This window comes from Streptomyces sp. NPDC053493, from assembly GCF_044544825.1.
In the GTDB taxonomy this organism is placed as follows: domain Bacteria; phylum Actinomycetota; class Actinomycetes; order Streptomycetales; family Streptomycetaceae; genus Streptomyces.
In genome coordinates this window covers 229494-286013 of the sequence record NZ_JBITXS010000009.1, presented here as the reverse complement: position 1 = coordinate 286013, position 56520 = coordinate 229494, and the positions used below count along the sequence as shown (strand labels likewise).

49 protein-coding genes (2 of these 49 running past the window's edge) are annotated in these 56520 nt (G+C 73.2%); 13 read left to right on the top strand and 36 right to left on the bottom strand.

Features of this window, described 5'->3' with window-relative positions; all coding sequences use genetic code 11:
* Positions 1–147: the 5' end (the start) of a hypothetical protein gene (locus ACIGO8_RS25325; protein WP_399734916.1), read on the bottom strand. The gene continues 1329 nt to the left of window position 1, outside the view; 147 of the gene's 1476 nt are visible here — the first part of the coding sequence; the start codon lies at positions 145–147; its stop codon lies beyond the left edge, outside the window.
* Between the two features lie 320 nt (positions 148–467).
* Between ACIGO8_RS25325 and ACIGO8_RS25320 the strand changes: the two genes are divergently transcribed.
* Positions 468–1316, top strand: coding sequence for a class I SAM-dependent methyltransferase (locus tag ACIGO8_RS25320; RefSeq protein WP_399734914.1), 849 nt, complete (start codon positions 468–470; stop codon positions 1314–1316).
* A gap of 51 nt (positions 1317–1367) precedes the next feature.
* On the opposite strand, the gene ACIGO8_RS25315 is transcribed toward ACIGO8_RS25320, so the two are convergent.
* The 5 genes from ACIGO8_RS25315 to ACIGO8_RS25295 all read right to left on the bottom strand — a co-directional run bounded on the left by ACIGO8_RS25315 (position 1368) and on the right by ACIGO8_RS25295 (position 7203).
* A complete protein-coding gene (locus ACIGO8_RS25315; RefSeq protein WP_399734911.1) occupies positions 1368–2582 on the bottom strand; it encodes a glycosyltransferase family 4 protein in 1215 nt (404 codons plus the stop codon).
* A gap of 26 nt (positions 2583–2608) precedes the next feature.
* Entirely contained in the window at positions 2609–3589 is a 981-nt protein-coding gene (locus ACIGO8_RS25310; RefSeq protein WP_399734908.1) for an NAD-dependent epimerase/dehydratase family protein, read from the bottom strand.
* Positions 3590–3765: 176 nt separating this feature from the next.
* The gene (locus ACIGO8_RS25305) at positions 3766–4878 is read right to left on the bottom strand and encodes a glycosyltransferase (protein WP_399734905.1); all 1113 of its coding nucleotides are present in this window, start codon (positions 4876–4878) and stop codon (positions 3766–3768) included.
* Positions 4875–5450: a putative colanic acid biosynthesis acetyltransferase gene (locus ACIGO8_RS25300; protein ID WP_399735075.1), complete on the bottom strand. Its 576-nt coding sequence runs from the start codon at positions 5448–5450 to the stop codon at positions 4875–4877. The genes ACIGO8_RS25305 and ACIGO8_RS25300 overlap by 4 nt, the downstream gene beginning before the upstream one ends.
* 280 nt (positions 5451–5730) lie before the next feature.
* Positions 5731–7203: a sugar transferase gene (locus ACIGO8_RS25295; protein ID WP_399734902.1), complete on the bottom strand. Its 1473-nt coding sequence runs from the start codon at positions 7201–7203 to the stop codon at positions 5731–5733.
* A 435-nt stretch (positions 7204–7638) separates the two neighbouring features.
* Here ACIGO8_RS25295 and ACIGO8_RS25290 point away from each other — a divergent pair, with 435 nt between their 5' ends.
* Positions 7639–8097: a hypothetical protein gene (locus ACIGO8_RS25290; RefSeq protein WP_399734899.1), complete on the top strand. Its 459-nt coding sequence runs from the start codon at positions 7639–7641 to the stop codon at positions 8095–8097.
* A gap of 203 nt (positions 8098–8300) precedes the next feature.
* On the opposite strand, the gene ACIGO8_RS25285 is transcribed toward ACIGO8_RS25290, so the two are convergent.
* Positions 8301–9056 carry a hypothetical protein gene (locus tag ACIGO8_RS25285; protein ID WP_399734896.1) on the bottom strand — a complete coding sequence of 252 codons (756 nt, stop codon included), beginning with the start codon at positions 9054–9056 and terminating at the stop codon, positions 8301–8303.
* A 171-nt stretch (positions 9057–9227) separates the two neighbouring features.
* On the opposite strand from ACIGO8_RS25285, the gene ACIGO8_RS25280 reads away from it, so the two are divergent.
* The gene (locus ACIGO8_RS25280) at positions 9228–10019 is read left to right on the top strand and encodes an excalibur calcium-binding domain-containing protein (RefSeq protein ID WP_399734893.1); all 792 of its coding nucleotides are present in this window, start codon (positions 9228–9230) and stop codon (positions 10017–10019) included.
* A gap of 3 nt (positions 10020–10022) precedes the next feature.
* On the opposite strand, the gene ACIGO8_RS25275 is transcribed toward ACIGO8_RS25280, so the two are convergent.
* The 3 genes from ACIGO8_RS25275 to ACIGO8_RS25265 form a co-directional block, all read right to left on the bottom strand.
* Entirely contained in the window at positions 10023–11576 is a 1554-nt protein-coding gene (locus tag ACIGO8_RS25275; protein ID WP_399734890.1) for an MFS transporter, read from the bottom strand.
* A gap of 125 nt (positions 11577–11701) precedes the next feature.
* Positions 11702–12100, bottom strand: coding sequence for a RidA family protein (locus ACIGO8_RS25270; protein ID WP_399734886.1), 399 nt, complete (start codon positions 12098–12100; stop codon positions 11702–11704).
* Entirely contained in the window at positions 12097–13503 is a 1407-nt protein-coding gene (locus ACIGO8_RS25265) for an acyl-CoA dehydrogenase family protein (protein ID WP_399734883.1), read from the bottom strand. The genes ACIGO8_RS25270 and ACIGO8_RS25265 overlap by 4 nt, the downstream gene beginning before the upstream one ends.
* A 161-nt stretch (positions 13504–13664) precedes the next feature.
* Between ACIGO8_RS25265 and ACIGO8_RS25260 the strand changes: the two genes are divergently transcribed.
* Together ACIGO8_RS25260 and ACIGO8_RS25255 are read left to right on the top strand one after the other, a co-directional pair.
* Positions 13665–15323, top strand: a complete 1659-nt coding sequence (locus ACIGO8_RS25260) for an AMP-binding protein (RefSeq protein WP_399734880.1) — start codon at positions 13665–13667, stop codon at positions 15321–15323.
* A gap of 4 nt (positions 15324–15327) precedes the next feature.
* Positions 15328–16134 carry a PaaX family transcriptional regulator C-terminal domain-containing protein gene (locus ACIGO8_RS25255; protein WP_399734878.1) on the top strand — a complete coding sequence of 269 codons (807 nt, stop codon included), beginning with the start codon at positions 15328–15330 and terminating at the stop codon, positions 16132–16134.
* A gap of 50 nt (positions 16135–16184) precedes the next feature.
* Here ACIGO8_RS25255 and ACIGO8_RS25250 read toward each other — a convergent pair whose 3' ends face one another.
* The 4 genes from ACIGO8_RS25250 to ACIGO8_RS25235 all read right to left on the bottom strand — a co-directional run bounded on the left by ACIGO8_RS25250 (position 16185) and on the right by ACIGO8_RS25235 (position 20368).
* Entirely contained in the window at positions 16185–16574 is a 390-nt protein-coding gene (locus ACIGO8_RS25250) for a VOC family protein (RefSeq protein ID WP_399734875.1), read from the bottom strand.
* On the bottom strand, positions 16571–16870 hold the full coding sequence (locus ACIGO8_RS25245; protein ID WP_399734873.1) for an ArsR/SmtB family transcription factor: 300 nt from the start codon (positions 16868–16870) through the stop codon (positions 16571–16573). The genes ACIGO8_RS25250 and ACIGO8_RS25245 overlap by 4 nt, the downstream gene beginning before the upstream one ends.
* A 64-nt stretch (positions 16871–16934) precedes the next feature.
* Positions 16935–19556, bottom strand: a complete 2622-nt coding sequence (locus ACIGO8_RS25240) for a bifunctional salicylyl-CoA 5-hydroxylase/oxidoreductase (protein WP_399734870.1) — start codon at positions 19554–19556, stop codon at positions 16935–16937.
* Positions 19541–20368, bottom strand: coding sequence for an enoyl-CoA hydratase family protein (locus ACIGO8_RS25235; RefSeq protein ID WP_399735072.1), 828 nt, complete (start codon positions 20366–20368; stop codon positions 19541–19543). Before ACIGO8_RS25235 ends, ACIGO8_RS25240 begins: the two co-directional genes overlap by 16 nt.
* A 247-nt stretch (positions 20369–20615) precedes the next feature.
* Between ACIGO8_RS25235 and ACIGO8_RS25230 the strand changes: the two genes are divergently transcribed.
* Positions 20616–21074, top strand: a complete 459-nt coding sequence (locus ACIGO8_RS25230; protein WP_399734867.1) for an ATP-binding protein — start codon at positions 20616–20618, stop codon at positions 21072–21074.
* 30 nt (positions 21075–21104) lie between these two features.
* On the opposite strand, the gene argF is transcribed toward ACIGO8_RS25230, so the two are convergent.
* The 6 genes from argF to ACIGO8_RS25200 all read right to left on the bottom strand — a co-directional run bounded on the left by argF (position 21105) and on the right by ACIGO8_RS25200 (position 29641).
* Positions 21105–22118: an ornithine carbamoyltransferase gene (gene argF, locus ACIGO8_RS25225; protein WP_399734864.1), complete on the bottom strand. Its 1014-nt coding sequence runs from the start codon at positions 22116–22118 to the stop codon at positions 21105–21107.
* Positions 22119–22270: 152 nt separating this feature from the next.
* Positions 22271–23503 carry an arginine deiminase gene (locus tag ACIGO8_RS25220; protein WP_399734862.1) on the bottom strand — a complete coding sequence of 411 codons (1233 nt, stop codon included), beginning with the start codon at positions 23501–23503 and terminating at the stop codon, positions 22271–22273.
* 79 nt (positions 23504–23582) lie between these two features.
* Positions 23583–26162 carry a polynucleotide kinase-phosphatase gene (locus tag ACIGO8_RS25215; protein ID WP_399734859.1) on the bottom strand — a complete coding sequence of 860 codons (2580 nt, stop codon included), beginning with the start codon at positions 26160–26162 and terminating at the stop codon, positions 23583–23585.
* Positions 26159–27748: a 3' terminal RNA ribose 2'-O-methyltransferase Hen1 gene (locus ACIGO8_RS25210; protein ID WP_399734856.1), complete on the bottom strand. Its 1590-nt coding sequence runs from the start codon at positions 27746–27748 to the stop codon at positions 26159–26161. Before ACIGO8_RS25210 ends, ACIGO8_RS25215 begins: the two co-directional genes overlap by 4 nt.
* A gap of 62 nt (positions 27749–27810) precedes the next feature.
* Complete coding sequence (gene mmuM, locus ACIGO8_RS25205; RefSeq protein ID WP_399734853.1) at positions 27811–28713, bottom strand: homocysteine S-methyltransferase; 903 nt, start codon at positions 28711–28713, stop codon at positions 27811–27813.
* A 4-nt stretch (positions 28714–28717) separates the two neighbouring features.
* On the bottom strand, positions 28718–29641 hold the full coding sequence (locus tag ACIGO8_RS25200) for an LLM class F420-dependent oxidoreductase (RefSeq protein WP_399734849.1): 924 nt from the start codon (positions 29639–29641) through the stop codon (positions 28718–28720).
* Positions 29642–29890: 249 nt separating this feature from the next.
* Here ACIGO8_RS25200 and ACIGO8_RS25195 point away from each other — a divergent pair, with 249 nt between their 5' ends.
* Positions 29891–30145: a hypothetical protein gene (locus tag ACIGO8_RS25195; protein WP_399734846.1), complete on the top strand. Its 255-nt coding sequence runs from the start codon at positions 29891–29893 to the stop codon at positions 30143–30145.
* A 31-nt stretch (positions 30146–30176) separates the two neighbouring features.
* Here the strand turns inward: ACIGO8_RS25195 and ACIGO8_RS25190 are convergent, their stop codons facing one another.
* The 10 genes from ACIGO8_RS25190 to ACIGO8_RS25145 form a co-directional block, all read right to left on the bottom strand.
* Complete coding sequence (locus tag ACIGO8_RS25190; protein ID WP_399734843.1) at positions 30177–30665, bottom strand: DUF6099 family protein; 489 nt, start codon at positions 30663–30665, stop codon at positions 30177–30179.
* Positions 30666–30791: 126 nt separating this feature from the next.
* Positions 30792–31214, bottom strand: coding sequence for a nucleotide pyrophosphohydrolase (locus tag ACIGO8_RS25185; RefSeq protein ID WP_399734840.1), 423 nt, complete (start codon positions 31212–31214; stop codon positions 30792–30794).
* Complete coding sequence (locus ACIGO8_RS25180) at positions 31201–32565, bottom strand: ATP-binding protein (protein WP_399734837.1); 1365 nt, start codon at positions 32563–32565, stop codon at positions 31201–31203. Before ACIGO8_RS25180 ends, ACIGO8_RS25185 begins: the two co-directional genes overlap by 14 nt.
* Positions 32566–32620: 55 nt before the next feature.
* Positions 32621–33043, bottom strand: a complete 423-nt coding sequence (locus ACIGO8_RS25175; protein WP_399734834.1) for a cell division protein SepF — start codon at positions 33041–33043, stop codon at positions 32621–32623.
* Between the two features lie 301 nt (positions 33044–33344).
* The gene (locus ACIGO8_RS25170) at positions 33345–35420 is read right to left on the bottom strand and encodes a calcium-binding protein (protein ID WP_399734831.1); all 2076 of its coding nucleotides are present in this window, start codon (positions 35418–35420) and stop codon (positions 33345–33347) included.
* Between the two features lie 303 nt (positions 35421–35723).
* Positions 35724–37232, bottom strand: coding sequence for a peptide MFS transporter (locus tag ACIGO8_RS25165; RefSeq protein ID WP_399734828.1), 1509 nt, complete (start codon positions 37230–37232; stop codon positions 35724–35726).
* A gap of 325 nt (positions 37233–37557) precedes the next feature.
* Positions 37558–39720: a multicopper oxidase family protein gene (locus ACIGO8_RS25160; RefSeq protein ID WP_399734826.1), complete on the bottom strand. Its 2163-nt coding sequence runs from the start codon at positions 39718–39720 to the stop codon at positions 37558–37560.
* 137 nt (positions 39721–39857) lie between these two features.
* Positions 39858–40481: a hypothetical protein gene (locus ACIGO8_RS25155; protein ID WP_399734823.1), complete on the bottom strand. Its 624-nt coding sequence runs from the start codon at positions 40479–40481 to the stop codon at positions 39858–39860.
* Positions 40482–40484: 3 nt separating this feature from the next.
* The gene (locus tag ACIGO8_RS25150; RefSeq protein WP_399734820.1) at positions 40485–42134 is read right to left on the bottom strand and encodes an FAD-dependent monooxygenase; all 1650 of its coding nucleotides are present in this window, start codon (positions 42132–42134) and stop codon (positions 40485–40487) included.
* Positions 42135–42371: 237 nt separating this feature from the next.
* A complete protein-coding gene (locus ACIGO8_RS25145) occupies positions 42372–44108 on the bottom strand; it encodes an MFS transporter (protein WP_399734816.1) in 1737 nt (578 codons plus the stop codon).
* A 178-nt stretch (positions 44109–44286) separates the two neighbouring features.
* On the opposite strand from ACIGO8_RS25145, the gene ACIGO8_RS25140 reads away from it, so the two are divergent.
* Complete coding sequence (locus ACIGO8_RS25140) at positions 44287–44748, top strand: MarR family winged helix-turn-helix transcriptional regulator (RefSeq protein ID WP_399734814.1); 462 nt, start codon at positions 44287–44289, stop codon at positions 44746–44748.
* A gap of 79 nt (positions 44749–44827) precedes the next feature.
* On the opposite strand, the gene ACIGO8_RS25135 is transcribed toward ACIGO8_RS25140, so the two are convergent.
* Genes ACIGO8_RS25135 through ACIGO8_RS25125 form a run of 3 tightly spaced genes read right to left on the bottom strand, consistent with a single transcriptional unit; the run spans position 44828 to position 47835 of the window.
* Complete coding sequence (locus ACIGO8_RS25135; protein WP_399734811.1) at positions 44828–45892, bottom strand: methyltransferase; 1065 nt, start codon at positions 45890–45892, stop codon at positions 44828–44830.
* Between the two features lie 30 nt (positions 45893–45922).
* Positions 45923–47038, bottom strand: a complete 1116-nt coding sequence (locus ACIGO8_RS25130) for a methyltransferase (RefSeq protein ID WP_399734808.1) — start codon at positions 47036–47038, stop codon at positions 45923–45925.
* A complete protein-coding gene (locus ACIGO8_RS25125) occupies positions 47038–47835 on the bottom strand; it encodes an SDR family NAD(P)-dependent oxidoreductase (RefSeq protein WP_399734804.1) in 798 nt (265 codons plus the stop codon). The genes ACIGO8_RS25130 and ACIGO8_RS25125 overlap by 1 nt, the downstream gene beginning before the upstream one ends.
* Before the next feature lie 239 nt (positions 47836–48074).
* Here ACIGO8_RS25125 and ACIGO8_RS25120 point away from each other — a divergent pair, with 239 nt between their 5' ends.
* The 5 genes from ACIGO8_RS25120 (at position 48075) to asnB (ending at position 53137) form a co-directional block, all read left to right on the top strand.
* Complete coding sequence (locus ACIGO8_RS25120) at positions 48075–49106, top strand: methyltransferase (RefSeq protein WP_399734801.1); 1032 nt, start codon at positions 48075–48077, stop codon at positions 49104–49106.
* A gap of 160 nt (positions 49107–49266) precedes the next feature.
* A complete protein-coding gene (locus ACIGO8_RS25115) occupies positions 49267–50469 on the top strand; it encodes a cytochrome P450 (RefSeq protein ID WP_399734798.1) in 1203 nt (400 codons plus the stop codon).
* 11 nt (positions 50470–50480) lie between these two features.
* A complete protein-coding gene (locus ACIGO8_RS25110) occupies positions 50481–50747 on the top strand; it encodes a ferredoxin (protein WP_399734795.1) in 267 nt (88 codons plus the stop codon).
* Positions 50744–51256, top strand: a complete 513-nt coding sequence (locus tag ACIGO8_RS25105) for a hypothetical protein (RefSeq protein ID WP_399734792.1) — start codon at positions 50744–50746, stop codon at positions 51254–51256. Before ACIGO8_RS25110 ends, ACIGO8_RS25105 begins: the two co-directional genes overlap by 4 nt.
* A gap of 39 nt (positions 51257–51295) precedes the next feature.
* Positions 51296–53137 (top strand): asparagine synthase (glutamine-hydrolyzing), encoded by a 1842-nt coding sequence (gene asnB / locus ACIGO8_RS25100; RefSeq protein WP_399734789.1) that lies wholly within the window; start codon positions 51296–51298, stop codon positions 53135–53137.
* Between the two features lie 115 nt (positions 53138–53252).
* Here asnB and ACIGO8_RS25095 read toward each other — a convergent pair whose 3' ends face one another.
* The 3 genes from ACIGO8_RS25095 to ACIGO8_RS25085 all read right to left on the bottom strand — a co-directional run.
* Complete coding sequence (locus tag ACIGO8_RS25095) at positions 53253–54458, bottom strand: cytochrome P450 (RefSeq protein WP_399734786.1); 1206 nt, start codon at positions 54456–54458, stop codon at positions 53253–53255.
* A gap of 295 nt (positions 54459–54753) precedes the next feature.
* Complete coding sequence (locus ACIGO8_RS25090) at positions 54754–55605, bottom strand: LLM class flavin-dependent oxidoreductase (RefSeq protein WP_399734783.1); 852 nt, start codon at positions 55603–55605, stop codon at positions 54754–54756.
* Positions 55602–56520: the 3' portion of a nucleotide disphospho-sugar-binding domain-containing protein gene (locus ACIGO8_RS25085; RefSeq protein WP_399734780.1), read on the bottom strand. Its footprint extends 299 nt past the window's final position; 919 of the gene's 1218 nt are visible here — the last part of the coding sequence; its start codon lies off the right edge, out of view; the stop codon is at positions 55602–55604. Before ACIGO8_RS25085 ends, ACIGO8_RS25090 begins: the two co-directional genes overlap by 4 nt.

Sequence of the window (56520 nt, the reverse complement as noted above, 5' to 3'; positions counted from 1 at the left end):
GGTGTGCGCCACGACGACGCACTGCACGGCGAGTGCCGCTCCCGGCCGCACACCGGGAGCCTGCAGGACCAGGCCCGGCAGCAGGGCGACGAGCACGACGGCCCAGCAGCACACGGCGACGACACTTCGTTCTCCCCTGCCTCGCACCTGCACCCCCTTTTTGTGTCGGCGAGTAAACGGCATAAATCTACGCAAAGGCATTTATAGCCCAGCGTCCGCGATGACCCGGAGAGCCACGGAAGGTATTTTTTTCGAGCGATTCCGTATGCGGATCATATGGACACACAAACCGCTGAGAATCAAAAAGAGAAACACTTTCCCCGATCACCTCTCCGGGGTGTCCGGGCATACGGCAGAAGGCGCGCGGTTACCATGACGAAAATCTCCTGCCCGCCCCCCACAGCAGCGAATGAGGCGCCAGAAAAATGCAGGGATACATCAAGGTCGACGCCGCGATGAGACGTGCGGTGAGACAGGTCACCGACGCTTTTCCGTTTCCCGGCTATTTCGATCCGGAGCTGTCCGGACACATCACCGTGGCCCAGACCGTCCAGCGTTTCCTGAAGCCGGGATCGCGCATCCTGGACTTCGGGGCCGGCTGCGCGGACAAGACCGCGGTGCTCGCGGCCCTGGGCTACCGGTGCACGGCCGCCGACGACCTCCAGGACGAGTGGCACAAGCGCGGCGGCGCCCGCCGGCGCATCCTCGACTTCGCCGAGACGATGGGCGTCGAGTACGTCACGCTCGACGGCGGCGCCCTCCCCGAAACCGGCACCGACACCGGCACCGAAACCGGCACCGACACCGCAGCCGGCGCCGGCGCCTTCGACATGGTGATGCTCCACGACGTGCTGGAGCACCTGCACGACTCGCCGCGCGCGCTGCTGATCGGCCTGCTCGAACGGGTCAGGGACGAGGGCTATCTCTTCGTCACCGTGCCCAACCACGTCAACCTGCGCAAACGGCTGGCGGTGCTGCGCGGCCGGACCAGCCACCCGCCGTACGAGCTGTACTACTGGTATCCCGGCCCGTGGCGCGGCCATGTGCGCGAGTACACCGAGGGCGACTGCGTGGCGCTGGCCAAGGCGCTGGGGCTGACGGTGCACGAGGTGCGCGGTACCCATCACATCCTCGAAAAGGTGCCACCCCGTCTCCGGCGCGCCTATCTGGCCTTCAGCCGGTTCGCCCCGTCGACCCGGGACACCTGGTCGATGGTCGCCCAGAAGCCGCCGGGCTGGCGGGCCAGGCCGAAGCTCGACGACACGGAGTTCCGCGAGCTCACCGGCCTGAAGTCCTGGGGCGAACTGGCCCACTGAAGCCGGTCCCCGCGCCGCGGCCCGTCGGTTCTCCGACGGGCCGCGGCGGGCTCAGGAACGGGGAAGCCGGCCGTCGGCCCCGCGTACCGCGCGCAGGATCTCCTCGAAGCGCGTGGCGCAGCCCTCCAGGGCGAACTCCCGCTCGGCCAGGGCCCGGCTCTCCTTGCCCAGCGACTCCGCGCGCGCCGGGTCGTTCAGGACCTCGCCGACCCACGCGGCCGCGTCGGCCAGCGAGGACTCGTCGGGTGCGAACACCGCCGAGCCGGCCTCACGGAGCAGCTTCGCCGCCAGGTTGTCCACCGGCATCAGGCCGAGGACGGGGCGTCCGGCACACAGGTACGAGAGCGTCTTGGACGGGACGGAGAACTCTCCGGCGTCCACCGCGAGCAGCACGACCAGCACGTCGCCGGAGCCCAGCACCTCGGGCAGCCGGTCGTAGGGCTGGAAGGGCAGCAGGGTCAGCTCGACTCCACGGGCGGCCGCGGCCTCCTTGATGACCGGGACGGCCGGGCCGTCGTTGACGACGACGAGGCGGACCCGTTCGCCCCGTTCGCGCAGCGTCTCGGCGAGCCGCACGAGCAGGACCGGGTTGTGCTTGAGGCCGATCGTGCCCGAGTACAGCACGGTCCTGACGCCGGTGAGGCCGTGCTCCGCCGCCCAGGTGTTGGCGCGCTCGACGGGGCGGATCTCGTCCAGCGGCGCCCAGTTGGGGATGACGGTGACCTTGCCGGCGGTGCCCCACTCGCGGTGGACGCGGACGAAGGAGTCGGCGATCACGACGATCGCCGAGGCGCGCCGCGCCGCCCACTTCTCGCCCTGCTCGAAGACGCGGGCGGCGACGCCCATCAGCCTGGACACACCGGCGGCGGCGAAGCTGCGGAGCGCCACGGCGGCGATGTCCTGGTGCCACAGCACCCAGGGGATGCGCAGCGCCCTCAGCGCCGCCGCGGCCACGACCAGGCTCGGGACCGGCAGATTGCCCAGCATCGCCACGTCGGGCTTCTCGCGCCGTACCTGGCGGGCCAGTTCCAGGCCCAGCCGGGTCTCCTGGAAGAGGCGCCGGACGTAGGCGCCCTTGTCGAGCACGACCTGGTCGCCGATGGTGACGAAGCGCAGTCCGGGGACCGTGTCCTCGGCCAGGTTGCCCTTCCCGGAGACGTAGGCCGGGCACGTCGAGTGGGCGACGTCATGGCCGCGCCGGGCCAGCTCACGGCTGAGCTGTGCCTGGAACGGGTGCCCGCTGTAGTCGTGGACGAGGATCCTCATCGGCTGCCCTCCCGGCCGGTACGAGGTCAGGAGCGGGCGCGCTTGACCTGGTCGTAGACCCAGGCGTAGGTCTTCTCCAGACCTTCGGAGAGCGGGATCGACGGCTCCCAGCCGTACCGTTCGCGGATCAGGGTGTTGTCGGAGTTACGGCCGCGCACGCCCTGCGGCGCGTCCAGCCGGTACGTGCGCTCGCAGCGGACGCCCGCGATCTCCTCGACGAGGTCGACCAGTTGGTTGACGGTGACCAGTTCGCTGGAGCCGAGGTTGACGGGGACGCCGCTGTCGCCGTCCATGATCATCCGGGTGCCGTGGAGGCAGTCGTCGATGTACATGAAGGAGCGGGTCTGCCGGCCGTCGCCCCAGATCTCGATCGTGTGCCGGCCGGAGAGGACCGCCTCGGCGATCTTGCGGCACACGGCGGCCGGGGCCTTCTCGCGCCCGCCGGTCCAGGTGCCCTCCGGGCCGTAGACGTTGTGGTAGCGCGCGACGCGTGCGGTGAACCCGAAGTCCTCCTCGTAGTGGCGGCACATGCGCTCGGAGAAGAGCTTCTCCCATCCGTAGCCGTCCTCGGGCTGCGCCGGGTAGGCGTCCTGCTCCCGCAGCGCGGTGACGTTCTCGGCGGTCTGCTTGTCGGCGGCGTACACGCAGGCGGAGGAGGAGTAGAAGTAGCGCTCCACGCCGGCCTCGTGCGCGGCCTTGAGCATGTGGGTGCTGATCAGCACCGACATCATGCAGGCGGCCTTGTTGTTCTCGATGAAGCCCATGCCGCCCATGTCGGCGGCCAGCATGTAGACCTGCCGGGCGTCGCGGACGGCCGCCCGGGCGTGCTCGACGAGCGACAGGTCGGCGACCACGTTCTCGGCGTCCGGGTGCAGCTGGTGCCACTCGTGCCGTGGCTTCACGTCGACGCACCGGACGGTCAGGCCCCGGGACAGGAGGTCGGCCGTCAGGTGCCCGCCGATGAATCCTCCGCCACCGGCCACAACGGCGTCCACCTGCTTGATCATGGCGACTCTCCTCCAGGAACCCGAGACCTGATGTGCGGCCCACCGGTCTCGTCCCGGCCGGACCGTTCGGGAGGCACTGAGGCCCACCTGGAAGAGTTATGCACTATTTGTCCGTATCAGCGCCATGCGCCACGCACCTCGGCTCCCCTGACGGGCGAGTGCGGCCGGTGCTCGCCTCACAACGCGCGGTACATCTCCTCGAGCCGGTCCGTCACCGCGTGGATGGAGAAGGCCTCCTCGACGGCGCGGTGACCCGCCGTCACGAGCGCCGCGCGCCGGCCCTCGTCGAGCAGCAGCTCGCACACCGCGTCGGCCATCGCCCGCGGGCTGCCGTCGGTGACCACCGCCGCCTCGCGGCGCGCCAGCTCCTCCGCCATGCCGCAGGTGTCGGTGCAGACCACGGGCGTGCCCGCGGTCATGGCTTCGAGCACGGTCATGGGGAACGGCTCGTCGACGCTGGGCAGCACGTACACGGCCGCCTTCGCATAGGCCCGTACGGCCTCGGCGTACTCCAGCGCACCGCCGTAGGAGACGACCCCGCGCAGCCCGCGGGCGTCGATGAGCCGGCGCACCGTCGGCAGCAGCCCCTCGTCCGCCCCGTACAGCATGAAACGCGCGTCGGGCACCCTCCGGTGGACCAGGGCGGCCATCTCCACGAAGGCGTCCGGGCGTTTGCGCGGGTGCAGCCGGGCGAGGAAGAGCACTTCCCGCGGGCGCTGCCGCTGCTCTGCCGCACCGCCGCGCGCGGGCCGGACCCCGTTGGGCAGGTTCACCAGGGCCGGGCCGCGGCGGCCGACGACCTCGGCGAGCGACCGCCGCTCCCGCTCGGTGAGGACCAGGCAGCCGCGCGCCCGGCGCAGCAGGGGCAGGTACAGGCTGTCGAAGACCCGGGCGACGAGCGCCCGTCGCGGCTCCACCATGCCGTGGGTCTGCGCCAGGAACCTCTTGCGTCGCAGCGCGGCCACGGCGAGCGCGGTGAGGGAGACGAGGTCGCGCCCGGCGTGGATGTGCACCACGTCGGCCCTGCCCATGGCGTGCCACAGGTCCTTGACCAGCAGCGGGTGCATGAGGCCGGTGAAGCGCCCCGGGAGCAGGGACCGGGCCGGGCGGGTGCGCAGCGGCACCGCGCCGATGGTCTTCGGCGCCCGGGACCGACCCCGCCACAGGGACACCAAGGTGACTTCGTGGCCGCGCGCGGCGCACTCCTCGAGCTGTCCGGTGGCGACGCTGGTGGGGCCGCCGTAGGCGCCGTCGTCGCTGACGAGGGTGACGACGTGGACGATCCTCATGCCGTGACTCCGGTGGTGGCTCCGGTCGTGGCGCCGACCGCTGCGGCGGTGACCTCGGCGGTGGTGGCTCCGGCGGTGGTGGCTCCGGCGGTGGCGACTCCGGCGGCTCCGGTGGTGGCTCCGGCGGTGACGACCGCGCCGGGTGCGACGTTCCGGTGGGCGACCGCCGAGGCGCCCACCACCGCGCCGCTGCCGACGGTGACGCCACGCAGCACGACCGCTTTCGCGGCGACCCAGGACCCGGGCTCCAGCCGGATGGGCCCGTTGTCGAACTCGAAGGTACGGCTGGCGCGTTGGTGGCTGCCGGTGCACAGGAAGGCGCCCTGCGAGACGCACACGTCGCTGCCGATCGTGATCTTCTCCAGGTTCAGCAGCCAGGCGTCCTCACCGATCCACACGTCGTCGCCGACCTCCAGCCGCCAGGGCCAGTGCACGCGTACGTGGTGACGGATGCGTACGCGCTGCCCGATCCGCGCGCCGAACGCCCGCAGCACGGCCGGCCGGAGGCGGTCGGGGAACCACCATTTGACGAACACGAGGTTGAGGACGGCGAACCAGGCCGCCTGGACCAGGTAGGGCCGGCCCTTGTCGTATCCCGCCCCGGTGAAGCCCCGGAGCCGGCGTTCCGGTGCGGCGCCGGGGCCGGACCGGACGGTGCGACCGGCTCCGGCCGTGTGGTCGCTGGTGTCCGACGGTGCTGCGGTGACTGCCATGGCGTGGTCCTCACCTGAGGGTCGGCGAAATGCCCGGACGGGACGGGATCTTTCCCCGAACATCCGGCACGGTCCGCCACATATCGGTGTGTTGTCGCCGTACGGGTCACAGGACGACCCGCTTGCCGCAGCCGGGCGGTCAGTAGGCGCCGCGTCCGACCAGGACGGCGCGGACCGTGCGGGCCATGACCGCCATGTCCCAGGTCCAGGACCAGTTGTCCACGTACCGCAGGTCGAGCGACACGGTCTCGTGCCAGGACAGGTCCGACCGGCCGCTCACCTGCCACAGGCCCGTGAGGCCGGGCTTGACGCTCAGGCGGCGCATCTCCACCTGGTCGTAGCGGGCCACCTCCTCCGGGAGCGGCGGGCGCGGGCCTACCAGCGACATGTGCCCCAGCAGGACGTTGACCAGCTGCGGAAGTTCGTCCAGGGAGTAGCGGCGCAGGAAGCGGCCGACCGGTGTGACGCGGGGATCCCGGCGCATCTTGAACATGTGGCCGTCGTGCTCGTTGGCCGCCGCCAGGTCGCTCTTCATCCGGTCGGCGCCGTGCACCATGGTCCGGAACTTCCACATGCGGAAGGTCGTGCCGTTCCGCCCGACCCGCGTCTGGCGATAGATCACGGGCCCGGGCGAGTTGACGCGCACGGCCAGCGCCAGGCCCGCGAACAGCGGGGCGATCGCGACGAGCAGCAGGAGCGCGCCCACCCGGTCGGTGGCGGTCTTCAGCAGCGTCGGCACACCGCGGCGGGTCGGCGGCGCGATCTGCAGCATCGTCAGTCCGGCCGCCGAGGTGACCCGCACCCTGCGCCGGGCCACCTCGCTGACGCCCGGCAGGACCATCAGCGGACAGTCCCGCTCGTGCAGGGCCCAGGACAGCCGGCGAAGCCGCTCCCCGAACAGCTGCTCGCTCGTCGCGGCGAAGACCAGGTCGGCGCCGAGTGACTCGACCGCGTCCGACACTGACGTGGCGTCCTCGTCGAGGGCGGGCGGTCCGCCGGCCCGGAGCCGCGCGCACACCCGTACACCGGACAGCACCTCGCCCTCGCCCACCACACAGACCCCGACCACCACGTACCCGTGGTCGGTCCGTTCGGCCAGTTGCCCGACCACGGCGTCCACCGTGGTGACCTCGCCGACGACGAGGACCCGCCGCAGCGCCCGGGCCCGCCGGCGCGCGGCCAGCAGGAGCCGGTGCACCGCCTTCCGGCAGACCACGGTGACCAGCAGCGACGGGCAGAGCGCGGCGAGCGTGGCGGCGGGCGCGCCGCCGAGGCCGTACGCGGCGCGCAGAGCGGCCAGGACGCCGAGCAGCACCAGCCAGTCGCGCACGACGGGGCCGACCGGGGCACCTTCGTCCCACGCCCAGGGGGCGTACCGCCGCGCGGCGACACCCACGAGCAGCCAGACGGCGGTGATCACCGCCGCCTGCGGCACGGGCCGGGCCGCTCCGGTCACGGAGAGTGTCAACGCCGTCGTCACCATCACTCCGGCGGCGTCGGCGAGGAACGCGGCCCGTACGTACCGGGCCGCACTGGGTCTTCTGCGCGAGATCGCCGCGCGGGGCGTGGAAGGGGGCGCCTGCCGTGAGGCGGCGCCGATGGACTGCCGCATGGATCTCCCTGGGACCCGATGAAAGCGGTGGGGGGCGCGGCTGCGGCGGGGAGCACAAGCAGTCACACGCCTCGTACGACCCTTATATCAATCACAGAAGATGCCCGTCCTATTTTCCGAGCGCGCCCGACGCGTGCGCGTCCCGAGGGCGCCCCACACATTCGGCCGCTGTTCAGAGCCGGATGGCGTAGGAACGACGAGTCGTAGCGCGCGGTGACGGTCCGATTATGTAAATGTCAGGACGCCCCGGATCGGACGGCCGCCTCCTCTCGAATGTCGGAGAAATCGGCGCGCGAGTCCGCAGGGCCCAAGCTCTGATTCACCCCCAGAAAACAAGGAGGAGTACTCGTTATGCGAGTAGCTACCCGTGCAACGTCCCAGTCCCGCCGAGCGAGATGGGGAGCGCGCCTCGCCGGCGCCGGCTTCGCGGCCGCCATGGCCGTCGGCTTCGTCGCCGGACCCGCGTCCGCGGCGGCCGGTGCGCCGAGCGAGGCGGGCGTGCAGCCCGTGGAGATCCCGTTCCCCGGTGGGGGACCGGTGTGCGCCGCGGGCGAGACGCCCCTGCGGGTCGAGGAGACCACCTTCGTGCCCGGGACCGTGGTGTACGACATCCCGGGCGACGGGACGGTCAGCATCACCGTCGTGGGCACCGGCAGCAACCAGACCTTCAGCTTCTCGGTCAACGGTGAGATGGCCGCGCGTACGGTCTACGCCAAGGGCGGCACCAACCAGAACCGCTACGACTACGACGCGGCGCACGGCTTCCCCAACGGCATCTCGTCGGACGCGCTGCTGCACGCCCCGGTCAACGCGCAGAACGGCCAGTACTTCGCGCTCAGCCACATCGACTTCTGCTTCATCCCCAGCCCGTACAACGGCGGCGGCACCGCCTGACGCCGCACAGGTGCGGGAGCTCCCCGCGGGCCGCAAGGGCGGCCTCGCTCCTCCCGCACCTGCGGATCGACATGCCTGACCGCGACGACGGTCTCCGATGAAGCGGCAGGGCCGGCTCTCCGGCCGAGTCGTGAGCAGGTCCGTGTGGGCCCGGGTCCTCCCGGGCCCATACGCATGTCCGCCCCGGGGCGGTGCCGGTCGCGTCAGAGGTAGCGGATGCCCGGCCTCGTCCCGGCGTCGGTGGGCGGCTCCGCCGGACGCGGCGGCAGGGGCAGGTCCTGGAACGGGAGCCACACCCGGTGCTCGGCGTCCGAGTCGCAGCACTCCTGGTAGCGGACGGCGACCCTGAAGTCCTGCGCCGTCACCGACTCCGGGAACACGGCGTCGACGCGGCAGCCCATGACCAGCGAGCCGTGCGAGGGAAACCCGGAGCCGTCACGGTCGTCGCGCAGTTCCTCGCAGCCCGCGTAGAACGGCCCGGCGGACAGCTCGCACAGGCCGATGCCCTCAAGCGGCAGGCAGCCGGGCTGTCTGGCGGGCCTGACGAAGAAGTCGAAGCCGTAATTCTGGCCCACCCACAGGCTGTTCGGGGCCGGCACCTCGGGGCGCCGGTCGTCGGTCGCGGTCAGCTGCACCGTCAGCGTGACGTGCACCTCGCCCGGCTTGTCGTACGGCCCTCCGTCGCCTCCGACGTCCTTGGCAAAGCCGCGCCAGGCGTAGCCGTAGCGCCAGTCGTCGACGGTGACGGCCGTGAGGGCGGGCTCGACCGCCGGCTTCGGCGACGACGGGGCGGGGCTCGACGTCGGAACCGGGACGGGAGCCGGCGTGGTCGCCTCCCGGGTGGCCGGCACCGTGGGCGAGGACTTCGCCTCGGCCCGCCGCTCCCCGGCCGGGGCGGCGCACGCGGCACCACCGGCGACGGCGAGCAGGACGACGGCCGCGAGGAAACGGTGACGCACGAGGACGGCTCCCTGATCGTGAAGACGCAGTGGCCGCAGCGTAGCGCCGACACACCTGCGCCGTCGGCCAGTTGGCCGTACACGAATTCACCACAAGCCTGTAACCCAGGTGAAGAAGATGTGTACGCTCCTGCCCACTCAGCTCACGCGTCACGTCCCAGGGAGAGCACCGTGTACCCGCCGCCGCATCCGTATCCGTATCCGCCCGTACCCGTTCGCGTACGGCGGTGGTGGCAGCATCCGGCCCTGATCATCGTGCTGTTGGTGCTCGTTCCTCCGGTGGGCATCGTCCTGACGTGGACGAGCCTGTGGAGTCAGCGGCAGAAGACCGTCGCGACCGTCCTCGCCGGACTGTGGTTCCTCGCCGCGCTGCTCGGCGACTCCGGAGGGGAACCGAAGGGCGACGACGCCAAGCCGGCGCCGCGGCCCACCGCCACGCGGACGGCCACCGAGTCCCCGACGCCCACGCCCACGCCCACGCCGACGGAGACCGAGACGGCCGCGATGCCCGCGCTCCTCGGCGGCACGTACGCGGACGCGCAGGGCGTGCTGGCCGAGAACCAGGGCCGGGTGTACGCCGCGTACAAGGACGTGCAGCTGGCCGCCGAGCACGACGACTGGCTGGTGTGCTTCCAGCGTCCCGACGCCGGACAGCCGGTCACCTCGATGACGCCGGTGGTGTACGTGACGGAGCCGGGCGTGCCGTGCCCGAAGTCGCCCAGCGAGCTGCTGCACAAGCCCACCCCGAAGCCCCGGCCGAAGCCGACACCGACGCGGGCCCCCACCCGCGCTCCGGAGCCGGCTGTCACCGACGACACGTCCGGCGGGAGCGGAGGCGGGGACGTGTACTACGAGAACTGCACCGCCGTCCGGGCCGCCGGAGCCGCGCCCATCCACCGGGGTGACCCGGGTTACGCGCGCCACCTCGACCGGGACGGCGACGGCGTCGGCTGCGAGGGATGAGGATCAGCCGGCCCCCGGCATCATGCCCCCGCCTTTGAGGCGTTCGATGTCGGAGGGGCGGACCTTGATGACGACGAGGGAGATCACGAAGGCCAGGATCGCGAAGGCGGCGGCCACGATGAAGCCGGCGGTGACGCCGCTGGTGAGGACCTGGTCGCCCCAGGGCGGCGGGAGTTGGCCCGTCTTCGCGAACTGGGCCTTCTCCAGCGGGCCGGCCTGGGAGAGGAAGGCGGGCACCTGCTCGTCGGCCTCGTTGCGGCTGGCCGTGCCGAAGACCGTGACCAGGATCGACAGGCCGAGCGAGCCGCCGACCTGCTGGGTCGCGTTGAGGAGGCCGGAGGCGGCGCCCGCCTCCTGGGGAGCGACGTTGGACAGGGCCATCAGGGTCAGCGACACGAACATCATGCCCATGCCCGCGCTCAGGACCAGCATCGGTCCGAGGATGCTGCCGAGATAGGTGGAGTGGACGTCGGTCAGCGTCAGCCAGGACAGACCGGCCGCCAGGCAGACCGAGCCCATCACCATGAAGGGTTTCGGCCCGAGTTTGGGCAGGAACTGGGAGGTGACGCCGGCCAGTACCGCGATCACCGCGCTGACCGGCAGGAAGGCGAGGCCGGCCTGCAGCGGGCTGAAGTCCAGGACGGTCTGCACGAAGAGCGTCAGGAAGAAGAACATCCCGAAGATCGCCGCCGCCAGACAGAGCATGATCCCGTACGTGCCCGCCCGGTTGCGGTCGGCGAACATGTGCAGCGGGGTGATCGGCTGCCGCGAGCGCCGCTCGACGAAGATGAAGGCGACCAGCAGCACGACCGCCGCGGCGAACGAGCCCAGCGTGTACGGATCGCGCCAGCCCTCCTGCGCGGCGCGGATGAAGCCGTAGACCAGCGCGACCATGCCGAGCGTCGAGGTGAGCGCGCCCAGGACGTCGAAGTGGCCCGGGTGCCGCTCGGACTCCTTGACGTGACGCGGCGTGAGGAAGGCGATCAGTACGGCGATCGGCACGTTGACGAAGAACACCCAGCGCCAGTCGAGCCATTCGACGAGGATGCCGCCGGCCAGCAGGCCGATCGCGCCGCCGCCGGCCGAGACGCCCGCGAACACACCGAAGGCCCGGTTGCGTTCGGGCCCTTCGTCGAAGGTGGTGGTGATCAGCGAGAGCGAGGTCGGCGAGGCGATGGCTCCGCCGACGCCCTGGAGCGCACGGGCGGCGAGCAACTGCCAGGATTCCTGGGCGAATCCGCCGAGCAGCGAGGCGAGTCCGAAGAGCAGCACGCCGAAGATGAAGACCCGGCGCCGTCCGAGGATGTCACCGGCGCGGCCGCCGAGCAGCAGCAGACCGCCGAAGGTCAGCGTGTAGGCGTTGACGACCCAGGAGAGGCTGGTGGTCGAGAAGTCGAGTGCGCTCTGGATGTGCGGGAGCGCGATGTTCACGATGGTGATGTCGAGGACGACCATCAGCTGGCAGGAGGCGATCACGAAGAGGGCGATGCCCTTGCCTTCGCCGCCCGGCTTCGGGGCGGCGGTCTTCTGCGAGGTCGTCGGCTTGGAGGTACTCATGGCGCATCGCGCCCTCACCTGAGGGAATGGGCCGGTCAGTCCACCTTTCGACACTAAGCCCGGCCTCCGGCGGGGACCAGTTGATCAAGGGCGGTGGGGCGCGGTCACCCGCTCCCCCGGCCCCGTCAGTCGAGGACCGCGAAGCCGTCGAGTTCGACCAGTGCCTGGTCGTCCCACAGGCGTACGGCTCCGATCACGGCCATCGCCGGATAGTCGCGGCCCGCCAACCGGTGCCAGATACGGCCGAGTTCGTGCGCGTGGTGGCGGTAGTCGGCGACGTCCGTGGCGTAGACGGTGACGCGGGCGAGGTCGGCGGGCGAGCCGCCGGCGTGGCGGAGGGCGGCGAGCAGGTTGGCGAGCGCGGTCTCGAACTGCTCGGGCAGTGTCTCGCCGGTCACCTTGCCGTCGCGGTCGAGGCTGGTCTGTCCGGCGAGGAAGACCAGGCGGGTGCCGGTGGCGGTGACGGCGTGGCTGAAGCCGGTGGGCGGCGAGAGTTCGGCGGGGTTGTGGCGGTGGAGGCTCATACGGGGTCTCCTGCCGTGAAGGGCTGCGGCTGTGGGTGCGGCTGCGGTGGTCGCGGGGCCTGGGGTGTCCGGCGGCGGTACAGCTCCTTGGCGATGATCGTGCGCTGCACCTCCGTCGCTCCCTCGTAGATCCGGGGCGCCCGCACCTCGCGGTAGAGGTGTTCGAGCAGGTGTCCGCGCTGGAGCGCGCGGGCGCCGTGCAGCTGGACGGCCGCGTCGACGACGTACTGCGCGGTCTCGGTGGCCAGCAGCTTGGCCATCGCGGCGCGGCGCGGGACGTCCGGGTCGCCGCGGTCGTACGCCTCGGCCGCCGCGTACACGAGCAGCCGGGCGGCCTCGGTGCGGGTGGCCATCTCGGCGACCTGGTGGGCGACGGCCTGGAGGTCGGCGAGGACGCCGCCGAAGGCGGGACGCGCGGCGGTGTGGGCGAGGGTGGCGTCGAGGGCGGCCTGCGCCATGCCGACGGCGAAGGCGCCGACGCTGGGCCGGAAGAGGTTGAGCGTGGTCATCGCGACCCGGAAGCCTTCGCCCGGTGCGCCGAGCACGTCCTCGGGCCCGACCGGCACCCCGTCGAAGACGAGGCTGCCGAGCGCGTGCGGCGCGAGCATGTCGAGCGCCTCCCCGCCGAGCCCCGGCCGCCCGGCGGGCACAAGGAAGGCGGTGACTCCCCGGGCTCCGCGCCCCGCACCGGAGCCGTCCCCCGCGGCACCCCGGGACGCGTCCGCGGACCCGGCCGCCTCCGCGAACCCGGCCCCGGCTCCGGCCCTGGCTGCGGCCCCGGAGCCGGCCGCGAACCCGGCCCCGGCTCCGGCCCCGTCCGCAGACCCGGCCCCGGCCCGGAACCCGTCCGCGGACCCGACCCCGACCCCGACCCCGGACCCGTCCGCCGCGTCCTGTCCCTCGCCCGTTCGGGCGAACACGGTCACCAGGTCCGCCTCCGGCGCGTTCGAGATCCAGCGCTTCTCGCCGTACAGCCGCCAGCCGCCCGTCGCCGGGTCCGGTGCGGCCCGCAGCGCGAGGGCCGCGGCGTCGGAGCCCGCGCCCGGTTCGGAGAGGGCGAAGGCGGCGACGGCCCGGCCTGCCGTGACCTCGGGCAGCCAGCGGGCGCGCTGGGCGGGCGTGCCGAAGGCGGCGACCGGGTGGGCGCCGAGGCCCTGGAGGGCGAGGGCGGTCTCGGCCTCGGTGCAGGTCTGGGCGAGGGATTCGCGCATGAGGCACAGGTCGAGCGCGCCGGAGTCGAAGAGGCGGGCGATCAGTCCGTGCTCGCCGAGGGCGGCGACGAGCGGGCGGTTGACGCGGCCGGGTTCGCCTTTCGCGGCGAGCGGCCTCAGGTGCTCCGCGGCGAGCTCGCGCAGTCGCGCACACCAGGTGATCTGTTCCGGATCGAGCGAGAATGCGGCCATGTGTGGTGGCCCTCTCTGGCGCCCCGCGGGCGCCGCCGGCGAGTTTTCCTCGCGAGTATCGCGAACCGTTGACTGTCGTCACCATCACGATACGCTCGTTGGGCCACGGTCGACCCCACTCCGCCGGTCTCGACGACCCCACCCGACAGGGGGACGGACGTATGGAGCTGACGCCCTCGGCCCATCTGGACACCTTCGCCCGCGACCATCTGCCACCCGCGGAGCAGTGGCCGCACCTCCTCTTCGAGCTGCCCTCCCTCGCGTACCCCGACCGGCTCAACTGCGGCGCCGAACTGCTCGACCGCACGGTGGAACGGTTCGGCGCCCACCGCGAGGTGTTCCGCGACGGCGACGGCGGCGTCTGGACGTACGGGGAACTGCGCGAGCGGGTCGACCGGATCGCCCACGTCCTCTCCGACGACCTCGGCGTCCGTCCCGGCAACCGGTTGCTGCTGCGCGGCCCGACCACGCCCTGGCTCGCGGCCTGCTGGCTGGCCGTGATGAAGGCGGGCGCGATCGCCGTCACCGTCCTCGCCCAGCAGCGCGCGGGCGAGCTCGCCGTGATCAGCGAGATGGCCCGGTGCACCCACGCGCTGTGCGACGTCCGCTCCGTCAGCGAGCTGACCGCGGCCCGGGTGCCGGGACTGCGCGTCACTCCCTTCGGCGGCGACGGCCCGGACGACCTGCTCGGTCTGGCCGCCGGCAAGCCCGACCGGTACGAGGCGGTGCCGACGGCCGCCGACGACGTGGCGCTGATCGCCTTCACCTCCGGCACCACCGGCCGCCCCAAGGGCTGCATGCACTTCCACCGGGACGTGCTCGCCGTCGCCGACACCTTCTCCGCGCAGGTCCTGCGCCCGGAGCCCGGCGACGTCTTCGCCGGCTCGCCGCCGCTCGGCTTCACCTTCGGCCTCGGCGGGCTCGTGGTCTTCCCGCTGCGGGCCGGGGCGTGCGCGGTGCTCCTGGAGCAGGCCGGGCCGCAGCAGCTGCTCGCCGCGATCGAGCGCGAGCGGGTGTCGGTGCTCTTCACGGCGCCGACCGCCTACCGGGTGATGCTGGAGGAGCTCGACAAGCCCGGGCACGACCACGACCTCGGCTCGCTGCGCCGCTGCGTCTCGGCGGGCGAGAACCTGCCGGCCGAGACCTGGGAGGCCTGGCGCAAGCGGACCGGCCTGAAGCTGATCAACGGCATCGGCGCCACCGAGCTGCTGCACATCTTCATATCGGCCGCCGACGGCGAGATACGCCCCGGCACCACCGGCCGGCCGGTCCCGGGCTGGCAGGCGCGGATCGTGGGCCGCGACGGCACGGGCGGGCTCGCGGAGCTGCCGGACGGCGAGGAGGGCCTGCTCGCGGTGCGCGGCCCGGTGGGCTGCCGCTATCTCGCCGACCCTCGTCAGGCCGAGTACGTCCACGACGGCTGGAACCTCACCGGCGACACCTATGTGCGCGAACCGGACGGCTACTTCCGCTACGTCTCGCGCGCCGACGACATGATCATCTCGGCCGGGTACAACATCGCGGGCCCGCAGGTCGAGGAGGCGCTCCTCGCCCACCCGGACGTCGTCGAGGCGGCGGTCGTCGGCCGGCCCGACGCGCTGCGCGGCCAGGTCGTCGTCGCGTACGCCGTCGTACGGGACGGTGTGCCGCGCGACGCGGGCACGGCGACGGCGCTGCGGGCCTTCGTACGGGCCCGGCTGGCCCCGTACAAGTCGCCGCGGGAGATCGTCTTCCTGGACGCGCTGCCGCGCACGGCGACGGGCAAGCTCCAGCGCTTCCGGCTGCGGGACGACGCGGCGGGACCGGGCACCCTAAAGTGATCACGTGGCCGAGCAGCACACTCCCCGATCCCTGATCGTCTCCCTGTACGGCGCGTACGGCCGGTCGCCGGACGGCGCGCCGCTGCCCGTGGCGGAGCTGATCAGGCTCCTCGGCGTGCTCGGCGTGGACGCGCCGTCGGTGCGCTCGTCGGTGTCCCGGCTGAAGCGGCGCGGGCTGCTGCTGGCCCGGCGCACGGCGGACGGCGCCGCCGGCTACGCGCTGTCGGACGACGCGCGGATGCTCCTGGACGACGGCGACCGCCGGATCTACGCCCGTACCGTACCGGCCCTGTCGGACGGCTGGGTGCTGGCGGTGTTCTCCGTGCCCGAGGCCGAGCGCCACAAGCGTCATCTGCTGCGCTCGCGGCTGGCCAGGCTGGGCTTCGGCACGGCCGCGCCGGGCGTGTGGATCGCCCCGGCCCGGCTGTACGAGGAGACCCGGCACACCCTTGAGCGGCTGGAGCTCGCCGCGTACGTGGACCTGTTCCGCGGCGACCACCTGGGCTTCGCGCCCACGGCCGAGTCGGTGGCCCGCTGGTGGGACCTGCCGTCGATCGCCAAGCTGCACGAGGAGTTCCTGGACGCCCACGAGCCGGTGCTGCGCGCCTGGTCGACGGAGCCGGGCGGGCCTGAGGAGGCCTACCGGGCCTACCTCCTCGCCCTCGACTCCTGGCGCCGCCTCCCGTACGCGGACCCGGTGCTGCCGCTCGAACTGCTGCCGGAGAACTGGCCGGGCACACGGTCGGCGGAAGTGTTCGCGGCGCTCCACGAGCTGCTGCACGCGCGGGGCGCGGAGTTCGTGCGGATGTGAGGCGGCAGGGGCCCTGCCGGCGCGCGGACGGCGGCAGCGGCCCTGCCGCGTCAGTCCTTGTACTCGGCGATCTGGAGGAGGTTGCCGCAGGTGTCGTCGAGGATCGCGGTGGTGACCGGGCCCATCTCGACGGGCTCTTGGGTGAAGCGCACGCCGAGGGCGCGCAGGCGCTCGTACTCGGCGCGGACGTCCTCGACCGCGAAGGAGTTCACCGGGATGCCGTCGGCGGCCAGGGCGTCCTGGTAGGCCTTGGCGGCGGGGTGCTGGTTGGGCTCCAGGACCAGTTCGACGCCGTCGGGCTCCTCCGGCGAGACGACGGTCAGCCAGCTGTACTCGCCCATCGGGACGTCGGTCTTCTTCACGAAGCCGAGCACCTCGGTGTAGAAGCGCAGGGCCTTGTCCTGCTCGTCGACGAAGACGCTGGTCAGGTTGATCCTCATGAGGTGCCCTCCGGGGTGTGGGGTCTGATCCACCGGGTCACGATGCCGTCGAGGGGCCCGGTGTCCAGGTCGTGGAATTTGTAGCGGCCCTCGCGCCGGCTGCGGACCAGTCCGGCGGTCTCCAGGACGGCGAGGTGCTGGCTGACGCCCTGCCGTGAAATGGCCAGGCCGTGCCGGGTCGCGAGCCGGGCGCATATCTCGAAGAGGGACTGGCCATCCCGCTCCGCCAGTCCGTCGAGGATGAGCCGGCGGGTGGGGTCGGCCAGCGCCTTGAAGAGGTCGTCGTCGTCCGCCACTCCTCCACCATAGGCAAGCGTCGACTTGCCTATCAAGTGGATCACTCGGGGCCGGGCGGCCCGCTCAGACGTCCTTGCGGCCCGTCGGCGGGCGGCGGCTGCCCGCGCGGTACGGCGCCGGCCAGGGCGCCCCGGGGCCTTCGTAGCCCTGCTCGGCGGCGGCGTGGAGGGTCCAGTGCGGGTCGTAGAGGTGGGGCCGGGCCAGGGCGCAGAGGTCAGCGCGGCCGGCGAGGAGGAGGGAGTTGACGTCGTCCCACGAGGAGATCGCGCCCACCGCGATCACCGGGACGCCGAGCGCCGAGCGGATCCGGTCGGCGTAGGGCGTCTGGTAGGAGCGGCCGAACTCGGGGCGCTCGTCGGGGACGACCTGGCCGGTGGAGACGTCGAGGGCGTCGGCGCCGTGGGCGGCGAAGGCGCGGGCGATCTCGACGGCGTCGTCGGCGGTGGTGCCGCCGTCGGCCCAGTCGGTGGCGGAGATGCGCACGGTCATGGGCCGGTCGGCCGGCCACGCCTCCCGTACCGCGTCGAACACCTCCAGCGGGAAGCGCAGCCGGCCCGCGAGGTCGCCGCCGTAGGCGTCGGTGCGGTGGTTGGTGAGCGGCGAGAGGAAGCCGGAGAGCAGATAGCCGTGGGCGCAGTGGAGCTCGAGCAGGTCGAAGCCGGCCCGGGCGGCGCGCCGCGCGGCGGCCGTGAACTCCTCGCGGACCGCGGTGAGTCCGGCCCGGTCGAGGGCCTGAGGGGTCTGGTTGACGCCGGCGCGGTACGGGAGCGGGGAGGCGGCCACGAGGGGCCAGTTGCCGTCCGGCAGCGGTCGGTCGATGCCCTCCCACATGCGGCGGGTGGAGCCCTTGCGGCCGGAGTGGCCGAGCTGGACGCCGAGCGCGGTGCCGGGCGCCTGGGCGTGGACGAAAGCGGTGATGCGGGCCCAGGCATCTGCCTGCTCCTCGGTCCACAGGCCGGTGCAGCCGGGCGTGATCCGGCCGCGTTCGCTGACGCAGACCATCTCGGTCATGACCAGTCCGGCGCCGCCGAGGGCGCGGGCGCCGAGGTGGACGAGGTGGAAGTCGCCGGGAACGCCGTCCTCGGCCACGTACATGTCCATGGGCGAGACGACGACCCGGTTGCGCAGGGTGAGGCCGCCGAGCCGGAAGGGCGTGAACATCGGCGGTGTGCCGGGCGGGCAGCCGAACTCGGCCTCGACGGAGGCGGTGAAGGCGGGATCGCGCAGCCGCAGGTTGTCATGGGTGACGCGCCGGCTGCGGGTGAGCAGGTTGAAGGCGAACTGCTTGGGCGGCCGGTCGAGTTGACGGGCCAGGTCCTCGAACCAGCGCAGGCTGGCGACGGCGGCCCGCTGGGTGGACTCCACGAGCGGGCGGCGCTCGGCCTCGTAGCCGGCCAGCGCCTCGGCGAGGCCGCCGGGCCGGGCGTCGACGTGGGCGGCGAGGGCGACGGCGTCCTCGACGGCGAGCTTGGTGCCGGAGCCGATGGAGAAGTGCGCGGTGTGGGCGGCGTCGCCGAGCAGGACGATGCCGCCGCGGGACCCGCCGCTCGGGCCGCCGCCCGGAACGTGGGACCAGCGGTCGTTGACGACCGTACGGAAGGCGGTCCAGGCGGAGTTGTTGGACCGCAGGGCGCGGCCGCGCAGCGCCTCGGCGAAGATCTTGGCGCAGCGGGCGGCGGACTCGGCCTCGTCGAGCTCGTCGAAGCCGGCCGCCCGCCAGACCTCCTCGCGCATCTCGACGATGACGGTGGAGGAGTCGGCCGCGTAGGGATAGGCGTGGAGCTGCATCACGCCGTACTCGGTCTCGGCGATCTCGAAGCGGAAGGCGTCGAGGGCGAAGTCGGCGGCGAGCCAGACGTAGCGGCAGCGGTGGGTGGTGAGGCGGGGCCGGAAGACGTCGGCGTAGGCCTCGCGGGTGCGGCTGTGCACACCGTCGGCGGCGACGACGAGGTCGTGCGTGGCGGCGAGTTCGGCGGCCGGCGGCGCCTCGGTGCGGAAGCGGAGGCGGACGCCGAGGCCGGTGCAGCGCGCGTGCAGGATCTCCAGGAGCCGGCGGCGGCCGAGGGCGGCGAAGCCGTGGCCGGTGGAGGTGAGGAGGTGGCCGCGGTGGACGATGTCGACGTCGTCCCAGTGGACGAGTTCGGCACGCAGGGCGGCGTACACCGCCGGGTCGGCCTCCTCGATGCCGCCGAGGGTCTCGTCGGAGAGGACGACGCCGAAGCCGAAGGTGTCGGTGGGCGCGTTGCGCTCCCAGACGGTGACCTCGCGGGCCGGGTCGCCGCGCTTGAGGAGCGCGGCGGCATAGAGGCCGCCGGGGCCGCCGCCGATGACGGCGACGCGCAGCGGTGCGGCGGCGGGCCGTGGCTCCGGGACGCGGTACGGCGCACGGGCCGGGTCCGGGGCCGGTTCCGCCGCGAGCAGGCGGGGCGGGCCGGCGGGCTCCGGCGGCAGCGGGCGGTGCGGGGCGGTGTCCGGCGAGAGCGGGCGGGGGTGGTGCGGGTGCGGCTGGGGGCTGTGCGGAGGCTGGGCCGGGGGCCGGGGAGGCTGAGCCAGGCTCCGCGGAGGCTGGGCCGGGGGCCGGGGAGGCTGAGCCAGGCTCCGCGGAGGCTGGGCCGGGCTCCGTGGAGGGCCGGCCGGGGGCCGGGGAGGCTGGGCCGGGGGCCGCACGGTTACCGCCCCCGCCATTTGGCCGGGCGTTTCTCGGTGAAGGCGGCGTGGAACTCGGCGTAGTCCTCGCCGTGCATGAGGAGCGCCTGGGTGGCCGCGTCCATCTCGACCGACGCGGCCAGCGGCATGTCGAGCTCGGCGGTGAGCAGGGCCTTGGTCTGGGCGTGGGCGAGGGCGGGGCCCTCGGCGAGCCGGCGGGCCAGGGCGGCGGCCCGGGTGTCGGCGGCGCCCTCCTCGGTCAGCTCGCTGATCAGGCCGATGCGCTCGGCCTCGGCGGCGCCGACCGGGTCGCCCAGCATGAGCAGCCGGGTCGCGTGGCCGAGGCCGACGACCCGCGGCAGCAGATAGGCGGCGCCCATGTCGCCGCCGGAGAGCCCGACGCGGGTGAAGAGGAAGGCGAAGCGGGCGGTGGGATCGGCGACCCGGAAGTCGGCGGCGAGGGCGAGGACCGCGCCGGCGCCGGCGGCGACGCCGTGGACGGCGGCGATCACCGGGAAGGGGCATTCGCGCAGCGCCCTGACGGTCTGGCCGGTCATCCGGTTGAAGTCGAGGAGCTGGGCGGTGTCCATGGAGAGCGTGGCGCCGATGATCTCGTCGACGTCGCCGCCCGAGCAGAAGCCGCGCCCTTCGCCGCCGAGGACCAGCGCGCGGACGGAGCGCTCGCGGGACAGCTCGGCGAGCAGGTCGCGCAGGTCGGCGTAGGCGCCGAAGGTGAGGGCGTTGAGTTTCTCGGGGCGGGCGAGGGTGATCGTGGCGACTCCGTCGTCGACCGCCAGGCGCAGGTGCCGCCAGCGTGCGGTGCGGGTCGCGGAGCCGGTGAAGGGGCTCATCCGGGAGAACCTCCCTGTTGTGTGCACGTACGGGTACGGCATCACCTCGATGAGGGTATCACTCATCTGTGACCGCCGTCACGAGTACGCGATAGCCCTCGGTCCCGCCCCTTGGTCCCGGGACACAGCGGACCCAAGGTCCCGGCGGAGGCGGGCGACCGCCTCTGTCCCCGGATTTTCGAGTCCGTAAGGTTAAAACCGGAACGACGCTCCCCATATCCCTGCCGAGCCCGAACGGAATCCCGCCGTGTCCGAAGCCTCAGGAGCCCCAGGCCCCGCCTCCTGGCGCGTCGAGCTGCCGCACACCACGGCCGCCGTACCGATCGCCCGCTCCCTCGTCCGCAGTGCCCTCGCGGCCATCGAGGGCCCGGAGCAGGCCGCCGCCGACAGCGACACGGCCGAGCTGCTCACCGCCGAGCTCGTGGCCAACGCCGTCGAGCACACGCCGGGCCACGGCCCGATCGAACTGGTCGTGGAACTCTTCCCGATGTCCGGCGGCTGCCACATCGAGGTCCATGACGGCCGCCCGCCGGCCACCGAGGAGCTGATCTGCCCCGAGCCGGGCACGGTCGACCCCTGGCAGGAGCACGGCCGCGGGCTGCTGCTGATCCGCGCCCTGAGCAGCGACTGCGGCCACCGCCCCACCCCGCACGGCAAGGCGGTCTGGTTCACGCTCCCGGCCGTACCGGCCCAGCGGCGGCGCTGAGCCGGGTCCGGGCGCGGCCCCGGGCGCGGGCTACTGCGCGGCGGGGGCACCGAGGGTGGCGACCATGACGGCCTTGATGGTGTGCATACGGTTCTCCGCCTCGTCGAAGACGACCGAGTGGGCCGACTCGAAGACCTCGTCGGTGACCTCCAGCTCGGTGAGGCCGTGCCGGGCGTGGATGTCGCGGGCGACGGCGGTGCCGAGGTCGTGGAAGGCCGGCAGGCAGTGCAGGAACTTCACGTCCGGGTTGCCGGTGGCCCGCAGGACGTCCATGGTCACGGCGTACGGGCCGAGGACGGCGATCCGCTCGTCCCAGACCTCCTTGGGCTCGCCCATGGAGACCCACACGTCCGTGATGACGAAGTCGGCGCCGCGCACGCCCTCCGGGATGTCCTCGGTGAGGGTGATCGTCGCGCCGCTCGCCTCGGCGAGGCGGCGCGCCTCGGCGACGACCGGCTCGCCCGGCCAGTAGGCCTTCGGGGCCACGATCCGGACGTCCATGCCGAGCAGGGCGCCGGTGACGAGGTAGGAGTTGCCCATGTTGAAGCGCGCGTCGCCGAGGTAGGCGAAGACCATCTCGTCGAGCGGCTTGGCGCTGTGCTCGGTCATGGTGAGGACGTCGGCGAGCATCTGGGTGGGGTGCCAGTCGTCGGTGAGCCCGTTGTAGACGGGCACGCCGGAGTAGGCGGCCAGGTCCTCGACGTTCGCCTGGCTGTCGCCGCGGTACTCGATGGCGTCGAACATCCGGCCGAGCACCCGGGCGGTGTCCTTGACCGACTCCTTGTGGCCGATCTGGGAGCCGGCCGGGTCGAGGTAGGTGGTGGCGGCGCCCTGGTCGGCGGCGGCGACCTCGAAGGCGCAGCGGGTGCGGGTGGAGGTCTTCTCGAAGATCAGGGCGATGTTCCTGCCCCGCAGCCGCTGGACCTCCGTGCCGGCCTTCTTGGCCGCCTTGAGCTCGGCGGCGAGCGCGATCAGGCCGCGGAACTCCTCGGCGGTGAAGTCCAGCTCCTTGAGGAAGTGGCGGCCGGTGAGGTCGGTGGCCATGGGCGCTCCTGGGGTGCGGTCGGACGCGTCGGGCGACGAGGACTCTGAAAGTATACGTAATCCAGAATTCTTATACAGCCCCCTGCCGTCCGGTCGCCGTCACCGCCTCGCGCGGCCCGCGGCGCCCGCGCCCTCGCACCGTCCGGCCGCCGTCACACCGCCTCGCGCTCCACCGGGCAGCTCATGCAGCGCGGGCCGCCCCGGCCGCGGCCCAGCTCGCTCCCGGGGATCTCGATCACCTCGATGCCCTGCTTGCGCAGATGCGTGTTGGTGGTGACGTTCCGCTCGTACGCCACGACCACGCCCGGCTCCACCGCGAGCACGTTGCACCCGTCGTCCCACTGCTCGCGCTCCGCCGCGTGCACGTCCTGGGTGGCGGTGAGCACCCGGACGTCCTGCAGGCCGAGCGCCGCGGCGATGGCGCTGTGCATGTGCTCCGGCGGATGGTCGGTCACCCGCAGGGACTGGCCCTCGTCGCCCGGCTCGATCGTGTACGAGCGGAGCATGCCGAGGCCCGCGTACTGGGTGAAGGTGTCCACGTCCACCATCGTCATCACCGTGTCCAGGTGCATGAACGCCCGGCGCTTCGGCATGTCCAGCGCGATGATCGTACGTGCCGAGCCCGCCGCGAACATCCGGCGGGCCAGCATCTCCACGGCCTGCGGGGTGGTGCGCTCGCTCATGCCGATGAGGACCGCGCCGTTGCCGATGACGAGGACGTCACCGCCCTCGATCGTCGACGGGTAGTCGGACTGGCCCTCCGACCAGTGGTGGAACTCCCCCGCCGCCGGGCCGGTGAAGAGCGGATGGTGCTTGTAGATCGCCTCGAAGTGCACGGTCTCGCGCTGCCGGGCCGGCCAGCGCATCGCGTTGATGGACACGCCGTCGTAGATCCAGGCCGAGGTGTCCCGGGTGAAGAGGTGGTTCGGCAGCGGGCCGAGCACGAACTCGTCCAGGTCCAGGGCGTGGAAGCGGACCGAGGTCGGCTCGCGGTGCGCGGCGAGGAACTCCCGCTTGGTCATCCCGCCGACCAGCGCCTCCGCCAGCGCGCCCGCGTCGAGCGAGTCGAACACCGCCCGCAGGTGGTCGGCGGCCGACGGCCCGTACTCCTTCTCGTCGAAGACCCGGTCGAGCACCAGCTCGCGCGCCGCCGGCAGCTCCAGTGCCTCGCGCAGCAGGTCGCCGAACAGGTGCACCTCCACGCCGCGGTCGCGCAGCACGTCCGCGAAGCCGTCGTGCTCCTGCCGGGCCCGGCGCACCCACAGCACGTCGTCGAAGAGCAGCGTGTCCTTGTTCGTCGGTGTGAGCCGCTTCAGCTCCAGATCGGGCCGGTGCAGGATGACGCGGCGCAGCCGCCCGGTCTCGGAATCGACATGGAATCCCATGTGCCCATCCTGACCGAGCGGCCCGCCCCGCGCGCCCCACTCGACGACGAACGTCACGGGGCGTCTTCCCGGTCCCGCGTCACAGCCGCGGGTCGACCGGCTCCGACTCCAGCGCCAGGACCGCGAAGACGGCCTCGTGGACGCGCCACAGCGGTTCGCCCGCCGCCAGACGGTCGAGCGCCTCCAGGCCGAGCGCGTACTCGCGCAGGGCCAGGGAGCGCTTGTGGCCGAGGTGCCGCTCGCGCAGCCGCTCCAGGTTGTCCGGGCGGGTGTACTCCGGGCCGTAGATGATCCGGAGGTACTCGCGTCCGCGCACCTTCACGCCCGGCTGCACCGGCCGGCCGTCCCTGCCGGTGGCCAGGGCCGCGAGCGGCTTGACGACCATGCCCTCGCCGCCGGCCGCGGTCAGCTCCAGCCACCAGTCGACACCGGCCCGCACGGACGCCTCGTCGGCGGTGTCGACCACCAGCCGCCGCGTGACCTGGAGCAGACCGTCACCGGACGCGGCCTCGTGCTCGACCAGCCGGTCCAGCCAGGCCAGCTGCGTGTCGTGCGGTACGGCGGCCAGCGAACGGCCGCGCGCCGCGAGCACCTGGAAGGGCGCGAAGCGCACGCCCTCCAGGCCGTCGGTCGGCCAGCAGTAGCGCCGGTACGCGTCGGTGAAGGCCGCCGCGTCCGCCTCCCGCTCCCGCTGCCGGCCGAGCAGCCCCTCGAGCCCGGCCACGCCGCGGCCCACGGCCTGTTCGAGCGCGCCGAGGGCCCCGGGGAAGACCGCCCGGGATGCCGCGCCGACCGCCGCGTACTGGGAGCGCAGCAGCCCCGCCGACTTCAGCGACCACGGCATCAGCTCGCCGTCGAGCAGCAGCCAGTCCGTGTCGAGCTCCTCCCAGAGCCCGGCGGCGCCGATCGCCGCGCGCAGCCGTGCCAGGACGCGCTCGGTCATCTCCTGGTCGTCGAAGAACGGCCGGCCGGTGCGGGTGTGCAGGGCGCCGGTGACGCCGTCGCCCGCGGCCACGCCGAACCGCTCCGCCGCGACGTCCGCGTCCTTGCAGACGAGGGCGACGGCCCGCGAGCCCATGTGCTTCTCCTCGCACACGACCTGCCCGACGCCGTCGGCCGCGTACTGCGCGAACGCCTCGGCCGGGTGCTCCAGATAGCCCTCGGTCCTCGACGTCGGGGTGGGCGCCATCGTCGGCGGCAGGTAGGCGAGCAGCCGCGGGTCGACCGCGAACCGGCTCATCACCTCCAGGGCGGCGGCCGCGTTCTCCTCGCGGACCGCGAGATTGCCCATCAGCCGGGTCTCCACGACCCGTCGCCCGTGCACGTCGGCCAGGTCGAGCGGCCTGCCCTGGTGGCCGCCGGGCGCCTCGGGCGCGAGCGGCTTGGCCGGCTCGTACCAGACCCGCTCGGCCGGCACGTCGACGAGTTCGCGCTCCGGCCAGCGCAGCGCCGTCATCTTCCCGCCGAACACCGCGCCGGTGTCGAGGCAGATGGTGTTGTTGATCCAGGACGTGGTCGGCACGGGCGTGTGCCCGTAGACGACGGTCGCCCGGCCGCGGTACTCCTCCGCCCACGGGTAGCGCACCGGCAGCCCGAACTCGTCGGTCTCGCCCGTCGTGTCCCCGTACAGCGCGTGCGAGCGCACCCGGCCCGAGGTCCGGCCGTGGTACTTCTCCGGCAGACCGGCGTGACAGACCACCAGCCGGCCCTCGTCGAGGACGTAGTGGCTGACGAGCCCGTCGATGAACGCGGAGACCTCGGCCCGGAACTCCTCCGGCTCGCGCTCCAGCTGCTCGATCGTCTCGGCGAGGCCGTGGGTCTGCTGCACCTTGCGGCCGCGCAGCCAGCGGCCCAGCTTGTTCTCATGGTTGCCGGGCACGCACAGCGCGTTCCCGGCGGCCACCATGCCCATGACGCGGCGCAGCACGCCGGGGCTGTCGGGGCCGCGGTCGACCAGGTCGCCGACGAAGACGGCGGTCCGGCCCTCGGGGTGGGCGCCGTCCACGTAGCCCAGCCGCGCGAGCAGCGTCTCCAGCTCGGAGCGGCAGCCGTGGATGTCACCGATGATGTCGAAGGGGCCGGTGAGGTGCCGCAGGTCGTTGAACCGCTTCTCCAGGACGACCTCGGCCGCCTCCACGTCCGCGACGCCGCGCAGCACGTGCACCTTGCGGAAGCCCTCGCGCTCCAGGCCGCCGAGCGAGCGGCGCAGTTCGCGGCGGTGGCGCTGGATGACGTGGCGGGGCAGGTGGGCCCGGTCGGGGCGGGCCGCGTTGCGCGCGGCGCACACCTCCTCGGGCAGGTCGAGGACGATCGCGATCGGCAGCACGTCGTGCTCGCGGGCCAGCTGCACCAGCTGGCGGCGGGCCTCGCGCTGCACGTTGGTGGCGTCGACGACGGTGAGCCGCCCGGCCGCGAGCCGCTTGCCCGCGATGTAGTGCAGGACGTCGAAGGCGTCCTTGCTGGCGCTCTGGTCGTTCTCGTCGTCGGCGACCAGGCCGCGGCAGAAGTCCGAGGAGACGATCTCGGTCGGCTTGAAGTGGCGCCGGGCGAAGGTCGACTTGCCGGAACCGGTCGCGCCGATGAGCACCACGAGGGAGAGGTCGGTGACGGGCAGCCTGCGGACGGCGGTCTCGCCGGCGGTGCCGGTGGCGTCGGTCATGCCGCGTCCTCCTTCGTGGTCGGGTCGGCCGGTGCGGTCGTGGTGGTGTTCGTGGTCGGGCCGGCCTTGGTCGGGCCGGTCGGTGCGGTCGTGGTGGTGGTCGTGGTCGGGCCGGTCGTGCCCGGCCCGCTCGTGCTCGGCGGTTCGTCGCCGCGGGTGAAGACGGCCATCTGGGTCGGCGGGCCGACCTCGGGGTCGTCCGGTCCGACGGGAGCGAACGCGACGCCGTAGCCGTGCCGGTCGGCGACGGCGGCCGCCCACCGCCGGAACTCGGCGCGGTTCCACTCGAAGCGGTGGTCGCCGTGCCGGACGTGCCCGGCGGGCAGCGACTCCCAGCGCACGTTGTACTCGACGTTCGGCGTGGTCACCACGACCGTACGCGGCCGGGCCGCGCCGAACACCGCGTACTCGAGCGCCGGCAGCCGCGGCAGGTCGAGATGCTCGATGACCTCGCTCAGCACGGCCGCGTCGTAGCCGGTCAGCCGCTTGTCGGTGTACGTGAGGGAGCCCTGGAGCAGGCGGACGCGGGCGGCCTGCCGCTCGCCCATCCGCTCCAGGCGCAGCCGGCGGCCGGCGATCGACAGGGCGCGCGCCGAGACGTCGACGCCGACGATCTCGGTGAAGCGCACGTCCTTCAGCAGGGCCTGCACCAACTGGCCCTGTCCGCAGCCGAGATCGAGCACCCGGGCGGCGTCGGCGGCGCGCAGGGCGCCGAGGATCGCCTCGCGGCGCTGCTCGGCGAGCGGCACGGGCCGCTCCTCGGTGTCGGCCGTCTCGTCGACCGCGTTGTCGACGTCCTCGACGTCCAGTCCGTCCGCCTCGGCGAGCCGCACGAGTGCGAGCCGTTCGGTCGCCGTCCGGGTCAGGCCCCAGCGGCGGGAGAGGTAACGGCTGGTGATCAGCTTCTGCTCCGGGTGGCCGGCGAGCCAGCCGTCACCGGCGCGCAGCAGCTTGTCGACCTCGTCCGGCGCGACCCAGTAGTGCTTGGCGTCGTCGAGGACCGGCAGCAGCACGTAGAGCTGGTTGAGCGCGTCGGCGAGGCGCAGCTCGCCCTCCAGGACGAGCCGCACGTAGCGCGAGTCGCCCCACTCGGGGAACTCCGGGTCGAGCGGCACCGGTTCGGCCGTCACGGAGGCCCAGCCCAGCGGGCCGAACAGCCGCTTCACCAGCTCCGCACCGCCGCGGGCGGGCAGCGCCGGGACCTCGATCCGCAGCGGCAGCGGGGCGGCGGCCCGCTCGGGCAGCGCGGCGCAGCTGCCGTGCAGGGCGCTCTTGAAGACCTTGGCGAGCGCGACCGCGAGCAGCGAGGACGCCGCGTACGGGCGGTCGTTCACGTACTGCGCGAGCGCGGCGTCCGGCGCCCCGCCCCGGCCCTTGCCCCTGCCGCGCCGCACGAGCGCCACGGGGTCCACCTCGAGCAGCAGCGCGGCCGTGCACCGCTCCGCGCTCGCCTCGGGATAGAGGACGTGCGCGGTGCCGTGCGCGGTCGAGAAGGACTGCGCCTTCTCGGGATGCTTGTGCAGCAGGAAGCCGAGATCGGTCGCGGGTCGCTCGGGAGTACCAGTGGTACTGATCGTCAGGAACACGCGTCCGAGTATGACCACCGGCTCCCGCGCCGACCAGGCATTTTCCCGCTGCGGAAGACCTCCTAGGAGGTGAGTGTGGCGGCGAGCGAGGCGACGGCGGGCGGGCCGACGCGGCAGCAGCCGCCGATCAGACGGGCGCCGGCGGTGCGCCAGGCCTCCGTGGTGGCCGGCGCGAAGGTGGCGTCGCCGCGCCAGGCGCGCGCCTCCGCGTCCCACCGCTCGCCGCTGTTGGGATAGACGACGACCGGCTTGCCCGTCACCGCCGCGGCGATCTCGGCGGCGGGGCCGGCGTCGGCCGGGGCGCAGCAGTTGACGCCGACCGCGACCACCTGGTCGAGGCCCGCGGCGAGGCCGAACGCGTCCGCCAGGTCCTGACCGGCGCGGGTGCGGCGGCCGTCGATCGTGTACGAGAGCCAGACCGGCACCCCGCAGCCCTCGACGGCCCGCAGCAGCGCCTCGGCCTCGTCGGCGTCGGGCACCGTCTCCAGGGCCAGGACGTCGGGCCGGGCCTCGGCGAGGACCTCGATCCGGGGCCGGTGGAACCGTTCGAGCGCGGCCGTCGACAGCCCGTACCGGCCGCGGTACTCGCTGCCGTCCGCGAGCATCGCCCCGTACGGCCCGACGGAGGCCGCGACCCAGATCTCCCGGCCCGACCGCTCCCCCGCCGCCCGGGCCAGCTCCACGCTGCGCGCGAGCAGCCGCGCCGCCTCGGCCCGGTCGATCCCGCGCCGCGCGAAGCCCTCGAAGGTGGCCTGGTAGCTGGAGGTGATCAGCACCTGGGCGCCGGCCCGGGCGTAGGCCGCGTGGGCCGCCTCGATCTGCTCGGGCGCGTCGGCGAGCAGCCGCGCGGACCAGAGCGCGTCGGAGAGGTCGCAGCCCTGCGCCTCCAGCTGGTTGGACAGCCCGCCGTCGAGGACGAGCACGTCCTCGGCGAGGACGGCGGCGAGTGTGCGGTCGGGTTTCATCGGGTCACCCCAGCTGCGACTGGACCTGTGCGGAGATCAGCTCCAGGTGGTCCAGATCGTCCAGGTCGAGGACCTGGAGATAGATCCGGGTGGAGCCGAGTGCACCGTACCGGCCGATCTTGTCGACGACCTCGGCGGGCGAGCCCGCCAGCCCGTTGGCCTTGAGCTCGTCCACCTCCCGTCCGATGGCGGCGGCCCTGCGGGCGACCTCCGCGTCGTCCCGGCCGACGCAGACCACCAGCGCGTTGGAGTACACCAGCGCGTCGGCCGGCCGGCCCGCCTCGGCGACCGCGGCCCGCACCCGGCCGAACTGCCGCTCGCTGTCCTCCAGCGAGGCGAACGGGATGTTGAACTCGTCGGCGAACCGCGCCGCCAGCCGCGGCGTCCTGCTCGCGCCGTGGCCGCCGATCAGCACCGGGACCTTCGCCTGGGCCGGTTTGGGCAGCGCCGGCGAGTCGGCCAGCTGGTAGTACCTGCCCTCGTAGGAGAACGTCTTGCCGGCCTCCGTGCCCCACAGCCCGGTGACGATCTCCAGCTGCTCCTCCAGGCGCCCGAACCTCTCCTTCGGGAAGGGGATGCCGTACGCCCGGTGCTCCTCCTCGAACCAGCCCGCGCCCAGGCCGAGTTCGATCCGGCCGCCCGACATCCGGTCGACCTGCGCGACCTGGATCGCGAGGACGCCGGGGAGCCGGAACGTGCCGGCGGTCATCAGCGTGCCGAGGCGGATCCGGCTCGTCTCCCGGGCGAGGCCGGCCAGGGTGATCCAGGCGTCGGTCGGTCCGGGAAGCCCGTCGCCCGCGCCCATGCTGAGGTAGTGGTCGGAGCGGAAGAAGGCGTCGAATCCGAGGTCCTCGGTGGCCTTGGCGACCCTGAGCAGCGTGTCGTAGTCGGCCCCCTGCTGGGGTTCGGTGAAGATGCGAAGATCCATGCCTCCATCCTGCACCTTCGGGTGCGCGTCAACCGTTTCGTCAGCGGATGATCTCCACCGGCCCGGTCGGGTGAATATCCGCCCTCCTGGCGGGCGGCGTCCGGCCGAGCCAGTGACCGGGGCCCGGGAGCCGTCGTTGGCTCGGGCGGAGCCGGACCGCCCGGCCCGCGTGCCGGCGGCCGCTGCCGGTGCGTCGCTCTCTTTTGTGGCCCTTCCCTCGCCGGAGGGCCCCGGGCCGAGGAGGCCGCCATGTCCCAGGAAGCCGCACCGGAGCGGGCCGTGCCCGAACAGCCCGTACCGCCGCTGCCGTCGGCACGGCCGGTGCCCGAGCAGCCGGACGGCGGCGCACCGAAGGGCCTGCTGCAGCAGATGGAGGAGCTGATGGCGGCGCTGACCGCCGATCTGTCGCAGCTCGACGCCGACCTGCAGTCCTCGGCCGACCGTCATCCCCGCCCGGCCGCCCCGGCCGGCCCGCACCCCGCCGACGACGCTCCCGCCGGCTGAGTCCTCCGCGGCCGCGCGTGGCCCCGGGCCGTCAGCGCGGGCCCGCCCGGCCGCGGGCGGCGTCGGGCGGCCGGTCGCGCTCGTGCTCGCGCACGGCGAGGCGGCGGAGCATGCCGCGCACCCGGTCGCCCGCCTCGTCGGCGGCGTCGATCGCCTCGATGCACTGCCAATAGAGCCCCTCCTCGTCCGTCGCGCAGGCCACGCCGACCAGCGCGATGCCCACGTCCGCGAGGAGCACGCCGAGCGCGGTGAGCGCGGCCCGCGCGTCCGCGACCTCCGTGAGCTGCGCGGCCCGCGGCCCGCCGGTGCGCAGCGCTCCGTCCACCCCTCCACGGCCGCCGACCGTCTCGCCGAGCGCCCGCGCCTCGCTCCGCAGCTCCTGCGGGCCGCAGAGCGCGAGACGACTTCCTATGGCCTGGGCGAGGGCCTGCGCCTGCCAGGCCTCCACCACGATGTCCAGCGCCGTGCGGCTCTCCGCCAGCGCGTGCCGACCGGTCGCGATCAGTCGCTCCGCATCCATCAACTCCGCCCCCGTTCAGCGAACTTGCCCCTCACTCATGTCATTACCCAGCGTGAGGCCGCCTGAGCCCAAACACCAGGGGAATTCGGAAATCTGTGGACAGGAGGCTCGATGGGGAAAACTCGATCACTCCGAAGAGTGACGAGACGGGTCCTCGGGCGCGGGACGGGACCCGGATCGGGGCTCGGGACGGGATTCGGTCCGGGGCTCGGCGCGGGGCGCCTTTCCCCGTACGGGGAAACGGAGTTCGTTGCGGTCGATCTTCTCCGCGAGGGCCACGAGCGGATCGATCCCCGTCACCTCGCAGAACTGCAGCAGATAGGCGAGGACGTCCGCGACCTCGTCGGTGACCTGGTGCGCCGTGTCCGGGTCCGCCATCACCCGGCCCGCCTCCTCCGGAGTCAACCACTGGAAGATCTCGAGGAGTTCGGCCGCCTCCACGCTCAGCGCGGCGGCCAGGTTCTTGGGCGTGTGGTACGGCTGCCACTCCCGCGCCGCGGCGAACGCCGCGAGGCGGCGCTGCAGTCCCGCCAGGTCAAGTTCTGTCACGTGCCAGGTCTACCACCGTGATCCCCGGCGCACGCGGCACCTCCACCCCCTCCCCCACCGTCGCGACGAGCCGCAGATGTCCGGCCGCGCAGATCTCGGCGGCCAGGGCGAGCAGCGCGCGCAGCTGCCGGCGGTCGAGGCCGAGGTCGAGGCCGTCGGCGAGGACCGTCAGCGTCTGCATGGCCTGCGGCACCTCGGCGACCGGGTCCATCGCCAGCACGCCGGGGCCGGTGAGCAGGACGAGTCCGAGGGCGAGATAGCGCAGTTCGCCGTCGCCGAGGCGCCCGAGCGGAGTTGTCGCGCGGGCGGCGCGCTCGAGGACGGCCTGGACCGTGTCGCCCTCCATCGACTCCCGTAAGGCGAGCGCCGTGACCCGGCCGCCGCATCCCGCGCCCGCGAACGCGGCCAGGCGGGCGTGGCGCCGCGGGCACTCGGTGGCCGTGCGGTGCAGCACCTCGGCGAGGTTGCGGCAGTCGCGCCGCAGCCGCCCCGAGCCCACCGGCACCGGCGCGCGCATGCGCCGTGGCTGCGGGTCGCACGGGAAGACCGCTCGCAGGCCCACGACGACCTGTTCCGCCGCCGCGAGGACGTCGCGCTGGCCCTGGGTCTTGCCGGCCACCCGCAGCGGGAGCAGGGCGGTGCCGAGCAGGTCGTCCGGGAACGGCGCGCGGGTGACGGGTGTGCTGCCGGCGGTGTGCCACTCGGCCTGGACGGTGCCGCGGCCGGGATCGCGCAGGGCGGTGGTGAGGAGGGTGCGGCCGAGGCCGGTGAGGCGTTCGCCGACGATCCGCAGGGTGGGTTCGGCCTGGACGGCGACGTCGAGGCGGACGGGACCCATCGGTCCGTCGACCGTGCAGCCGATCCGGAATCCGCGCCTGCCCTGGGCGTCGGGCCTGGCCCGCTCCGGTACGCGGTCGACCGCGTCCGGCAGCGCCTCCGCGAGCCCGGCGCCCGCGCCGAGGGCGGCTAGCACCTCGTACGCCCGCAGAGCGGTGGACTTGCCGCTTCCGCTCGGGCCCCTGAGCAGCGTCACGGGCCCGAGCGGGAGCACGGTCGCGCGGTGCGCCCCGAAGGCCGACAGGCGCAGCTCGGTCACGGCGGGCCGTGCGATGCCGGGCTCCGTCGCCTCGGCGGGATCCGCCGCGGACAGCAGGCCCGCCAGGGACGGGTCCGTCACGGGCGAGTCCGTCAGGTCCGGCAGGTCTGTCAGGTCTGTCGACTCCGGCGGGTTCGTCAGGTCCGTGACGGGGCCGTCGGCGCCGACCCGTCCCTGCGGCGGCACGAGGCCGGTCGACCTGCGGAGGAAGGACGGACGGGAGCGGTCGGGTGCGGTGCCGCCGGTGGTGGTCATGATCGGAAGGTACGCAGCGGTCCGGACGGCGAACCGTTACGTCAGAACGACCTTCCTACGAACGAGGGACCGCTTCCCCGTCGAGCTCCTCCGCGTCCTGGTCCTCCGCGCCCTCCACCTCGGTGCCGGCCGGGGCCAGCAGGAAGACGTTGCGGTCGACCCGGTGCATGCCGCTGCCGAGGCCGAAGACGACGCCACTGCTGAAGTCGAGGACGCGCTTGGCGACCTCGGTGTCGGCGCTCGTGAGATCGAGGAGCACGGGGACCTGGGCGATGAGGTACTCGGCGACCTCGCGCGCGTCGGCGAAGATCTGGACGCGGAGCACGACCATGCGCCGCTGCTCGGCCGACTCGTACTGCTCGGGGATCGTGCGGTGGTCGACCCTGGACGGCCATTCGTCCCGGCCGCGCAGGGGCACGACCTGAGCCAGGCCCTCCCACTGCTCGTCGGTGACGTCGTACCTCTCGTACCTACTCATGCGCCCATCCTCCCGTTCCTCACCCGTTCGGCCCAACACCGACACGAACGGACTCGCCGAGCCCCCCTCACCGTCGGCCGTCCGCGCCGTTGTGGCAGGTCGGGACGGGAGGGCCCTCAGTCAACCACGGAGGCGCGGACGGTGACGCGCCGGTAGCCGTCCGACGACGCCGTACGGCCGGCCGCGGGGCGCGACCGGCCGTACGGGCTCGGGGCAGGGACGAACGGGAATCGGGGCATCGGCGCCCGCGGGACCGCCTGCGGGACCGCCCTCGGGACCGCCCGCGGGACCGCCCTCGGGATCAGGGGCAGCTGATGCGGGTGTCGCCCGGGTCGGTGGTGCAGGTGTCGGTGCCGGAGCCGCCGTTGGCGGTGTCGTTGCCCGAGACGCCGTCGGTGGTGGTGAGGCGGTCGTTGCCGTAGTAGCCGGTCAGGATGTCGTTGCCCGGGCCGCCGTTGAGGGTGTCGTCGCCGAAGCCGCCGTCGATGTCGTCGTTGCCGAAGCCGCCGTGGACGGTGTCGTTGCCGTAGTTGGCGCGGATGGTGTCGTTGCCGCCGAGCCCGCAGATGACGTCGTTGTTGAGGCTGCCGTTGAGGGTGTCGGCGCCGCTCGTGCCGATGACGGTGCAGCCGAGGGCGTTGTTCACCGAAGTGGTGGCGGTGGCCGTGTTGTTGTTGGCGACCGGGTCCTGCTGGGCGGCGCTCACGGTGGCCCGGTTGGTGAGCGTGCCGGTGGCCCGGGGCTCGGCCGTCACGGTGACCCGGGCCGTCGCGCCCGGGGCGAGGGAGCCGAGGGCGCAGGTGGCGGTGGTCGTCGAGGTGACCGTGCAGGTGCCCTGGGTCGGTGTGGCCGAGACGAGCGTGGCGCCGGTGTCGGAGAGGGTGTCCGAGAGCGTGACGCCGGTCGCGGTGGCGGTGGAGCCCGTGGAGTTGGTGACCGTCACGGTGTACGAGGGCCGGTCGCCGATGTTCGCGGTGGTCGTGCCGCTCTTGGCCACCGACAGGTCCGCGGTGGACGGCGGAGGCGGCGGCGTGCCGTCGCCGCCCTGGTAGCGGGCGAGGGCGAAGGCGAAGCCCGCTCCGTAGCCGGCCGCGACGATCTTGCCGTCGGGCTGTACGAGGACGCCGCGCGCCTCGTCGAAGTCGCCGAAGCCGGTGACGGCGAATCCGTCGCCGCTGAAGCCGGTGTCGGGCATGCCGTTGGGGTGGAAGCGGGCGACGCCGAAGTCGTTGGACTCGGAGCTGTTGGGGTCGTCGGCGCGGCCGGCGACGACGATCTTGCCGTTGGACTGGAGCGCCACGGCGTTGGCGACGCCGCCGTCGCCGGGGAAGGCGACCGAGGTACGGCCACCGGTGCCGAAGGTGGCGTCGGGGCTGCCGTCCGCGTTGTAGCGGAGGAGCGCGAGGCCGGCGCCGCCGGTGCCGACGGCCACGATCCTGCCGTCCGGCTGCACCGCCACGTCGTTGCCGAACTCGGTGCCGCCGAAGTCCGCGGACACCATGCCGTCGCCGCTGAAGGCCGGGTCGAGCGAGCCGTCGGCGGTGTAGCGGGCCACGCCGATGTCGAAGGCGTTGGCGACGTAACCGACCAGGACGATCTTGCCGTCCGACTGGAGGGCCATGCGGCGGGCGACGCCGCCGGGGTCCTGGGGCGAGGTGGGCGTGAAGCCGGCGACCACGGCGCCGTCTCCGCCCAGGCTCGGGTCGAGGGTGCCGCCGGCGGTGAGCCGGACGAGCGCGAAGCCGCCGCCTCCGCCCTTGCCGGCGGCGACGATCCGGCCGTCGGGCTGGACGGCGACGTCCGTGCCGTCGGCGGATCCGCCGAACTCGTCGACGCGGAACAGGCCGCCGTTGCCGAAGGCCGTGTCCAGGCTGCCGTCGGGCTGGTAGCGGGCCACGGAGAAGAAGCAGCAGCCGCCCTCCTCGCCCGGCATCTCGGTGGTGCCGGCCACGACGACCTTGCCGTCCGGCTGGATCGCCACCGCGTTGGCGGAGTGCGAACCGCCGCCGAAGTCGCTGGTCGTCGTGCCGTCGCCGGCGAAGGTCGGGTCGAGGCTGCCGTCGGTGTTGTAGCGGGCCAGCGCGAAGCCGCCCTCGCTCTGGCCCACCACGACCAGCTTGCCGTCGCCCTGCCGCGCGATGTCGTTGCCTCCGGCGAACCCGGGGAAGGAGGTGACCACGCGGCCGCCGGTGCCGAAGGACGGATCCAGGTCGCCGGGCGCGGCCGCCGCGGTCCCGGGCAGGACGAGGGCGAGCACGAGACCGAGCGCGAGGCCGAGCGCGGAGCCGGAGGCCGGGCGGAGGGCGGCCGGTCGGCCGGATCTCCGGCCCGGTCCGCGGCGCCGGAGCGCCGTCCTCAGGTGTACGTGGGGGGTCATGCGCGTACGTACCTCCGTCGTCGCGACGTACAGGGTGGCGCGCACAGCCTTTCCCCGGCCGTCTCTCTCGGCCGCGCGCACCGTGCCGTACTGCACCCACTGGCCGCACCGTAACCACCCACGCGAGGGAGCGCACGAGCACCGCCCGTCGCACGCCGCACCCGGCCGGGCGGCGGCCGGGCGGGGCGCGGCGGCCGGGCGGGGTACGGCGGGCGACGGGCGGCAGTCGAGGACCGGCAGGCGAGGACCGGCAGGCAGCGGGCGACGACGGGCGGCGTGCGACGGGCGGCAGGGTGGCGGGGCTCAGACGCCGAGCCGCCGCGTCAGGGCGCGGCGCCACAGCAGCAGGGCCGTCCCGGTCAGCAGGGCCGCGGCGGCCATCCCCAGGAAGAAGCCGGGGCCGGGCACCCGGTCGCCGGAGACCTTCAGGGCGTTGCCGCCGATACCGCCGCCGAGGGCGCCGGAGAGCCAGAACAGGCCGACCATCTGGCTGACGAAGCCGGCCGGGGCGATCGCCGTGGAGGCGCTCATGCCGACCGGCCCGAAGGAGACCTCACCGGCCGCCAGCAGCAGGAAGGCCAGAAGCAGCCACAGCGGCGACACCCGGGAGGCGCCGCCGTCGCCGCCGCCCGCCAGCGTCGCGGCGGTCGCCATCACCAGATACGCGGAGGCGACGGCTCCCATGCCGACGGCGTACTTGGCCGCGGTCGGCAGCCGGTCGCCCGCGCGGGTCCACAGCCAGGCGAACAGCGGCGCGAAGACCAGGACGAACAGCGGGATCGCCGACTGGAACCAGCTCGCCGGCACGGTCCGGCCGAACAGCTCGCGGTCGGTGGCGTACTTGGCGAACAGCGCGAAGGACGAGCCGGCCTGCAGGAACAGCGCCCAGAAGACGGACGAGACGAGGAACAGCCAGACGTACGTGCGCACCCGGACGCGCTCCAGACCGTTCAGCGCCGGGTTGCGCAGCAGCCGCCAGAAGCAGATCACCGGTGACGCCACGCACAGCAGGCCGATGAGCACCATGACATGGGGCAGGCGGAAGGTGCCGAGGGCGGCGTCGGTGCCGTACACGAGGACGACGACGGCGGTCGCGGCGAGCGCGACGCGCAGCACCCGGGTGCGCTCGGCGGGCGGGACCGGGCGCTCCGGCAGCCGGCCGATGTCCCCGAAGTGCCGGGTGCCGCGCACGTACTGGAGCAGGCCGAGGCCCATGCCGACGGCGGCGGCGGCGAAGCCGAGGTGCCAGTTGACGCCCTCGCCGAGCGCGCCCACGACGATCGGCGCGATCAGGGCGCTGACCTGGACGCTCATGTAGAAGACGGCGAAGCCGGCGTCGCGCCCGGCGCGGTCCTTCCGGTCGTAGAACGCGCTGAGCAGACCGGCCATGTTGGGCTTGAGCAGGCCGGTGCCGCAGGCGATGAGGAGCAGGCCGGGATAGACGGCGCCGTACACCGGGACGGCCATCGACAGATGGCCGAGGGCGATCAGGACGCCGCCGTGCAGGACGGCGCGCTGCGTGCCGAGGATGCGGTCGCCGATCCAGCCGCCCGGGAGGGAGGCGAGGAAGACGGCGGCCATGTAGGCGCCGAAGAGGAGGGCCGCGTCGCCGGCGGAGAGGCCGAGGCCGCCCTCGGCCCGGTCCTCCGTCGCGTACAGGACGAGCGTCGCGGTCATCCCGTAGAAGCTGAAGCGCTCCCACACGTCGGTGAGGAAGAGCGTGGTGAAGCCGCGCGGCCGGCCGGCCGGCGGAGTGGGGCCGGTGGGGCGCAGCCGCCGGCCGGGGGCGGGCGTTCGGGTCTCGGCGGCCATGGTTTTCCTCCCTGCGGACGTCGGACGGTCGCCAGGAGAATCTGACCGGAACGCTTCGGGGACGGCTCGAGAACCGCTCGGGCTGCGGGGCCCGGGCGCGGTGCGCGGCACCGGACGCCCGCACGGGCGCGGGCATGAGCGCGGCGCCCGGCCGGGGGATGTACCGGGCGCCGCGGATGGAGGGGACGTACGCCGGCCGGAGTCAGGCCGCACCCTGGACTCCCGCGAACCGTTTCCCTCGCTCCGGAAGGAAACGCGGTGCCGCTCGGAGCCCGCTCGTGTGCGGCTCGCCCACCGGGCGCGGCCGGGCCGTCCGGTCGGTCGGCTAGTCGGGCCGGTTACCGGCCTTGCCGCCGACCTGGTACGGGGTGGTGACGTTCTCGTACGCGACGTGCATCACCATCCCGAGCTGGGCGTGGTTGAAGTTGTGGCAGTGGTCCATCCAGATGCCCGGGTTGTCGGCCTTGAAGGCGACCTCCCACTCCTCGCCCGGCCGGACGAGGACGGTGTCCTGCCAGATCGGGCTGCCGGTCAGGGCCTTGCCGTTGTGGCTGAGCACCAGGACGTGGTGGCCGTGCAGGTGCATCGGGTGGTCCTCCTGGCCGCGGTTGAGGAACCGGACCTTGATCAGCTCGCCCTCCTTGACCATGAGCATCGGCGCGTCCGGGAAGACCCGGCCGTTGATGGTCTGGCGGAGCGCGAAGCCGCCGTTGTAGAAGCCCAGCCACTCGTCGAGGACGAGGTCGAAGGAGCGGTCGTACGTGCTGCCCGGGCCGAACGGCTGGGATCCGGGCCTGCCGTAGGAGGTCTTGTCGAACTCCTCGCCGTCGAACTTCGGCGCGAGCGTGCCCTTGCCGTCGGCGGAGAAGGCGATGCCCGCGTCCGGGGCGTCCTCCGAGGCCAGCCGCACGGGCGTGGCGGGCATGGTGAACTCGACGTCGAACCGGCCGGCTCCGGCCGTCACCAGCCGGCGGCCGCTGACCTCGCCGGGCTCGTTGATGTCCATGCCGTCGATCGAGGTGACCTTGTAGGGCACGCCGGTCAGGGTGAAGATGCGGGTCTCGACGTCGCTGTTGATCAGCCGCAGCCGCACCTTCTCGCCGGGGCGCGCCGTGCGGCGCTGCAGGACGTCCGAGGTGCCGAGCGCGGTCACCGGGCCCTGGGCGGTCTCCCAGGTGTGGGCCTGGACGGTGACGTCCTGGTCGACCGGCCGGAGCGGCTGCGCGGGATCGATGACCATCGGGCCGAAGAGGCCGCGCTGCACCTCCTCGGAGGAGGCCTGGTGCGAGTGGTACCAGAAGGTGCCGCGCTCCTTGACCCGGAAGCGGTAGGTGTACGTGCCGCCGGGCTGGACGGCGTCCTGGGTGACGCCGGCCACGCCGTCCTCGCCGTTGGGCACGTCCAGACCGTGCCAGTGGGTGCTGACCGGGACGTCCTTGAGCTTGTTGACGAGCGTGACCTCGACGAGCTCGCCCTGCTTCATGCGCAGTTCGGGGCCCGGGATCTGTCCGTTGAAGGTCCAGGCGTCGACGGTACGGCCGGAGGCGAGCTTGATCTTCGCCTCCTGCGCGGTGAGGGTGAAGCGGCGGTCCGGCGTGCCGGTCTTCGGGCCCTTGAGGGTGTCCACGCTGACGGCGTTCGCGTTCGTGTGCGCGCCGCCTGCCGCGTGGCCGGTGCCGTGGCCGGCGTCGTGTCCGGCGCCGTGCACGCCGAGCGCCTCGGTGGCCGAGCCGGAGGTGCCGGAGGTGCCGTGGTGGCCCTCGTGGTCGGCGGCGAAGGTGGAGCCGCCGCCGTAGTCCATGGTGCCCTTCATCATCGAGAACGTGTCCGGGAACCTGCTGCTCTGGGACTCCAGGGTCACCAGGGAGCCGATCACGCCGAGCACCACGACGGCCGTGCCGAGCCGCACCGCCACCGTCCGGCCGCGCCGCCGCGGCGGCGTCGGTACGCGCCCGCTCAGCCGGTCGGCCCGGCGGCGGGCCCGGACGGCGAGCCACACCGCGCCGGCCACCAGGATGACGCCGTACACCGGCCAGTTGAGCGCCACCGGCCGGTCCGGCGGGAGGAACTTCTCGAAGAAGCCGCCCACCGCGCCGAAGGCGGCCAGCTGCGGCGGCACGGTGATGCGCGGCGCGGCCAGCGCCGTGGGCTCGTCCTGGCCGCTGCGCCGGGCCGCACCGAGCACCCGCGGCAGGCTGAGCACCAGCGTGGCGAGGACACCGGGCAGGAGCAGCAGCAGCGTGGTGATGACGCGCCGGTCGCCGACCAGCTCCCAGTTGAGCTGGGCCATGAGGGAGAAGGTCAGCAGCCGGCCGGCCGACAGGATTAAGGCGAGCAGCGTGAGGACGGAGGCGATCCGGGCGCCGCGGCGCAGCCGCTTCGTGTCCGGGCGGGTGGCGAGCCGCCGGACGGTGAGCGCGGCCAGCAGCCAGACCGGGAACAGCACGAGTTGGAGGATGAAGTCGAAGATCGAGATGGCGAGATACATTCCCTGCTCCGATCAGTGAGACAGGCCCGGGGGCGCTCACGGGCCCTCGGGCTTGTCTCTTGACGGTGTGTGGTGCTTCTTGACGGGTGGGCGGTGGTGGTCAGGAGGACCGGTCGGCGGTCAGGCCCGGCCGGCGGTCAGGCCCGGTCGACGGTCAGGGCGCTGGCTCCGCCGAGCACCTCGATGTCGTAGCGGTCCTCGGCCGACTCGTAGGTGGGGCTGGCGAAGGTGGTGCCGCCGCCGGCCGCGCCCAGGTGCTGGGAGTCGAAGGTGAGCTGGGAGGCGCCGCCGCTGACGGCGATGCGGGCCGCGACGTCCTGGGGACGGCGCAGGCTGACGTTGCTCACGCCGCCGGCGACCCGGATGCGGACGGTGCCGCGCGGCCGTGGCAGCGAGACGGAGACGTGGCTGGCGCCGCTGCCGAGGTCGAGGCGGGTCAGCACGATGTTGGTGAGGTCGGCGGTCAGCCGTCCGGTGCCGCCGTCGACCTCGATCGCCCAGGCCACGGTCGGGTGGACGGTCAGGCTGCCGCTGTGCCGGCGGACCGAGAAGGGGTGCAGCCGCCGCGGGTAGCGGACGGTGACCACGCCGGCCGTGGCGTCGATCTCCGGGACGAGACCGGAGAAACGGCCCTGGTAAAGGTGGTCGCTGTCCTTCGGCTCGGCGGCCAGCGTCAGCTCGGACGCGCCGCCGACGAACTTCAGCAGTCCGGTGGTGACCGGGCCGAGCGCGCCGCTGAACGTCTTCTCCTGGGTGGTCATCGGTCAGTTCCTTCCGTTCTCGGCGCGGTCGAGGACACGCGCCAGGATCTCTTCGAGCTGTTCCTGCGGCTGGTCGGCCGGGCCGGCCGAGCGCCAGGCGACGAAGCCGTCGGGCCGGACGAGGACCGCCCCTTCGGGGCCCACGCCGTAGCGCTCGGCCCAGTCGCCGGCCGGGTCGGTGACGTACTCCGCGCCGATCCGGTACACGTCGAGGTCGACGCCGAGCCGCTGCGCGGCCGGGCCGGCGGCGTGCTCCCAGCCGGTGCCCTTGGGGCCGGTGAGCAGGACGGGTGCCTCGCCGAAGAGGTCGAGGGACGACAGTTCCTTGCCGCGGCAGCGGACGGTGACGTGCGGGGCGCGGGTACCGGGCCGGCCGAGCGTGCGCGGGTCGAGGGCGGGCGGCAGTTCCGTACCGTCACCGTCCTCGGGGAGCAGGGCGCCGCTCGGGTAGCGCTGGCCGAGGATGGCGGCCGCGTAGCTGACCCGGCCGTCGTCCTGCCCGTCGTGCGAGCGCTCCTGGAGTTCGGCGAGCGCGTAGTCGATGGTGAAGCGGGCGACCGGGCGCCGCTCGGCCTCGTAGCTGTCGAGCAGGGCCGGGCCGGCCGTGCGGTCGAGGACGGCGGCGAGCTTCCAGGCGAGGTTGTCGGCGTCCTGGATGCCGGTCGCGGCGCCGAAGGCGCCGGTGGGCGGCATGGTGTGGGCGGCGTCGCCGACGAGGAAGGCCCGTCCCTCGCGGTAGCGCTCGGCGAGGCCGGCGGAGATCTCGAAGCCGAGTATCTTCTGGCCGGTCTTCTCGACCTGGACCTCCAGGCCCTCGACGTGGAGGTCCGGCACGCCGACGGCGGCCCTGATCGCGTCGATGCAGCGGGCCTCGTCGAAGTCCTCGAGCCGCTCGCCGCGCTCGGGGTGGTACGGCGTGTAGAAGACCCAGCGGGAGCCGTCGAGCGGCATGAGCAGGGTGCCGGTGTCGGGCTGGTCGAAGTAGCCGAGGCCGAGGTCGCGACCGCGCAGCGGGGCGGTCAGGTCGGCCTTGAAGACGACGCTGACGGTGTGGATGAGGGTGCCCGGGCCCTCGACGGCGATGCCGAGGCGCTCGCGGACGGTGCTGCGGACGCCGTCCGCGCCGATCAGGTACTGGGCGTGGACGGTGGTCTCCTCGCCGGTGGCGGTGTCGCGGAGGGTCGCGACGACGCCGTCGTCGGTCTGCTCGAAGCCGGCGAGTTCGGTGGACCAGCGCACCTCGGCGCCGAGTTCGGTGGCGCGCCGGGCGACGAGGCGCTCGAGCCGGTCCTGGTCGATGGAGCACCAGGTGCAGGGCGTGACCTCGGAGGTGAGCTCGGGCGCCTCGTCCTGCATGGGGGCGGAGAAGATCTCCGGTCCGGCCAGGGTCTCGGCGCGGACCATCAGCTTCTCGCTGAGTTCGGAGGTCAGGGAGCGGTCGGCGAAGATCTCCTCCTCCAGGCCGGCGGCCCGGAAGATCTCGACCGTACGGGGGTTGATGACCCGGGCCCTGGGGTGTCCCAGGGCGCCGGGGTGGCGCTCGACGAGAAGCGGGCGGATGCCCCGGCGGGCCAGGAACAGTGCGGTCGACAGTCCGACCACGGCGCCGCCGACGATGAGGACGGGGGTCTGCTCGGTGGGAGCGGGGGTCATGGGTACCTCTCCGTTCGGGACGGTCGGTCAGGTGCGGTGCGTACGGGCCGGACGCCCGGTCGTGCGGTCGGGCCGTCGTGCGCGGGCGTCCGGTTCCGTGCGGTGGTGCGGTCGTGCCGTCGTGCGGTCGTGCGGTCGTTCAGTGGTCCGGTCGTCGGTGGTGCGGTCGTACGGTCGGGGCTCGTTCGGTCGTACGGTCGGGGGCTCGGGCCGTGCCGGGCTCGGGCCTCGCTCGGTTCAGGCGGTGCGGGGCTCCGCCACGCCGGGGCCGGACGGCTCGCCGCCGGTGTCGGCGGTCTCGTCCCAGGACTCCTCGTGGTGGCTGGCCTGCTTGGGCAGCAGCAGGACGAGGAGCAGGACCAGGGCGGTCAGGCCGAGCTGGGCGAGGATGGTGCGCTGCAGCGCGGTGGAGAACACCTCGCGGCGGGCGTCCGCGGCGGCGGCGCCGATGGCGGCACCGGCCTGCGGGTCGGTCACCTTGGTGAGCGGCGCGCAGCTGGCGGGCTCGACGGTCGGGTCCTTGGACTGGGTGCGCTCGGTGAAGCAGGTCTCGAAGGCGTTGGTGAGCGCCTTCTGCTGGTCCTCGGAGACGTGGACCTGGACGAGTGCGGTGCGCAGCTGGCCGCCGGCGTCCTTGGCTGCGGTGTCGGCCGAGCCGCCGAGGAAGCCGAGGAAGATCGCGCCGATGACCGCGATGCCGAGGGCGCCGCCGACCTGCTGGAAGGCGTTGACCACGCCGGATCCGGCGCCGGCGTGCTCCGGCGGGACGTCGGTCAGGATGAAGTCCAGGATCGGCGCGATGATCATGCCCATGCCGAGGCCGCCGATGAGGAGCGCCGGCAGCAGCGACCAGGAGCCGATCTCGTCGCCGCGCAGCTGGATGGTGAGCGAGATCCCGGCGAGGCCGGCGGCGAGCAGCACTGCGCCGATGACCATGACCTTGCGGCCCAGCTTGGCGGTGAGGACGGTGGCGGAGAAGGCCGCGCCGAAGCTCACGCCGAAGGACCAGGGCACACCGGTCAGACCGGCGCGCAGCGCGGAGAAGCCGAGGCCGTTCTGCAGGAAGAGGATGAAGATCAGGAAGTGGCCGATGGTCACCGCGAAGAACACCGTGTTGGCGACGATGCCGGCGGTGAAGGAGCGGTTGCGGAACATGCTCGGGACGATCAGGCCCGGGCGGCCCTGGCCGGCGAGCCGCCGCTGGTAGGTCCAGAAGAGGGCGAGCACGGGCACGGAGGCGGCCATGGAGGCGAAGGACCAGACGGGCCAGTCCAGCTCACGGCCCTGCACGAGCGGGAAGAGCAGCAGCAGGAGGCCGGCGGTGAGCAGCACGGTGCCGGTGACGTCCAGCTTGATCGACTCGGGCGACTTCGACTCGCGGATCACCGAGGAGGCGGCGAGGAAGAGCAGGATGCCGACCGGGAGGTTGATCAGGAAGACCATGCGCCAGCCCTGGCCGAACAGGTCGGCGTCGATGAGCAGGGCGCCGATGATCGGGCCGCCGACCGTGGCGAGACCGGCGACGCCGCCGAAGGCGCCGAGGGCCGCGCCGCGCTCCTTGGGCGGGAAGGCGGCGGTGATGATGGACAGCACCTGCGGCACCATGAGCGCCGCCGTGGCGCCCTGGAGCACACGGGAACCGACCAGCACGCCCGGGCTGCCGGCGAAGCCGCACAGCGCGGAGGCGATGGTGAAGCCGGCCACGCCCGTGAGGAAGAGCTTCTTGCGGCCGTACATGTCGCCGAGCCTGCCGCCGAGGATCAGCAGGACGGCGAAGGACAGCAGATAGCCGGCGACGACCCACTGGACCGTGGCGTATCCGGTGCCGAGGTCGCTCTGGATCGACGGGATGGCGACGTTGACGATCGTGGAGTCGAGGAGGTCCATGAACGCGGCGAAGAGCACCACGATCAGCGCGACCTTCCGCTTCGGGTCTCCCTCGACGGGCGGTGCCGTCGCGGACGTGTTCGACATGGTGCACCTCTCTTTGATCTAGACTGCGCAAGACAATCAGAAACTCGGATGCTTACTAGGCGGGAGTCTTCCCGACTCGTTATCTCAGCAACTAAGATAACGATGAAGCTAGATAAATGGAAGGGCGGGACGTATGTCAAGTGCGGATCGTGCGGAACGTGCAGAACTGGCCGCGGCCGTGGATCAGGAGCTGCGGACCCTGGTGAGCCGGTCGGTCCTCTTCCACCAGGCCGTCGCCGACCGGCTCGGCCTGAGCGTCCTGGACCTGAACTGCCTCGGTGCGCTGGTGGCCCGCGGCCCGATGGCGGCCGGGCAGCTGGCCGAGGAGAACGGGGTGACCACCGGCGCCATCACCGGCGTCATCGACCGCCTGGAGGCGGCCGGTCATGTCCGTCGTGACAGGGATCCCAAGGACCGTCGGCGGGTGCTCGTGACGCCGATGCCCAACCTGGAGGCGAAGGTCTTCCCGCTGTTCGAGTCGCTCGGCAGTTCGCTCGCGCAGCTGTGCGAGCGCTTCACCGAGACCGAGCTCGAGACCGTGCTCGAGTTCGTCCGGGCCGCCGCCCCGATCACCCACGAGGAGGCGGTGAAGCTCCGGGCCGGCAAGAGCTCGGCCCGGCGGGCGGCCGCCGCCAAGTAGGGCCCGGGGAAGGGCTGTTGTCGACCGGTGGGCGGTGCGGGCTGGTGCGCTACGAGCGTACGCACCAGCCGCCCCCGCGTCACCCGGGTATTCGGCCGACCACCAGACGCAGCGGCGTGCCGCTCGGCACGACCCCGGCGTACTCGAACCCGGCCCGCTCGAACATCGCGCCGTACTCCTCGGCCGTACGCTCCCAGCCGCCCATGACCAGCAGCATGTGCAGGTCCATCAGGGCGTCCCAGGGCGTCTCCGGCGGGTCTGCCACCAGCTGCTCGAGCAGCACCACCCGGCCGCCCGGCCGGCCCGCCTTGAGGCAGTTGGTCAGCACCGTGTGGCAGGCGTCGTCGTCCCACATGTGCAGCACCTGGCGGATCACGTACACGTCCGCCTCGGGCACGCCCTGGAAGCAGTCGCCCGTCACCAGCTCGGTCCGGTCGCCCAGCGCGCCGCCCTTGCGCAGCTCGGGCAGCGCGGCGGAGATGGCGTGCGGACGGTCGAACAGCACACCCTTGACGTGCGGGTTTCCTTCCAGCAGCGACTTCAGCAGGCTGCCGTGCCCGCCGCCGACGTCGCACAGCGTCTCCACGCCGGCCAGGTCCAGGGCCGCCACCACGCCCGGGTTCATGGCACGGGACTGCGCCGCGTAGCCCTTCAGGCAGGCCTCGCCGGCCGCGTTGTCGTCCTCGTGGAAGTAGGTGAAGAGGTCCTTGCCGTACTCCACCTGGAAGGCGCAGTCGCCTGTACGGACGCTCTCGGCGAGCTTGCCCCACATCTCCCAGCCCCAGTGCGAGCCGGTCAGCATGATGTCCGTCACCGAGCCGGGCGCGTCGGAACGCATCGCCCGCGACATGGCGGTGTGCTCGTACCGGCCGGGGCCGGCCTGACGGAAGATCCTGAAGCCCACCAGGGCCCGCATCAGCCGGGTCAGCGCGGGCACGTCCGCGCCGACGGCCGCCGCGATCTCCTCGACCGAGGCCGGCCCGTCGCCGACCGCGTCGGCGAGCCGCAGCTGGGCCGCGGCCTGCACCACGGCGCTGGCCCACATGCCCCAGCCGAGCTCGGCCACCGCCTGGGCGGGCGGCGGGCCGATCACCGGGGCGCCCTCGCAGGCCGCCACCGGGTCGACGGTCACGTCACCTGACATCCTCAACCACCTCTGTTCTGGGGGACCTTGTCAGGCCCGGACGGATTCGATCAGTGCGATGGGGGCCCGCTCGTGGCCGACCAGCGGGAGGCGGCGCGAGGAGGTGAAGCCGGCCTCCGCGAGCAGCCGCCGGTACTCCTCCTCGGTGCGCGCCCGGCCACCGGTGAGCACCATGAACTCCACGTCGTTGGCGTGGACGTGGGAGGAGTGGTCGGTGTACTCCCAGTCGAGCAGCAGCAGCCGGCCGCCCGCCGGGGCGGCCTTGGCGCAGTGGGCGAGCAGCTGGGCGGCGGCCTCGTCGTCGAGGTCGCACAGCACGTTCTTGAGCAGATAGAGGCTGCCGCCGGCGGGCACCTCCTGCCGGAAGTCGCCGGCCACGAGCTCCACCCGGCCGGTCAGGCCCTGGGCCTCGAAGGTCTCGCGCGCGAAGCCGACGGCCCAGGGCAGGTCGAGCAGCACACCGCGCGCGCCGGGCTCGGCACGGAGCAGCCGGGCGAGCACGGTGCCGGGGCTGCCGCCGACGTCCACGATCTCCCGCTCCCCCGCCAGGGAACAGCTGGCGACCAGCGCCTCGGCCGCCTCGACGGAGAGCGAGGCGCAGGTCTCGGCGTAGCTACGGGCCTCGTCGGGGTGCTCGGCGTAGTACTCCCAGTGGTCCACGCCCCACACCGTGCGGGTGGCCGGGCGGCCGGTGCGGACCACGTCGGCGACGAGCTCCCAGGGCCGGGTCATGCCGGGCGCGTTGACGGCGATGGCGAAGCCGCGCAGCGACGGCACGTCGGAGCGCAGCAGCTCGCCGGCCGGCGTCAGCTCCCAGCGACGCCCGCCCTCGCCGGCGGCGCCCTCGGCACCGGTCCCGCCGGTGCCGGTCGCGCCTTCAGCCGCGCCGCCGCCGGCGGCACCGGCGGCCGGTGCGATCAGGCGGTGCAGTTCGCACACGCGCAGGAAGCGCTCCAGGCTCGGCCGGTGCGCCCCGATCGCGTCGGCGACCTGGCCGGTGGTGCGCGGCCCGGCGCCGAGCGCGTCGGCGATCCGCAGCTCGGCCATCCCGCGGGCCACCAGACCGGCGGACCACTGGAAGGGCTGGAGCTCCTGCAGGGCGCTCAGCGGGCTGAAGGCCGCGCCCGGGTCATCGGTCGCCGCCATCAGTGCCCGCCGTCGACGTAGAGCACGTTGCCGGTGATGTTGCCGTTGGCCGAGGAGCCGAGGAACAGCGTCGCGTTGACGACGTCCTCGACCGTGGAGAAGTGCAGGAAGGGCATGGCCTTGTTGAGCGCGGCCCGGGCGCCCTCGGCGTCGAGGCCGGCGACCCGGCCGCGCACCTCCTCCGGCAGCTTCTCCAGCAGGCCCTCGGTCACCACCGGGCCGGGCGCGACGACGTTGGAGAGGATGCCGTGCTCGAAGAGCTCGGTGCCCAGGGTGCGGCTGAGGCCGTGCAGGGCGGACTTGCTGGCGGCGTAACCCTCCGCGCCCTTCAGGCCGCGCTGCACGATGGCCGCCGACATGAACACGATCCGGCCGCCGCCGCGCGGCTTCATGGCCGGCAGCGTCGCCTGCACGGTGTGGAAGGCGCCCTCCACCTCGGCCCGCAGGGCCGGCAGCCAGGACTCCGCCGGGATCTCCTCGAAGGCCGGCGCGTGCGGGCTGGGGCCGCCGGAGGCCGAGGCGTTGACCACGAGCACGTCTATGCCGCCCCACTGCCCGCTCACCTCGGCCACCGCCCGCCGCACGGACTCCGGGTCGGTCAGGTCGAGGTGGACCGGCAGCGCCTGGCCGCCGGCCTCCTCGATCTCGGCGGCGACGGCCTTGGCGTTCTCCACGCGGCTGAGGTAGGTGAGCGCGACCTTGGCGCCCTCGCCGGCGAAGGCGCGGGCGAGCGGCCGGCCGATGCCGCCGCTGCCACCGGTGATCAGTACGACCTTGTCCTTCAGGCCGAGTTCCATCGCAAGACTCCCGTCCCTGTCCGGCGGGTCCGCCGGGTGTCCGTCACATGCGGCCCGCGACGCGCACACGCGGGCACCGCACCCCAGCTTGGAGATCGCGACTGGAGTGTCACTTGAGCGATTCACCCGAGCGGGGGTCCATCGGGATTCCAGGGCGGATTGAGGTCGGATCCCGATAGTTCACCGGGCGTGCTCACCAGCCGGGGCGCGGCCACACACGACCGGAAAGGAACCGGCGCATGACCAAGACCCGTGAAGAGCAGGGCTCACTGGACCTGAACGGCATCATCCAGCTGGGCATGGCGTTCGGCAGCGCGAAGATCCTGCTCACCGCGAACGAGCTCGACCTCTTCACCGTGCTGCACGACGGCGGACCGGCCACCGAGGAGGCCATCCGCACGAAGCTCGGCCTGCACGAGCGCGGCTCCCGCGAGTTCCTCAACGCGCTGGTCAAGCTGGGCCTGCTGAAGCGCGAGAACGGGCGCTACGGCAACACCGAGGCGGCCGACACCCACCTGGTGAAGGGCCGGCGGACGTACGTCGGTCGCTTCCTCAGCCGTTCCAGCAGCGTGCTGTACGGGGCCTGGGGCGGCTTCACCGAGTCGCTGAAGACCGGTGAGTCGCAGATCGAGGGCCACGGCGACGACAACATGTTCAAGCACCTGTACCGCAACGAGGAGCAGATGCGCGACTTCGTCGCCATGATGGACGCCCTCAACTGGGCCGTCGGTCCGGAGCTCGCGAAGGCGTTCGACTGGAGCAAGGTCAAGACCGTCACCGACGTCGGCGGCGCCCGGGGCAACCTGGCCGCCACCCTGATCCACGCCCACCCGCACCTGAAGGCCACCGTGTTCGACCTGCCGGCCGTCGAGCCGGCGTACGAGGACCACATCGGCGGCCTGGGCCTGAAGGACAAGATCGCCTTCCACGGCGGCGACTTCTTCGCCGACCCGGTCCCGGAGGCGGACGTCGTCATCATCGGCCACGTGCTCGAGGACTGGTCCCCCGAGCGCCGCAAGCAGCTCATCAAGTCGGCCTTCGACGCGCTCAAGCCGGGCGGTGCGCTGCTGGTCTACGACCCGATGCTGGACGACGAGCTGAGCCCGCTGAACAACCTGCTCACCAGCCTGACGATGCTCGTCGTGACGCACGGCGGATCCGAGTACCGGGTCGACGACTGCCGCTCCTGGATGAAGGAGGCCGGCTTCGCGGAGACCACCGCCGAGCTGCTCGACACCAACGACATCCTCGTCGTCGGCCGCAAGAAGTAGTCCCTCGCGTCACGGGCGGCACCTCCGCGACCTCGCGGCGGAGGGGCTGCCCGCGCGCTTGTACCGCCCCGAACTCCCCGTATCAGCGCGAAGTGTCAGCGCGATCCGCTCCCGTACCACCCTGCATGAATCCCGTACCACCCTGCATGAAGGGATACCGATGTCGATCGACGATGCACCGCCGGCCTTCCCCTTCCCGGCGCCGGACACCTTCGAGCCGCCCGAGGAGTTCCGCCGGCTGCGCGAGCAGGCTCCGGTGGCCCGGGTGACGCTCCCCACCGGTGACCGGGCCTGGCTCCTGACCCGTTACGCGGACGTGCGCGCGGCGCTGGTCGACCCGCGGCTCAGCCGGGCCGCCGCCGAGACGCCCGAGGCGCCGCGGATGGGCAACACCACGCCGGGCCCGAAGACCATCCTGGGCATGGACGCCCCGGACCACTCGCGGCTGCGCCGCCTGGTGACGCAGGCGTTCACGGCCCGCCGGGTCGAGGCGCTGCGGCCGCGGATCGAGGAGCTCGCCGAGGAGCAGATCCGTCTCGTCCTGGTCGCGCCGCGGCCGGTCGACCTGATGTCCTGCTACGCGCTGAGCCTGCCGATCAAGGTGATCTTCGAGCTGCTCGGGGTGCCGTACGACGACGTCGACCGGCTGCACGCCTGGAGCGAGGTCATCTTCAGCCTCGGCGGCCACACGGTCGAGGAGGTCCGCGAGGCCCGCGGCGCGATCATCGGCTATCTGCGCGAGCTGATCGAGCGGCGCCGTGACGAGCCCACCGACGACCTGCTGAGCGTGCTGGTGCACGCCCGGGACGAGGGGCAGCGGCTCTCCGAGGAGGAGCTGCTCGACTTCGCGATGATCCTGATGACCGTCGGGCACCAGTCGACGGCCAACTCGCTGGGCACCGCGCTGTTCACGCTGCTGCACCACCCGGACCAGCTGGAGCTGCTGCGCAAGAAGCCGGAGCTGATCCCGGGCGCCGTCGAGGAGCTGCTGCGCTTCAACCCGTTCGTCTTCACCGGCACCCAGCTGCGGGTCGCCACCGAGGACCTGACGATCGGTGAGACGCGGATCAGGAAGGGCGAGGCGGTGATCGCCGCGCTCGGCTCCGCCAACCACGACGAGGAGGTGTTCGCCGAGCCGGACCGCTTCGACGTCGAGCGCACGCCCAACGTCCACCTGTCCTTCGGCTACGGCATCCACCACTGCCTGGGCGCCCAGCTCGCCCGCCTGGAGATGCAGATCGCGCTGCGGACGCTGATCGACCGCGTCCCCGACACCCTGAAGCTCGCGGTGCCGGCGGACTGGCTCACCTGGAAGACCGGGCTGACCGCCCGCGCGCTCGTCAATCTGCCGGTGACCTGGTGACGGGGCCGGCGATGGACGAGCAGTGGCGGATCACCGTGCACAAGACCTGCCGTCGCAGCGGGATCTGCGCCGCGGCGGCTCCCCGGTACTTCTCCGTGGACGACGACCACCGCACCCGGCCGACGGCCGGCCCGGTGGCGCCCGACCCGGAGCTGATCGACGTCGCGGAGGCCTGCCCGGCCGAGGCGATCACGCTGACCGACCTGGTCACCGGCCGGCCGGTGACCGCCCCGGCCGAGCCGGCCGGAGGACGAGGAACGAGAGAGGTCCGACCATGAGCATCCTGGGCAGCAGCCGCCGTTCCCTGCTGAGACGCGCCGGCCTCCTCGGCTCGGCGCTCGCCGTCGGCGCCGCGGCCCCGGCCGCGGCGCAGGAGGAGCGGCACGGCAACGGCGAGCCGTACGGGCACCGCCGCAAGGACCGGCGTCCGACGCCGGTCGGCAGCTGGTCGGTCACCGTCACCATCGAGGGCGTGCCCGACGTCGAGCACGCGCACTACTCCTTCGGCGCCGACGGGCAGCTGATCCTGCAGACCCACCGGCACACCCACACCGGCATCGGCACCTGGGAGTGGACCGACGACGGCTTCGTGTACGTGACCCGGGGCCTGCGGCCGAACGCCGACGGCGGTCTGCTCAGCGAGCTGCGGATCCGGCACACGGCGCGCTTCGACGCCGACGGCGGCTTCACGTCGACCGGCACGGGCCAGGCCCTCGACGCCACCGGAAAGGTCCTGATGGAAGTCCAGTCCACGGCGGTCGGCACCCGGTTCGGTGTCGACGGCTGACCGGCCGCCGGCCGGGACAGAGCGAAGGAGAGTGCTGGTATGTGTGGCATCGCCGGCTGGGTGGACTTCGAACGTGATCTGCGTCAGGAGGCCGCCGTCGTCCGGGAGATGACGACGACCATGGCCCTGCGCGGCCCCGACGCCGGCGATGTGTGGATCGCTCCGCACGCCGCGCTGGGGCACCGCAGGCTGGCCATCATCGACCTCGAGGGCGGGCGGCAGCCCATGGTGGCCGAGGAGGGCGGCCGGGTCCAGGCCGTCCTGACGTACGCGGGCGAGGTGTACAACTTCCGTGAACTGCGCGAGGAACTCGCGCTCAAGGGACACCGGTTCGCCACCCGCAGCGACACCGAGGTGGTGCTGCGGTCCTATCTGGAGTGGGGCGAGTCCTTCGTCGAGCGGCTGAACGGCATGTTCGCCTTCGCGCTCTGGGACGCCCGCTCCGAGGAGCTGCTCCTGGTGCGCGACCGGGTGGGCATCAAGCCGCTGTACTACCAGCTGCTGCCGGGCGGCGGCGTGCTGTTCGGCTCGGAGCCGAAGGCGATCCTCGCCCATCCCCGGGCGAGCCGGACGATCGACGCCGAGGGGCTGCGCGAGCTGTTCGCCGGCGTGAAGGCGCCGGGCGCCGGAGTGATCAGCGGCATGCCGGAGCTGGCGCCCGGGCATGTGCTCAGGGTCTCGCGGGACGGGCACCGGCTGCGCCGCTACTGGCAGCTGGAGGCGCACGAGCACGAGGACGACCTGCCGACCACCATCCGCACGGTGCGCGAACTGCTCGAGGACATCGTCACCCGGCAGATCGTCTCGGACGTCCCGCTGTGCACCATGCTCTCCGGCGGGCTCGACTCCTCCACGCTCACCGCGCTCGCGGCCGGGGCCAAGCAGCGGGACGGCAGCGGCAAGGTCCGCTCGTTCGACGTCGACTTCGTCGGCTACCTCGACAACTTCGAGCCGGACCTGACGCATCCGACCGCGGACTCGCCGTACGTACGGCAGGTCGTGGAGCACGTGGACGCCGACCACCAGCACATCCTGCTGGGCAACGCGGAGATGATCGACGCGCCGACCCGCCGCGCGGTGGTCCAGGCGCTGGACTGGCCGGTGCTGATCGCCGGGCCCGGCTCCATGGACATCTCGCTGTACCTGCTGTTCCGGGCGATCCGGGGCCACTCGACGGTGGCGCTGACCGGCGAGTCGGCGGACGAGCTGTTCGGCGGCTATCCGTGGTTCCACCACCCGGAGTACGGCCAGCCGGGCACGCTGCCGTGGAGCCTCGCGCACAACCTCGGGATGCCGGCCCTGTTCGGCCCGGTCACCACCCGGATCGACGTGCGCGGCCACCAGGCCGACCAGTACCGGCAGGCCGCCGCGGCGGTGCCGCGGCTGCCCGGCGAGAGCGGCCGGGCCCGGCAGTTCCGGGAGTCCACGTACTTCTTCCTGACCCGCTTCATGCGGACCCTGCTCGACCGCAAGGACCGGCTCAGCATGGCGGTCGGTCTGGAGGTCCGGGTGCCGTTCTGCGACCACCGTCTGCAGGAGTACGTCTTCAACGCGCCGTTCGAGTTCAAGACCTTCGACGGCCAGTGGAAGAGCCTGCTGCGGGCCGCGGCGAAGGACCTGCTGCCGGAGGCGGTGCTCAGCCGGCCCAAGACCGGCTATCCGATCTCCAACGACACCGCCTACGACCGCTACGTCCAGGAGCGGTTCGCCAAGCTGGTGGCCGGCGGCGACGCGGCGGTGCTGCCGCTGCTGAACCCGACCGTCGTCGAAGACGTGCGGCGGGACGCCACGGCGGCCGCCGGGCTGACCCGGATCGAGATCGACATGGCGCTGCACCTCGACGAGTGGATCGCGTCGTACGGGCTCGACCTGGCGATCTGAGCGGCGCGCCGCAGACGAAAGGCTCCCCCGTCCCGGCCGGGACGGGGGAGCCTTTCGTTCTGTGCGGGTGGTGCGGGCCGTGCGGGCGGTGCGGGTGGTACGGGTGGTGCGAGCGTCACCAGGCCACCGGGAGGACCGCCGGACGGCGGAACGCCATGCCCGACACCCACCGCAGCTCGTCCGTCGGCACCGCGAGGCGCAGCCCCGGGAAGCGGTCGAGCAGGCCCTCCAGGGCCAGCTGCAGCTCCATCCGCCCGAGCTGCGCGCCCAGGCAGTGGTGCAGGCCGTGGCCGAAGGTCAGGTGCGGGTTGTTCTCGCGGGACAGGTCGACCTCCTCCGCCCGCTCGAACACCTCCTCGTCCCGGTTGGCCGAGGTGATCGCCGGCAGCACCGCGTCGCCCTTGCGGATCAGCGCCCCGCCGAGCTCCACGTCCTCGGTGGCGATGCGCATGGCGCCGGCGCCGCCGCCCGCCACCGAGTAGCGCAGCAGCTCCTCGACGGCGCCCGGCACCAGGCCGCGGTCGGCGACCAGCCGCCGCCACAGCTCCGGTTCGCGCAGCAGCGTGATCAGCGCGCCGACCAGCTCGCCGGTGGTGGCGTGGTAACCGGCGACCAGCAGCGTGTGGCCGAAGGCGAGCAGCTCCTCCTCGGAGAGCCGGTCGCCGTCCTCCTCGCGGGCCTCGATGAGATGGGTGAGCAGGTCGTCCGCCGGCTCCTTCGCCTTGGCGGCGATCAGCTCGCCGAGGTAGCCGTTGAGGCCGCGGCGGGCCTCCATCACCTCGTCCGGCGAGTGGGCGGATATGGAGAGCATCACGTCGGACCAGACCCGGAACCGGTCCTGGTCGGCGAGCGGCACGCCGAGCAGCTCGCAGATGACGGTGATCGGCAGCGGCTGGGCGAGGTGGGCGATCAGGTCGGCGGGCGCGCCCTGCTTGCCCATCGTGTCCAGGAGCCGGTCGGTGATCTCCTTGACGTGCGGGCGCATCCGCTCGATGTGCCGGGCGGTGAAGGCGCGCGCGACCAGCTTGCGCAGCCGGGTGTGCTCCGGCGGGTCCATGGTGAACAGCGACTTGGATCCCTTGGCGACCGGCAGCAGCCGCGGCGCGTCGGGCGCGGTCAGCGCCGACTTGCTGAAGCGCGGGTCGGCGAGCACCTGGCGCACGTGCTCGTAGCGCGTCACGAGCCAGGCCCGGTGCCCGGTCGGCAGCGTGATGGGCGCGACCGGCTCGGTGGTGCGCAGCTCGGCGTAGGCGGGCGCCGGCCGGAGCGGGTCGGGGACGGGCAGGGGAAAGGTCCGCTCGGGGCTCTCGGCGGCGGTCATGGGTCCTCCTCGGGAAGGGGGTCGACTCGGCACGTGGTCAACGGATGCGGTGGTTCGGCGGGCCCGGACGCACCGGACGCCGCTCCGCGAGCGGAACGGCGTCCGGTGGGTCGGTCGCCCGCAGCGCGGTCGCCTAGGCCGTCTCTTCCGGATCTTGCCGGGCTCTCGACGCCCGGTGCCGCACCTCGCCGCGTTGTCGTCGGTCGCCGATGCTCCGCATCGCTTCCCTCCTCCGCCTTGCGATGCACGACACCGGACGCCGCTCGCTGATCCGGCCTGATCCGAAAGAAACTACCTAGAGCACGGCGTCCGCCAGGCGGTCGAGCTGGTCCGGGTCGGCGTCGCAGGGCACGAAGACGATCTCGTCGCAGCCCGCGTCCTGATAGGCCGTCACGGCGGCCCGCAGCCGGGACGGTTCGGTGAGCGCCATGGTGACGATCGACTCGGCGCGGCCCGAGAACGCGTAGTAGTCCAGGAGGTAGCGCTGGGCGAGCCACTCGGCCCGCGGGCCGAGCGAGAAGTAGAGCAGGGTCATCAGGTGCGGCCGGCCGGTGCGGCCGTGCCGCCGCCAGGCGGCCTCCACCCGGTCGGCGTTGGCCCGGTAGCCGCTCGGTGAGCTGCCGCCGGCGATCCAGCCCCGGCCGTACTGCGCGGTGCGCCGGAAGGCCGCCTCGGAGGTGCCGCCGAGGATCAGCGGCAGCTCGCCCTGGGGCGCCGGGCCGACGGCGCCCGGGCCGCCCTCGCCGCGCCAGATCTCGCGCAGCTCGCCCAGCATCGTGTCGAGCAGCTTGCCGCGCAGGGCCGGATCGACGCCCGAGGCGGTGAAGTCGTCGTCACGGTTGCCCGCCGCGAGCCCCAGCGTCAGCCGGCCGCCCGAGACGCGGTCGAGGGACGCCACCTGCTTGGCGAGCAGCGGGGTGTTGTTGCGGTACGGCGCGGTCAGCACCGTGGTGGCGAGGCCGATGCGCCGGGTGACGGCCGCGGCGGCGGTCAGCGCGACCAGCGGGTCGTAGTTGTCGTACACCAGCCGGTCGAGCACGCCGAGCGTGGAGAAGCCGTGCTCGTCGGCGCGCCGGGCCCAGTCGGTGAGGCGCCGTCCCTCGGTCCCGGGGACGGCGGCGGGCAGGCCGACTCCGATCCGCATCATCGCCCTCCCTCGACGGACTCGACGGGCTCGCCGGGCTCTACGTACTCCGCGAACTCGGCGAACTCGGCGAACTCGGCGAGCTGGGCCGCGACCCGCGCCGGTGCCGGTCTGCGCTCGTTGTCCGCCCGTACCTCCTCGGCGGCCTTGCGGTACCCGGGCTCCTCCAGGAGCGCGGTGACCGCCTCGCGGATGCCGGCCGGACTCGCCTCGGCGCCGGGAAGGGAGATCCCGGCCCCGGTCGCGGCGAACCGTTCGGCGTTGAAGGTGTGGTCGATCAGCTGCGGCACCACCAGCTGCGGCAGTCCCGCGGCGAGTCCGGTCAGGATGGTGCCGGCCCCGCCGTGGGCAACCACGAGGTCGCAGTGCGGCAGGACGCTGTGCAGCGGCACCGACTCCAGCACCTTGGCCCGGGCCGGCAGGGCGCCGAGCAGCGGGCGCTGCTCGGCGGCGACCGCCACCACGATGCCGACGTCGAGCGCGTCGAGCGCGGCGACCACCTCGCCGCCGAGGAACAGCGACGGGTCGAGCCGGCCGACCGTCGTTCCCCAGGTCACGCAGACCCGGGGCCGGCGGCGCTGGGCGGGCGGCAGCGGCACGGGCACCGTGCCCGCGCCGTTGTACGGCACGTACCGCATCGGCCGGCGCTCGAGCGGGCCCGGGCGGGACTCCTCGGGCACCTGCATCGCGGGCGGGCACAGGTCGACGGTGAGCGCACCGAGGGTGTCCACCGTGTCCAGGCCGAAGCGCGCGAACAGCGGCGCGAGCTCCCGCGCTTCGGCGTCCAGGGTCGCCTGGCGGTGCATCAGGTCGGCGCCCCAGGGCATGCGCACCGCCCGGGCGCCGGACGCGGTGGCGGCGAGCGGCCCGGCGTACGCGGTGGGCTCGTGCACCACCAGGTCCGGGCGCCAGGCCCGG

Excerpts from the sequence above, each read along its gene's own strand:
- ACIGO8_RS25315 (WP_399734911.1), bottom strand. The coding sequence starts at position 2,582 with ATGAGGATCCTCGTCCACGACTACAGCGGGCACCCGTTCCAGGCACAG.
- ACIGO8_RS25310 (WP_399734908.1), bottom strand. The coding sequence starts at position 3,589 with ATGATCAAGCAGGTGGACGCCGTTGTGGCCGGTGGCGGAGGATTCATC.
- ACIGO8_RS25305 (WP_399734905.1), bottom strand. The coding sequence starts at position 4,878 with ATGAGGATCGTCCACGTCGTCACCCTCGTCAGCGACGACGGCGCCTAC.
- ACIGO8_RS25295 (WP_399734902.1), bottom strand. The coding sequence starts at position 7,203 with ATGCGGCAGTCCATCGGCGCCGCCTCACGGCAGGCGCCCCCTTCCACG.
- ACIGO8_RS25290 (WP_399734899.1), top strand. The coding sequence starts at position 7,639 with ATGGCCGTCGGCTTCGTCGCCGGACCCGCGTCCGCGGCGGCCGGTGCG.
- ACIGO8_RS25275 (WP_399734890.1), bottom strand. The coding sequence starts at position 11,576 with ATGAGTACCTCCAAGCCGACGACCTCGCAGAAGACCGCCGCCCCGAAG.
- ACIGO8_RS25270 (WP_399734886.1), bottom strand. The coding sequence starts at position 12,100 with ATGAGCCTCCACCGCCACAACCCCGCCGAACTCTCGCCGCCCACCGGC.
- ACIGO8_RS25265 (WP_399734883.1), bottom strand. The coding sequence starts at position 13,503 with ATGGCCGCATTCTCGCTCGATCCGGAACAGATCACCTGGTGTGCGCGA.
- ACIGO8_RS25260 (WP_399734880.1), top strand. The coding sequence starts at position 13,665 with ATGGAGCTGACGCCCTCGGCCCATCTGGACACCTTCGCCCGCGACCAT.
- ACIGO8_RS25250 (WP_399734875.1), bottom strand. The coding sequence starts at position 16,574 with ATGAGGATCAACCTGACCAGCGTCTTCGTCGACGAGCAGGACAAGGCC.
- ACIGO8_RS25240 (WP_399734870.1), bottom strand. The coding sequence starts at position 19,556 with ATGGCGGGGGCGGTAACCGTGCGGCCCCCGGCCCAGCCTCCCCGGCCC.
- ACIGO8_RS25235 (WP_399735072.1), bottom strand. The coding sequence starts at position 20,368 with ATGAGCCCCTTCACCGGCTCCGCGACCCGCACCGCACGCTGGCGGCAC.
- argF (WP_399734864.1), bottom strand. The coding sequence starts at position 22,118 with ATGGCCACCGACCTCACCGGCCGCCACTTCCTCAAGGAGCTGGACTTC.
- ACIGO8_RS25220 (WP_399734862.1), bottom strand. The coding sequence starts at position 23,503 with ATGGGATTCCATGTCGATTCCGAGACCGGGCGGCTGCGCCGCGTCATC.
- ACIGO8_RS25215 (WP_399734859.1), bottom strand. The coding sequence starts at position 26,162 with ATGACCGACGCCACCGGCACCGCCGGCGAGACCGCCGTCCGCAGGCTG.
- mmuM (WP_399734853.1), bottom strand. The coding sequence starts at position 28,713 with ATGAAACCCGACCGCACACTCGCCGCCGTCCTCGCCGAGGACGTGCTC.
- ACIGO8_RS25200 (WP_399734849.1), bottom strand. The coding sequence starts at position 29,641 with ATGGATCTTCGCATCTTCACCGAACCCCAGCAGGGGGCCGACTACGAC.
- ACIGO8_RS25195 (WP_399734846.1), top strand. The coding sequence starts at position 29,891 with ATGTCCCAGGAAGCCGCACCGGAGCGGGCCGTGCCCGAACAGCCCGTA.
- ACIGO8_RS25190 (WP_399734843.1), bottom strand. The coding sequence starts at position 30,665 with ATGGATGCGGAGCGACTGATCGCGACCGGTCGGCACGCGCTGGCGGAG.
- ACIGO8_RS25180 (WP_399734837.1), bottom strand. The coding sequence starts at position 32,565 with ATGACCACCACCGGCGGCACCGCACCCGACCGCTCCCGTCCGTCCTTC.
- ACIGO8_RS25175 (WP_399734834.1), bottom strand. The coding sequence starts at position 33,043 with ATGAGTAGGTACGAGAGGTACGACGTCACCGACGAGCAGTGGGAGGGC.
- ACIGO8_RS25170 (WP_399734831.1), bottom strand. The coding sequence starts at position 35,420 with ATGACCCCCCACGTACACCTGAGGACGGCGCTCCGGCGCCGCGGACCG.
- ACIGO8_RS25165 (WP_399734828.1), bottom strand. The coding sequence starts at position 37,232 with ATGGCCGCCGAGACCCGAACGCCCGCCCCCGGCCGGCGGCTGCGCCCC.
- ACIGO8_RS25160 (WP_399734826.1), bottom strand. The coding sequence starts at position 39,720 with ATGTATCTCGCCATCTCGATCTTCGACTTCATCCTCCAACTCGTGCTG.
- ACIGO8_RS25155 (WP_399734823.1), bottom strand. The coding sequence starts at position 40,481 with ATGACCACCCAGGAGAAGACGTTCAGCGGCGCGCTCGGCCCGGTCACC.
- ACIGO8_RS25150 (WP_399734820.1), bottom strand. The coding sequence starts at position 42,134 with ATGACCCCCGCTCCCACCGAGCAGACCCCCGTCCTCATCGTCGGCGGC.
- ACIGO8_RS25145 (WP_399734816.1), bottom strand. The coding sequence starts at position 44,108 with ATGTCGAACACGTCCGCGACGGCACCGCCCGTCGAGGGAGACCCGAAG.
- ACIGO8_RS25135 (WP_399734811.1), bottom strand. The coding sequence starts at position 45,892 with ATGTCAGGTGACGTGACCGTCGACCCGGTGGCGGCCTGCGAGGGCGCC.
- ACIGO8_RS25130 (WP_399734808.1), bottom strand. The coding sequence starts at position 47,038 with ATGGCGGCGACCGATGACCCGGGCGCGGCCTTCAGCCCGCTGAGCGCC.
- ACIGO8_RS25125 (WP_399734804.1), bottom strand. The coding sequence starts at position 47,835 with ATGGAACTCGGCCTGAAGGACAAGGTCGTACTGATCACCGGTGGCAGC.
- ACIGO8_RS25120 (WP_399734801.1), top strand. The coding sequence starts at position 48,075 with ATGACCAAGACCCGTGAAGAGCAGGGCTCACTGGACCTGAACGGCATC.
- ACIGO8_RS25115 (WP_399734798.1), top strand. The coding sequence starts at position 49,267 with ATGTCGATCGACGATGCACCGCCGGCCTTCCCCTTCCCGGCGCCGGAC.
- ACIGO8_RS25110 (WP_399734795.1), top strand. The coding sequence starts at position 50,481 with ATGGACGAGCAGTGGCGGATCACCGTGCACAAGACCTGCCGTCGCAGC.
- ACIGO8_RS25105 (WP_399734792.1), top strand. The coding sequence starts at position 50,744 with ATGAGCATCCTGGGCAGCAGCCGCCGTTCCCTGCTGAGACGCGCCGGC.
- asnB (WP_399734789.1), top strand. The coding sequence starts at position 51,296 with ATGTGTGGCATCGCCGGCTGGGTGGACTTCGAACGTGATCTGCGTCAG.
- ACIGO8_RS25095 (WP_399734786.1), bottom strand. The coding sequence starts at position 54,458 with ATGACCGCCGCCGAGAGCCCCGAGCGGACCTTTCCCCTGCCCGTCCCC.
- ACIGO8_RS25090 (WP_399734783.1), bottom strand. The coding sequence starts at position 55,605 with ATGATGCGGATCGGAGTCGGCCTGCCCGCCGCCGTCCCCGGGACCGAG.